The sequence below is a fragment of the Pseudomonas cerasi genome (assembly GCF_027983475.1).
Taxonomy (GTDB): Bacteria; Pseudomonadota; Gammaproteobacteria; order Pseudomonadales; family Pseudomonadaceae; genus Aquipseudomonas; species Aquipseudomonas cerasi.
Genome location: NZ_JAQJVM010000001.1, coordinates 1321246 through 1376225 on the forward strand (window position 1 = coordinate 1321246; position 54980 = coordinate 1376225).

At 59.2% G+C, this 54980-nt stretch carries 59 protein-coding genes (2 of these 59 only partly in view); 37 read left to right on the plus strand and 22 right to left on the minus strand.

Features of this window, described 5'->3' with window-relative positions:
• On the plus strand, positions 1-1806 hold the 3' portion of the coding sequence (locus PI739_RS05615) for a sensor domain-containing diguanylate cyclase (RefSeq protein WP_122240855.1). It extends 585 nt beyond the left edge of the window; the window shows 1806 of its 2391 coding nt (coding positions 586-2391); the start codon falls outside the window, past its left edge; its stop codon occupies positions 1804-1806.
• Positions 1807-1861: 55 nt separating this feature from the next.
• On the opposite strand, the gene dacB is transcribed toward PI739_RS05615, so the two are convergent.
• Complete coding sequence (gene dacB / locus PI739_RS05620; protein WP_003366890.1) at positions 1862-3328, minus strand: D-alanyl-D-alanine carboxypeptidase/D-alanyl-D-alanine endopeptidase; 1467 nt, start codon at positions 3326-3328, stop codon at positions 1862-1864.
• A gap of 338 nt (positions 3329-3666) precedes the next feature.
• Between dacB and PI739_RS05625 the strand changes: the two genes are divergently transcribed.
• Complete coding sequence (locus PI739_RS05625; protein ID WP_003346101.1) at positions 3667-4011, plus strand: YggL family protein; 345 nt, start codon at positions 3667-3669, stop codon at positions 4009-4011.
• 91 nt (positions 4012-4102) lie between these two features.
• On the opposite strand, the gene PI739_RS05630 is transcribed toward PI739_RS05625, so the two are convergent.
• The 7 genes from PI739_RS05630 to PI739_RS05660 form a co-directional block, all read right to left on the minus strand.
• Positions 4103-7723: a transporter substrate-binding domain-containing protein gene (locus PI739_RS05630; RefSeq protein ID WP_271351548.1), complete on the minus strand. Its 3621-nt coding sequence runs from the start codon at positions 7721-7723 to the stop codon at positions 4103-4105.
• An 8-nt stretch (positions 7724-7731) separates the two neighbouring features.
• Positions 7732-8358, minus strand: a complete 627-nt coding sequence (locus PI739_RS05635; RefSeq protein WP_271351549.1) for a response regulator transcription factor — start codon at positions 8356-8358, stop codon at positions 7732-7734.
• 358 nt (positions 8359-8716) lie between these two features.
• Positions 8717-9109, minus strand: a complete 393-nt coding sequence (locus PI739_RS05640) for a response regulator (RefSeq protein ID WP_003366924.1) — start codon at positions 9107-9109, stop codon at positions 8717-8719.
• 249 nt (positions 9110-9358) lie between these two features.
• Positions 9359-10690, minus strand: coding sequence for a deoxyguanosinetriphosphate triphosphohydrolase (locus tag PI739_RS05645; RefSeq protein ID WP_003433027.1), 1332 nt, complete (start codon positions 10688-10690; stop codon positions 9359-9361).
• A gap of 178 nt (positions 10691-10868) precedes the next feature.
• A complete protein-coding gene (locus tag PI739_RS05650; RefSeq protein ID WP_003366928.1) occupies positions 10869-11225 on the minus strand; it encodes a hypothetical protein in 357 nt (118 codons plus the stop codon).
• The gene (locus PI739_RS05655; protein ID WP_002553117.1) at positions 11222-11614 is read right to left on the minus strand and encodes a phage holin family protein; all 393 of its coding nucleotides are present in this window, start codon (positions 11612-11614) and stop codon (positions 11222-11224) included. The genes PI739_RS05650 and PI739_RS05655 overlap by 4 nt, the downstream gene beginning before the upstream one ends.
• Before the next feature lie 4 nt (positions 11615-11618).
• Positions 11619-11933, minus strand: coding sequence for an ElaB/YgaM/YqjD family protein (locus PI739_RS05660; protein ID WP_002553118.1), 315 nt, complete (start codon positions 11931-11933; stop codon positions 11619-11621).
• A gap of 247 nt (positions 11934-12180) precedes the next feature.
• On the opposite strand from PI739_RS05660, the gene PI739_RS05665 reads away from it, so the two are divergent.
• From PI739_RS05665 to pcaC, 8 genes are all read left to right on the plus strand, one after another.
• On the plus strand, positions 12181-13251 hold the full coding sequence (locus tag PI739_RS05665; protein WP_044308281.1) for an acyltransferase family protein: 1071 nt from the start codon (positions 12181-12183) through the stop codon (positions 13249-13251).
• A 57-nt stretch (positions 13252-13308) separates the two neighbouring features.
• Positions 13309-13551: a glutaredoxin family protein gene (locus tag PI739_RS05670; protein ID WP_003433025.1), complete on the plus strand. Its 243-nt coding sequence runs from the start codon at positions 13309-13311 to the stop codon at positions 13549-13551.
• 52 nt (positions 13552-13603) lie between these two features.
• On the plus strand, positions 13604-14524 hold the full coding sequence (pcaQ, locus tag PI739_RS05675; protein ID WP_003366937.1) for a pca operon transcription factor PcaQ: 921 nt from the start codon (positions 13604-13606) through the stop codon (positions 14522-14524).
• Positions 14525-14661: 137 nt separating this feature from the next.
• Positions 14662-15381, plus strand: a complete 720-nt coding sequence (gene pcaH / locus PI739_RS05680) for a protocatechuate 3,4-dioxygenase subunit beta (protein ID WP_003366939.1) — start codon at positions 14662-14664, stop codon at positions 15379-15381.
• Between the two features lie 11 nt (positions 15382-15392).
• On the plus strand, positions 15393-15995 hold the full coding sequence (gene pcaG, locus PI739_RS05685; RefSeq protein ID WP_003366941.1) for a protocatechuate 3,4-dioxygenase subunit alpha: 603 nt from the start codon (positions 15393-15395) through the stop codon (positions 15993-15995).
• Between the two features lie 87 nt (positions 15996-16082).
• Positions 16083-17432, plus strand: coding sequence for a 4-hydroxybenzoate transporter PcaK (locus PI739_RS05690; protein WP_044308284.1), 1350 nt, complete (start codon positions 16083-16085; stop codon positions 17430-17432).
• A 24-nt stretch (positions 17433-17456) separates the two neighbouring features.
• On the plus strand, positions 17457-18818 hold the full coding sequence (locus PI739_RS05695; protein WP_122240850.1) for a 3-carboxy-cis,cis-muconate cycloisomerase: 1362 nt from the start codon (positions 17457-17459) through the stop codon (positions 18816-18818).
• Positions 18815-19213: a 4-carboxymuconolactone decarboxylase gene (gene pcaC / locus PI739_RS05700; RefSeq protein WP_122240849.1), complete on the plus strand. Its 399-nt coding sequence runs from the start codon at positions 18815-18817 to the stop codon at positions 19211-19213. The genes PI739_RS05695 and pcaC overlap by 4 nt, the downstream gene beginning before the upstream one ends.
• Before the next feature lie 54 nt (positions 19214-19267).
• On the opposite strand, the gene PI739_RS05705 is transcribed toward pcaC, so the two are convergent.
• Positions 19268-20524, minus strand: coding sequence for an OprD family porin (locus tag PI739_RS05705; RefSeq protein ID WP_248688293.1), 1257 nt, complete (start codon positions 20522-20524; stop codon positions 19268-19270).
• 246 nt (positions 20525-20770) lie between these two features.
• Between PI739_RS05705 and PI739_RS05710 the strand changes: the two genes are divergently transcribed.
• Entirely contained in the window at positions 20771-21658 is an 888-nt protein-coding gene (locus tag PI739_RS05710; protein ID WP_054081863.1) for a DMT family transporter, read from the plus strand.
• A gap of 611 nt (positions 21659-22269) precedes the next feature.
• Here PI739_RS05710 and PI739_RS05715 read toward each other — a convergent pair.
• A complete protein-coding gene (locus tag PI739_RS05715; protein WP_003366954.1) occupies positions 22270-23598 on the minus strand; it encodes an MFS transporter in 1329 nt (442 codons plus the stop codon).
• Positions 23599-24215: 617 nt separating this feature from the next.
• Here PI739_RS05715 and quiC point away from each other — a divergent pair.
• The gene (quiC, locus tag PI739_RS05720; RefSeq protein WP_003433018.1) at positions 24216-26123 is read left to right on the plus strand and encodes a 3-dehydroshikimate dehydratase QuiC; all 1908 of its coding nucleotides are present in this window, start codon (positions 24216-24218) and stop codon (positions 26121-26123) included.
• Between the two features lie 107 nt (positions 26124-26230).
• On the plus strand, positions 26231-26887 hold the full coding sequence (locus PI739_RS05725; protein WP_003416207.1) for a TetR/AcrR family transcriptional regulator: 657 nt from the start codon (positions 26231-26233) through the stop codon (positions 26885-26887).
• Between the two features lie 3 nt (positions 26888-26890).
• On the opposite strand, the gene PI739_RS05730 is transcribed toward PI739_RS05725, so the two are convergent.
• The gene (locus PI739_RS05730; protein ID WP_271351550.1) at positions 26891-27745 is read right to left on the minus strand and encodes a shikimate dehydrogenase; all 855 of its coding nucleotides are present in this window, start codon (positions 27743-27745) and stop codon (positions 26891-26893) included.
• A gap of 184 nt (positions 27746-27929) precedes the next feature.
• Here PI739_RS05730 and PI739_RS05735 point away from each other — a divergent pair, with 184 nt between their 5' ends.
• Positions 27930-28820: a pseudouridine synthase gene (locus PI739_RS05735; RefSeq protein WP_065350061.1), complete on the plus strand. Its 891-nt coding sequence runs from the start codon at positions 27930-27932 to the stop codon at positions 28818-28820.
• Between the two features lie 77 nt (positions 28821-28897).
• Here the strand turns inward: PI739_RS05735 and PI739_RS05740 are convergent, their stop codons facing one another.
• Both PI739_RS05740 and mobA read right to left on the minus strand, forming a co-directional pair.
• The gene (locus tag PI739_RS05740; protein WP_002553129.1) at positions 28898-29122 is read right to left on the minus strand and encodes a YgdI/YgdR family lipoprotein; all 225 of its coding nucleotides are present in this window, start codon (positions 29120-29122) and stop codon (positions 28898-28900) included.
• Positions 29123-29218: 96 nt separating this feature from the next.
• Positions 29219-29824, minus strand: a complete 606-nt coding sequence (gene mobA, locus PI739_RS05745; protein WP_271351551.1) for a molybdenum cofactor guanylyltransferase MobA — start codon at positions 29822-29824, stop codon at positions 29219-29221.
• A 75-nt stretch (positions 29825-29899) separates the two neighbouring features.
• Here mobA and moaB point away from each other — a divergent pair, with 75 nt between their 5' ends.
• The 3 genes from moaB (at position 29900) to PI739_RS05760 (ending at position 32673) form a co-directional block, all read left to right on the plus strand.
• On the plus strand, positions 29900-30439 hold the full coding sequence (moaB, locus tag PI739_RS05750; protein ID WP_002553131.1) for a molybdenum cofactor biosynthesis protein B: 540 nt from the start codon (positions 29900-29902) through the stop codon (positions 30437-30439).
• 6 nt (positions 30440-30445) lie between these two features.
• Positions 30446-31657, plus strand: a complete 1212-nt coding sequence (locus PI739_RS05755; RefSeq protein WP_271351553.1) for a molybdopterin molybdotransferase MoeA — start codon at positions 30446-30448, stop codon at positions 31655-31657.
• Positions 31658-31746: 89 nt separating this feature from the next.
• Positions 31747-32673 (plus strand): glycosyltransferase family 2 protein, encoded by a 927-nt coding sequence (locus PI739_RS05760; protein WP_003366963.1) that lies wholly within the window; start codon positions 31747-31749, stop codon positions 32671-32673.
• 37 nt (positions 32674-32710) lie between these two features.
• Here PI739_RS05760 and PI739_RS05765 read toward each other — a convergent pair whose 3' ends face one another.
• A complete protein-coding gene (locus PI739_RS05765) occupies positions 32711-34519 on the minus strand; it encodes a monovalent cation:proton antiporter-2 (CPA2) family protein (protein WP_058397558.1) in 1809 nt (602 codons plus the stop codon).
• 249 nt (positions 34520-34768) lie between these two features.
• Between PI739_RS05765 and PI739_RS05770 the strand changes: the two genes are divergently transcribed.
• Positions 34769-34957: a hypothetical protein gene (locus PI739_RS05770; RefSeq protein ID WP_003366968.1), complete on the plus strand. Its 189-nt coding sequence runs from the start codon at positions 34769-34771 to the stop codon at positions 34955-34957.
• 33 nt (positions 34958-34990) lie between these two features.
• On the opposite strand, the gene PI739_RS05775 is transcribed toward PI739_RS05770, so the two are convergent.
• Positions 34991-35383, minus strand: a complete 393-nt coding sequence (locus tag PI739_RS05775; RefSeq protein ID WP_003433011.1) for a hypothetical protein — start codon at positions 35381-35383, stop codon at positions 34991-34993.
• A 227-nt stretch (positions 35384-35610) separates the two neighbouring features.
• Positions 35611-36639: a FecR family protein gene (locus PI739_RS05780; protein WP_003366973.1), complete on the minus strand. Its 1029-nt coding sequence runs from the start codon at positions 36637-36639 to the stop codon at positions 35611-35613.
• 270 nt (positions 36640-36909) lie between these two features.
• Here PI739_RS05780 and PI739_RS05785 point away from each other — a divergent pair, with 270 nt between their 5' ends.
• The 4 genes from PI739_RS05785 (at position 36910) to map (ending at position 39374) form a co-directional block, all read left to right on the plus strand.
• Entirely contained in the window at positions 36910-37941 is a 1032-nt protein-coding gene (locus PI739_RS05785) for an Ldh family oxidoreductase (protein ID WP_060707592.1), read from the plus strand.
• Between the two features lie 102 nt (positions 37942-38043).
• Positions 38044-38241: a hypothetical protein gene (locus tag PI739_RS05790; RefSeq protein WP_003366979.1), complete on the plus strand. Its 198-nt coding sequence runs from the start codon at positions 38044-38046 to the stop codon at positions 38239-38241.
• A gap of 87 nt (positions 38242-38328) precedes the next feature.
• Positions 38329-38586 carry a ParD-like family protein gene (locus PI739_RS05795; RefSeq protein ID WP_003366981.1) on the plus strand — a complete coding sequence of 86 codons (258 nt, stop codon included), beginning with the start codon at positions 38329-38331 and terminating at the stop codon, positions 38584-38586.
• Entirely contained in the window at positions 38583-39374 is a 792-nt protein-coding gene (gene map / locus PI739_RS05800) for a type I methionyl aminopeptidase (RefSeq protein ID WP_003433008.1), read from the plus strand. The genes PI739_RS05795 and map overlap by 4 nt, the downstream gene beginning before the upstream one ends.
• Before the next feature lie 74 nt (positions 39375-39448).
• Here map and PI739_RS05805 read toward each other — a convergent pair whose 3' ends face one another.
• The 3 genes from PI739_RS05805 to PI739_RS05815 all read right to left on the minus strand — a co-directional run bounded on the left by PI739_RS05805 (position 39449) and on the right by PI739_RS05815 (position 40865).
• A complete protein-coding gene (locus tag PI739_RS05805) occupies positions 39449-39685 on the minus strand; it encodes a DUF6555 family protein (RefSeq protein WP_024663345.1) in 237 nt (78 codons plus the stop codon).
• 222 nt (positions 39686-39907) lie between these two features.
• Positions 39908-40609 carry an endonuclease gene (locus PI739_RS05810; RefSeq protein ID WP_024663346.1) on the minus strand — a complete coding sequence of 234 codons (702 nt, stop codon included), beginning with the start codon at positions 40607-40609 and terminating at the stop codon, positions 39908-39910.
• 4 nt (positions 40610-40613) lie between these two features.
• The gene (locus PI739_RS05815; protein WP_271351555.1) at positions 40614-40865 is read right to left on the minus strand and encodes a DUF1654 domain-containing protein; all 252 of its coding nucleotides are present in this window, start codon (positions 40863-40865) and stop codon (positions 40614-40616) included.
• A gap of 139 nt (positions 40866-41004) precedes the next feature.
• Here PI739_RS05815 and PI739_RS05820 point away from each other — a divergent pair, with 139 nt between their 5' ends.
• From PI739_RS05820 to PI739_RS05855, 8 genes are all read left to right on the plus strand, one after another.
• Positions 41005-41229 (plus strand): YgdI/YgdR family lipoprotein, encoded by a 225-nt coding sequence (locus PI739_RS05820; protein WP_003433005.1) that lies wholly within the window; start codon positions 41005-41007, stop codon positions 41227-41229.
• A gap of 193 nt (positions 41230-41422) precedes the next feature.
• Positions 41423-42382: a sugar ABC transporter substrate-binding protein gene (locus tag PI739_RS05825; protein ID WP_271351556.1), complete on the plus strand. Its 960-nt coding sequence runs from the start codon at positions 41423-41425 to the stop codon at positions 42380-42382.
• Positions 42383-42435: 53 nt separating this feature from the next.
• A complete protein-coding gene (locus tag PI739_RS05830; protein ID WP_003366996.1) occupies positions 42436-43989 on the plus strand; it encodes a sugar ABC transporter ATP-binding protein in 1554 nt (517 codons plus the stop codon).
• Positions 43986-44978: an ABC transporter permease gene (locus PI739_RS05835; RefSeq protein WP_003366998.1), complete on the plus strand. Its 993-nt coding sequence runs from the start codon at positions 43986-43988 to the stop codon at positions 44976-44978. The genes PI739_RS05830 and PI739_RS05835 overlap by 4 nt, the downstream gene beginning before the upstream one ends.
• A gap of 1 nt (position 44979) precedes the next feature.
• Positions 44980-45996 carry a LacI family DNA-binding transcriptional regulator gene (locus PI739_RS05840; RefSeq protein ID WP_003433002.1) on the plus strand — a complete coding sequence of 339 codons (1017 nt, stop codon included), beginning with the start codon at positions 44980-44982 and terminating at the stop codon, positions 45994-45996.
• Positions 45997-46026: 30 nt separating this feature from the next.
• Positions 46027-46947 (plus strand): ribokinase, encoded by a 921-nt coding sequence (gene rbsK / locus PI739_RS05845; protein WP_058397552.1) that lies wholly within the window; start codon positions 46027-46029, stop codon positions 46945-46947.
• A complete protein-coding gene (gene rbsD, locus PI739_RS05850) occupies positions 46944-47348 on the plus strand; it encodes a D-ribose pyranase (RefSeq protein ID WP_187809678.1) in 405 nt (134 codons plus the stop codon). The genes rbsK and rbsD overlap by 4 nt, the downstream gene beginning before the upstream one ends.
• Positions 47349-47514: 166 nt before the next feature.
• Positions 47515-48540: a nucleoside hydrolase gene (locus PI739_RS05855; protein ID WP_003319093.1), complete on the plus strand. Its 1026-nt coding sequence runs from the start codon at positions 47515-47517 to the stop codon at positions 48538-48540.
• 22 nt (positions 48541-48562) lie between these two features.
• Here the strand turns inward: PI739_RS05855 and PI739_RS05860 are convergent, their stop codons facing one another.
• Positions 48563-48757 (minus strand): hypothetical protein, encoded by a 195-nt coding sequence (locus PI739_RS05860; protein WP_003367008.1) that lies wholly within the window; start codon positions 48755-48757, stop codon positions 48563-48565.
• A 310-nt stretch (positions 48758-49067) separates the two neighbouring features.
• On the opposite strand from PI739_RS05860, the gene PI739_RS05865 reads away from it, so the two are divergent.
• Complete coding sequence (locus tag PI739_RS05865; RefSeq protein ID WP_003367010.1) at positions 49068-49409, plus strand: I78 family peptidase inhibitor; 342 nt, start codon at positions 49068-49070, stop codon at positions 49407-49409.
• Positions 49410-49474: 65 nt separating this feature from the next.
• Here the strand turns inward: PI739_RS05865 and PI739_RS05870 are convergent, their stop codons facing one another.
• The gene (locus tag PI739_RS05870) at positions 49475-49687 is read right to left on the minus strand and encodes a cold-shock protein (protein ID WP_003315566.1); all 213 of its coding nucleotides are present in this window, start codon (positions 49685-49687) and stop codon (positions 49475-49477) included.
• A 294-nt stretch (positions 49688-49981) separates the two neighbouring features.
• Positions 49982-50287, minus strand: coding sequence for a hypothetical protein (locus PI739_RS05875; RefSeq protein ID WP_024663771.1), 306 nt, complete (start codon positions 50285-50287; stop codon positions 49982-49984).
• A gap of 349 nt (positions 50288-50636) precedes the next feature.
• Here PI739_RS05875 and thrS point away from each other — a divergent pair, with 349 nt between their 5' ends.
• The 6 genes from thrS to pheT all read left to right on the plus strand — a co-directional run.
• A complete protein-coding gene (gene thrS, locus PI739_RS05880) occupies positions 50637-52559 on the plus strand; it encodes a threonine--tRNA ligase (protein WP_271351557.1) in 1923 nt (640 codons plus the stop codon).
• Positions 52559-53110: a translation initiation factor IF-3 gene (infC, locus tag PI739_RS05885; RefSeq protein ID WP_170846037.1), complete on the plus strand. Its 552-nt coding sequence runs from the start codon at positions 52559-52561 to the stop codon at positions 53108-53110. The genes thrS and infC overlap by 1 nt, the downstream gene beginning before the upstream one ends.
• A 60-nt stretch (positions 53111-53170) precedes the next feature.
• Complete coding sequence (gene rpmI, locus PI739_RS05890; protein WP_002553160.1) at positions 53171-53365, plus strand: 50S ribosomal protein L35; 195 nt, start codon at positions 53171-53173, stop codon at positions 53363-53365.
• Between the two features lie 29 nt (positions 53366-53394).
• Positions 53395-53751: a 50S ribosomal protein L20 gene (gene rplT, locus PI739_RS05895; RefSeq protein ID WP_002553161.1), complete on the plus strand. Its 357-nt coding sequence runs from the start codon at positions 53395-53397 to the stop codon at positions 53749-53751.
• 104 nt (positions 53752-53855) lie between these two features.
• Positions 53856-54872: a phenylalanine--tRNA ligase subunit alpha gene (pheS, locus tag PI739_RS05900; RefSeq protein WP_003367019.1), complete on the plus strand. Its 1017-nt coding sequence runs from the start codon at positions 53856-53858 to the stop codon at positions 54870-54872.
• A 27-nt stretch (positions 54873-54899) separates the two neighbouring features.
• A protein-coding gene (gene pheT / locus PI739_RS05905; protein ID WP_003367021.1) for a phenylalanine--tRNA ligase subunit beta crosses the window boundary here: on the plus strand, positions 54900-54980 show its 5' end (the start). 2298 nt of this gene lie beyond the right edge of the window; only the first 81 of its 2379 coding nucleotides appear in the window; the start codon lies at positions 54900-54902; its stop codon lies off the right edge, out of view.

Below are 54980 nucleotides of genomic sequence, written 5' to 3' on the forward strand. Positions count from 1 at the left end.
ACGCCTCGTATTCGCCTGCTGTCCCTGGAGCCGTCCGATACCTACGGCATTTTGCTGGTCGCACCGGTGTTCTCGATTGGCCAGCCGGTTCCGCAATTGAGGGGCTACGTCACCGCAGTGATCAGCCTGACGCAATTGATGAACGTTGGAACGGCGGAGCAGGACAACCTTGCCGTGACCATGCTCGACCTCAGTTCGCCGGAAACGCCCGAGCAGGTCTACCAGTCTCCGCTCCCCGCAATACGCAATCAGCTGTACGCCAGCAGCCTGCTGAGCCTGGGCGACAGGGATTATCTGGTCGAGGTTCGCCCTACGCAGATTTTCAGTCTGAATAACCAGATCATGATGCCCGGTCGGGTGCTGTGGCTTGGAGGACTTTTGAGCCTGATGCTCAGTGCCTTGCTCTACAGCCTGATCAGCCAGCGTCAGCGCGCCTTGCAACGTGTGGCGCAGCGTACCCGCGAGCTGCGCCAGCGCGAGCAACAATTGAGGGCTGCGCACGGTCAACTGCGCAGTGTGCTGGATGCGGCGACAGAAGTGGCAATCATCGCGACCGATCTGGACGGGCTGATCAAGACGTTCAATGTCGGGGCACAGAAAATGCTCGGCTATGCACAGGAGGATGTGCTGGGCAGGTTTCGCCTCATGGACTTTTATCAGTCTGCTGATCTGGAGGCCCGAGCGAGCCGCTTGAGCAAAAGCCGCGGGCAACCGATCAGCGCCTCGCAACTGATGTTTCTCGACGCCGTGCAGGATGGTAACCATCCTTCGCAGGAGTGGACCCTGCAGCGCAGCGATGGCAGCACGCTGGTGGTGAATATGCTGGTCACCGCGGTGCGTGACGATCAGGGGCTCTGGACCGGGTATCTGGCCGTGTGCATCGACGTTACCGAGCACAAGCGTGTCAATCAGGCCCTTGCCGAGCAGGGGCAGTTGCTGAAAAAGCTCGGCTCGCAAGTCCCTGGCGGTATTTACCAGTACCACTTGGCCGTTGATGGCAGCGCGCGTTTCAGGTACGCCAGCGCCGGCATGTGCGAGCTGTTCGAAGTGGATGAAGAGCAGTTGCTGGGCGACTCTGAAACTATCCTGCAACGCATACAGCCGGTGGATCTGACACGGGTCAAAAGCTCCATTCTGATCAGCGCCAAACACCTGACACCGTGGGGGCAGGAGTACCGCGTCGATCTGCCACGCAAGGGTTTGCGCTGGCTACGCTCGGCGTCGACGCCTGAGCGCCTGGCCGATGGCAGCGTGCTGTGGCATGGCTTTGTGTCCGATATCACCGACCTCAAGCGCGTCGAGCAGGAGTTGCGTGCGCTGTCGGTCACTGACGTGCTGACCGGTGCCTATAATCGGCGCTACTTTCAGGACCGGATGCAGTCCGAGCTGAAAAGAATCGACCGGCACGGCGGTAACCTGTCGGTCATCATGCTCGATATCGATCACTTCAAACGGATCAATGACCGCTTCGGGCATGCCGCAGGCGATCAGGTGCTCAAGGCCATTTCGGAAAAGATCAGCCAGCGGCTGCGCAGCGATGATGTGTTCTGCCGCCTGGGTGGCGAAGAGTTCATGGTGATCTGCCCGGGAACGCGCGGTGCCCAGGCCTATCAACTGGCACTGAGCCTGCGCGATGAACTGCGCAAGCAGGTTATAGAAGGCGTCGATCAGGTGGTCACCGGCAGCTTCGGGATCGCCAGCTGGCGCGAGGGTGAGGGTGTCGACGCGATGTTGCTGCGCGCCGACTCGGGTGTCTATGCGGCGAAACAGGCCGGTCGCGATCGGGTCGAGCCCGAGCAACGCTGATGAAGACAGACCCGCTGCGACAGCGGGTCTGTTGTTGATGGCCAGTATCGGTTGGTTATTGCTGGATCGAGACCGTGGTGTTGGTCAGCTTGGGCTGTCGATACAGATCGATCAGTACCTCGTCGAGTATCGAGGATGCGCCGAACGGACGCGGGTCGTTGAGGATCGCCACGACTGCCCAGGTGTTGCCGTTACTGTCGCGGCTGAAGCCGGCAATCGCGCGTACGGTATTCAGGGTGCCGGTCTTGATGTGCGCCTCGCCCAGCAGCGGGGTGCGCTTGAGTCGCTTGCGCATGGTGCCGTCGAGGCCGGCCAGCGGCATCGAGCTCATGAATTCGGCGGCATAGGGGCTGCGCCAGGCCGCTTGCAGGATCACCGCCATTTCACGCGCGCTGACACGCTCGGCCCGCGAAAGCCCGGAGCCGTTCTCCATGACCAGATGCGGCGCAGTGATGCCTTTCTTCGCCAGCCACTGACGGATGACACGTTGCGCGGCCTTGCCGTCGTCACCGTCCGCTTCGTTGCGGAACTCTTCGCCCAGGCTCAGGAACAGTTGCTGGGCCATGGTGTTGTTGCTGAATTTGTTGATGTCACGAATGACTTCCACCAGGTCCGGTGAAAAGGCCTTGGCCAGCAACTTGGCATTGCCGGGCAGCACGCCAACGCGGTCCTTGCCCTGAATGGTGCCGCCCAGTTCCTGCCAGATGGCTCGCACTGCGCCGGCCGCGTAGGTCGGATGGTCCAGCAGTGACAGGTAGGTCTGTGAGTTGCAGCCATTGCCCAGCTGGCCTGTGACCGTCACGTTGACGCTGCCATCGGCCTGGGTGACCGGGTTGTAGCGCACATCCCCGGTGCATTGCTTCGAGGCGCTTGCCTTGACCTGATTATCAATGCGGATGCTGGCAATCGGCGGCTCGACCGAGACCAGAATCCTGCCATCGTCATTACGGGTCACGAATCGCAGCGCCTTGAGGTTGACCATAAGCGCGTCGGGTTTGACCAGAAACGGCTTGTTGTCGTCATTGCCGTCATCGTTGAACACCGGCAATTGCGGTTGCACAAAATGACTGCGGTCCAGTACCAGGTCGCCGGTCACCTGCTGTACACCGTTGGCGCGCAGGTCACGCATCAGCAGCCAGAGCTTTTCCATATTCAGCTTGGGATCGCCACCGCCCTTGAGATACAGGTTACCGCGAAGCACGCCATTGCTCAGAGTGCCGTCGGTGAAGAATTCGGTTTTCCACTGATGGGTCGGGCCGAGCATTTCCAGGGCCGCATAAGTGGTGATCAGCTTCATGGTAGAAGCCGGATTGACCGATACGTCGGCGTTGAACACGGTCGGCGTGCCCGGGCCGTTAAGCGGCAACATCACCAGCGACAGTGCGTCATCGCTGAGTTTGCTGGCTTTCATAGCCTGTTGAACCTTGGGGGGCAGCGTGGTGTTGATGACGGCGGCGTAGGAGGGCAGAGCCAGGGGCAAAAAAAGTGACGCGAGCAACAATGGACGTAGCGACTTGATCATTGACTAAAACCCTACTGCAAAGAGGGAAACGAAAAAGAGGGCATGGATGAATTCCCTCGGTAACTATTGCAAATGGCGATTCGATTTCGATAACTATAGTAGTGAATGCGCGGCGGGCTTTTTTTGTAACACGCAATGCCACGCATGAAACGAGTCGCATTATGCCCCAAGCGGGGCAGGCTTGTGACCGGGGGGTAAGCCGGTAAATGCTATTTTTTATTGATTCGGCATCGCCGGCTGCTGCAAGGCCGGATATCCATCACCCGCTGTAATTGTCGGGCTTTTAAATTGCCAAGCTGGTAAAGTGCCGCCCGATATTTATTGATGAGGATTGTCCCATGGCCACTAACCGCTCCCGCCGTCTGCGCAAGAAACTGTGTGTGGACGAGTTCCAGGAATTGGGTTTCGAACTGAACCTGGACTTCAAGCAAGAGCTGGACGACAAGGCAATCGATGCTTTCCTTGACGCTTTCCTGAAAGAAGCAATGGAAGCCAACGGTCTTGGCTATGTGGGCGGCGACGACTTCGGTCTGGTTTGCCTGAGCAAGCGTGGCTCGGTCAGCGAAGAGCAGCGTGCTGCTGTCGAAGCCTGGCTCAAGGGCCGCAGCGAACTGACAGAAGTCACTGTCAGCCCGCTGATCGACGTCTGGTACCCGGAAAAAGAAATCAATCCGGCCGCCTGATGTAGCGGGAAGCAGGCCAGCGCCTGCTTCCCTTGCCTGTTCCCGCGTACCCTTTCGTACATACCCTCGCCATACCGTCTTCAGCGCTCGCTCAGTCAGGCTTTGCCTGTTGCAGCATCAGTGCGTCCTCAAGCTCGATCATGGCCAGTTCGACCGCCTGCTGGCAGGTGCGGAACTGTTCATCCGGCGTGTCCGGTTCGCAGGCCAGTTCGAGCGCATCACAGGCGTCGACCACCCTTGAAGCCTGGATGATCCGTGCCGCGCCTTTGATCCTGTGCGCCAGGTCACGGGTTTTCTGACGATTGTTTTCCGGCATTAGTCTGGCGAGCAACAGCCGGTCTTCGTGGTTACTGTGCAGCAGTTGCGCGAGCAGACGCTCAACCATTTCAGGACGGTCACCGGTCAGGTTGCTGACGCTGTCGAGGCTGAAGGGCAGGGCCCGTGGGGGCGCCAGCGGGGCAATGGCTGCCAGCCGCTCGCTGAGCATCGAGAGGCTGATGGGTTTGAACAGGCAATCGTCCATGCCTGCCGCCCGGCAGCGTTCTATCTCGTCGGGCTGCGCGTTGGCCGTGAAGCCCCAGACCGGGCAGCGTTGGCGTTCGCAGGCGCGCTCCTGTTCGCGGATAGCCGCGGTCATGTCGTAGCCGTTCATGATCGGCATGTTGCAGTCGGCGACGACCAGATCGAAGGTATCGGTCTTCCAGCGCTCAAGCCCTTGTGCGCCGTTTTCGGCCATTTCGCAGTGATGGCCTAGAAAGCCGAGCTGCTGGCAAAGCAGCAGTCGATTGGCCGGATGATCGTCGACGATCAGGATTCTGAGTGCCTGATGAACGACGGCTGCCGGTTGCGCAACGACGGGCTGCCCGGTCAGCGCTTCAAGTGTGGTCAGCACCAGGTTCATGCTGATCCGGGTACCGTGCCCCGGTGTGCTGTCGAGCGAGAGATTGCCGCCCATCATCATGCACAGGCTGCGGCAGATCACCAGCCCGAGCCCGGCGCCGGTACGCGCCATTTGTCCGGTGTTATCGGCCTGAGCGAACGGTTCAAACAGGCGTTGCTGGTCTTCGACACTGATGCCGATGCCGCTGTCCTGAACGGTGATGTGCAGATGCAGCAGTTGCGGGTCCGGACTTTCGGCTGCCTGCAGTACGACCTTGATCCGCCCCATCGGGGTGAACTTGATGGCATTGCTGACCAGGTTGGACAGTATCTGTTTGAAGCGCAGCGGGTCGATCAATACGTCGGCATTGATCCTGCTGTCCAGTTCCAGTACCAGCTCGAGGTCCTTCTGCCGCGCCAGACCGTCGAATACCCTGAGCACCGATTCCACCAGACGACGCAGATTCGCCCGCTCGGGGTTGAGTGACAGCCGCCCGGATTCGATGCGGGCGATGTCAAGGATATCGCCGATCAGGTCGAGCAGGTCGTTGGCCGAACTGTAGGCGACTTCGATGGCGGAGCGATCCAGTTCGCCGTGATCGGCACGTTTGAGCGCCAGTTCCAGCATGCCGATCACTGCATTCATGGGCGTGCGGATTTCATGGCTCATGGTGGCAAGGAAGGTGCTCTTGGCCCGGCTGGCGGCGTCGGCCTGCTCCTTGGCAGCCTGCAAGTCCTCGATGAGCTGGCGACGCTCGCTGATGTCGATCCAGCCACCGATGATGCCCTGCACTTCGCCCAGAGAGTCACGAAACGGCAGGATCCAGTGGTAGATGGTCAACTGTCGATCGCCAATGCGCAGAGGGCGGTCGAGGATCAGCGCGGTATTGCTGGCCATGACCCGCTGATAGTCGGCAGCATACTCCCGGGCTTCGAAGGCATTGCCCAGCACCCCTTCGGTGGCGCTCTTGCCGATGATGTCCTCCCGTTGCGCGGAGAAAACCCTGAGGTAGCTGTCATTGCACATGCGCAGCATACCTTCGCGATCCCGTACGTAGATTGGATGCGGTGTACCCTCGACCAGCGCGCGCATGAATTCGAACTGATCGCCCAGCGCTCGTTCCGCAGCCTCGCGCTGACGTATCTGCCGGCGCATCCAGGCATTCCAGGCCAGCAGGCCCAGCAGCAACAGGCCTGCACCCACCACAATCTGATAGATCAGCCGCTCATAGTCATGCCAGTTGGCGCGTGAGGGGGTGTAGACGCGCCATCGGTTGTTGATCGCTGCCAGATCCTGCGGCGCGATACTCGCCAGCGCCTTGTCGAGAATCGAACTCAGCTCGATGGCATTGCGTGAGGTCGCCATCGAAATCAGCGCCGGATCCTCGCCGACGGTGGCGGTCATCTGCAAACGCTCCTCGAAGATGCCGGAAGACAGGAAATAGTCCGCGCTGAGCAGCGAGATGACCGCACCTTCCGCTCTGCCCAGCGACAACATGTCCAGCGCCTGGAATGGATTGTCGATCTCCAGCGGCACGACCCTGGGGTATTTGCGGCTTAGCCAGTCCAGCACCGGGCTGCCCTGAGTGATCGCCAGACGCTTGCCGTCCATCTGCTCCAGATAGCTGGGGGCACCCTGGCCCTTGTGGGTGACCAGCACGAACGAGTTGTCGATGTAGGGGCGGGTGAAGCTCAAGCGGTCCTCACGCGCATCACTGGACACCAGCGCGCCGATCATGTCGGCCTGGCCTTCGCTGACCTGATTGAGCATGTCGGTCAGGCTGGGCGAGCGTTTGACGTCGAACCTAAGCCCGGTACGCAGACGCACCAGTTCGAGCAAGTCTGCGGTGATGCCGCGAAAGTTACCCTTGGCATCGAAGAATGTCAGCGGCGCATACGCTTCGTTGACGACCACGCGTACGGTCGGGTGCTGCGCGATCCAGCGTTCCTCGCGTTGCGTCAGTTGCAGCTTCTGGTCGGTGAGCATCAGGTCGCTGCCCGTGCTCCAGCGTCTGGAAATATTGATGCGTTCATCGACGGGGATGGCTTTCAGCGTCTGATTGATGATGCCCAGCAGTTGCGTGTTTTCGTTGCTGACCGCGAAGCTGAAACCGTTGGGCTCGTGCTGGCCGAAATTCGACATCTGCACGTTGTTCAGATAACCCTTGTTGATGATGTATTGGGTGGAAATCGTATCGCCCAGAAACACGTCCGCCTGATTGAAAGCGACTGCGTTGATGGCGTTCTGAAAAGAGGGATAGGTTTTCAGCGTTGCGCCTGGATAGGACGCTTCGACCTCGGCAGGCGGCAGGTAGTGATAGACCATGCTCAGCCGCATGCCTTTCAGGCCCTCGTTCAGGGGGCGGGTGTCTCCGACCCGGGTGACCAGAACGGGTTGATCCACCGAGTAGGGCTGCGAAAGCCTGATGTTTCGATCGATGGCTTCAAAACCGTTTGCGGTACCCAGCAGATCGATCTGGCCTGCGGCAAGGGCCTTGATCGCCGCATCACGGGTTTCGAAACGCTGAACCCTGACGGGCAGGTCCAGCGCATCCGAAATGATCCCTGCATAATCGGCAGTGATGCCTTCGTAATCGTTACCCGACATCGTGATATCAAAGGGCGGGTAATCGGGGTTCGAGGTGCCGAGAATCAGTTCGCGTTGACCGCGCACCCACTGCCACTGGTGACTGTCCAGCTTCACATCCATGTGCGCCGGGCTCGAACGACCGAGCAGGGTATAGTGATCGGCCGCATGAAGACCGGCCTCAGCACCCCAGCCTGTGCACAGGCTTGTAGCCAGTATTAATAATTGTCTGAAGCGCTTGGGCATCCGTTTTCTCACACTAGCGCGTTGAGTTTTGCCATCTCGATAAGTTCTACCAAGGTTCTTGTTTTTAGTTTTTGCATCAGTCGCGTTTTGTAAGTACTGACGGTTTTGTTACTGAGAAACATACCCTTGGCTATTTCCTTGTTGGAACGGCCCTGGGCAAATAACTGCAATACCATCAGTTCGCGGTCATTGACCAACTTGAACAGCTCCAGCTCGTTGGTCTGTCCATCTTCACGAACTGCGCACGTCAACGCCTGACTGGGAAAGTAATTGTAGCCGGATAATACCGCTCTCACCGAACTGAGCAGCTCGCTAAGGTCTTCCTGCTTGCACACATAACCCGAGGCACCCGATTGCATGCAGCGAATGGCAAACAGGTTGGGAGTTTGCGACGTCAGCACCAGAATCTTGGAGGACAGCCCCATCGTATTGAAGCGAGCCAGCACCTCAAGGCCGTCGAGCTTGGGAATGCTGATATCGAGGATGATCAGGTCGGGCATGCATTCACGAACCATTTGCATGGCGTCGACACCGTTATCGGTTTCGCCGACCACCTCATAGTTTTCGTTCTCCAGAAGCATTCTTACCGCCATCCGGATGACCGGGTGATCGTCGATGATAAAAACTGAGTTCATATTCCATTCCATAACAAGCAGTGAAGAAAGCGCGCACCTTAGCTCAGATGTTCGGGCAGGCACATAAAGAGACTTGCTCGGCAGGCATATATAGGAAAAGTCCTACAAAAATTAGCGTATCGGAGTACGTAAAAGCCTACGTAGAACACAAGTGTGTTTAAACGTTAACGCTTATTTCATTGTGTGTTTGGCGAGCGATGCACCCGATGTTTATTACTTTCTGGAATCATCATTCATGTTGACTGATGATTTCCTACGCGTCTGAACGTCGAATGTAATCGGTACGGTTTGCCGGTTTAAGGTATGTACCGGTTTTTACCCGGGATATCCAAAAGCGCATAAAGCCGGGTTGCCGATGTCAGTCAACGAGGTGCCCCAGCAGGCGGCTGAGGTCGGGTCCGTGCAGGGGTTTGCTCAGGCAACCGAGCAGAGGTAGATCACGCTGCAGGGCGAGTTGCTGCAGGTTTTCAAGCTGTGTATCCGGCAAGCCGCTGAGCAGAATGGCCTGGCGCAGCCAGCCGTGTCGGGATGCCTCGTCGATCAGGTCGAGGCCCGACATGTCCGGCAGGCACTGATCGCACAACACAAGCCCGTAGGGTTCGGCACTGCGTTGCATGGCGGCCATCGCCTCGGCAGCCGTAAGCACGGGAGTCAGCAGGAAGTAGCCATGATTGTTGAGCAGCACTTGGGTGGCAATCAGTTGAAACGGGTGATCTTCCACCAGAAGGATGCGCAGGCTATGTGTGGACATGAGCGTTCCGGAAAGGCCCTGGCGAAGCGTTCAGGCATCGGCAGGCGGCGTGCGGACCCGTGAGTATCGCAGGCGGATGGATGACGTGCCGGATGGCAGTTGAAGTGGCTGGAATTATTGAGGGATGCAAGAAAACCTGCGATAGGACCCGTCCGACATGCTTGTAGGGCCTGTCTGAGTTTTGCGAGGCAATCAGTCTGACCAGCCTTTTGCCTGCATCCGTTCAGGCAGCGGGCGGGTCGAGGGAGGCTATATCTGTCCGGAGCGGCCGGTCATTTCCCGGGCCATTTCGCTGGCGTAGCTGTCGGTCATGCCCGCGATGAAGTCGATCATGCGCAGGAACGAGGTATGCAACGGTGCCTTGGGATCGGGCGCACTGTTACCCAGCAAGTCGAGGATGCGCCGATGCTTGAACGATGGCGTCCTGCCGCCGAACTGTTCGACGGCCGCGCCGCAGAACGCATTGAGGAGGATCTCCAGCGTGGTGTAGGCACCGATTTCATGCAGGGTCTTGCGCTTGTCCTGGAAGATTTTCTTGCGCGCCATGTCCTTGGCATTCAGCACACAGCGTTTGGCCGGACCGTGCATGTGCTCGACCAGGTCGCCAGGCAGGGTGCCGGCCAGCAAGGCATCCTGCTGCTCGACGAAGGCTCTGGCGGCCGCGTTGGTCAAGTGTTCGATGGCCTTGCCGCGCAGGATTGCCAGTTTGCGCCGCCGTGAGTCGCCCGGACCCAGTTGCCGGTAGGTTTCCGGAAGATCATCACCGACCAGCCCGAGCAAAAGTGATTCCACTTCTGCGTAGTTGAGCAGGTCCATCTCCAGACCGTCTTCCAGGTCGATCAGGGCGTAACAGATGTCGTCGGCAGCCTCCATCAGATACACCAGCGGATGGCGGGCCCAACGTTGATCTTCGAGCTGCGGCAAACCCAGCTTGCCGGCAATCTGCTCAAGAATCGGCAATTCGCTCTGATAGCAGCCGAACTTGTGCTTTTTGTAGCCCAGCGAATCTGCGTGGCGCGCGGTCCACGGGTATTTGAGGTAAGTGCCCAGCGTGGCGTAGGTCAGGCGGGTGCCGCCGTCGAACTGGTGGTATTCCAGCTGCGTCAGCACCCGAAAGCCCTGGGCATTGCCTTCGAAATTGAGAAAATCATTGCGCTCGGTGTCGCTCATCGCATCAAGCCAGCCGCGCCCGGCCGCCTGATTGAACCAGTTGCGAATCGCATCTTCGCCCGAGTGACCGAACGGCGGATTGCCGATGTCGTGCGCCAGGCAGGCCGATTGCACGACCATGCCCAGGTCGCTCGGATCGCACCAGTCGGGCAGGGCAGAGCGCAGCGTTTCGCCGACGCGCATCCCCAGCGAACGGCCGACGCAACTGACTTCCAACGAGTGGGTCAGGCGCGTATGAATATGATCGTTGCTGGACACCGGATGCACCTGGGTCTTGCGCCCTAGGCGGCGAAAGGCGCCGGAAAAGATGATCCGGTCATGGTCCTTGTGAAACGGACTGCGCCCCAGTTCCTCGGGGCTGTGCAGGGTCTTGCCCAGTCGTTCGCGGTTAAGCAGCGTTTGCCAATCCAATGCGTTCACTCCGTCAGTAATAGGGGCGTAGCTTCCCGGTTCGACACGCCTGCCGCAAGGGCTGCATTGATGAAAACAGGCCCGTAGAAAAACAAATGCCCGCTCCGGAATACCGGAGCGGGCATTTATGTTCAGGCCGATACAGTCAGGCCTGGGTCACGCTGGACGCATGGCGCAATCAGACTTTGCGATTGCGATTCTGCAGGGCGCGCGTTTGCATGGCGACCTTGACCACTGGCGTCAACGTGATGCCCAGCTTCAACAGGCGACCCAGCAGGCTGGTACGTCCGGTCTTGGCGCGTTTGCCGCTCAGAAAACCCAGCAGGGCAACCGAGCCCACGCCCCAGAGCGGCGCGTGGCGAAAGCCCAGCGCGCTTTTCCAGTCGTGACGGATGCCGCGAAAGCGTTGCAACGGTTGCATCAGTTGCGCAGATTCGTGGCGAATTTCCTGGCGGTGCATTTCCATGCGCAAGCGAATCAATGCCTTGCGCAGTTCTCGACGGGTATTGCTCTGGTGCGACTTGGGTTCACTCATGGCATCAATCGCTCGCGGTCATTGGCCAGTTCTTCGAGGGTCGCATGGAAGGGCGAAGACTCGTCGAAGATCGCTGCCTTGAGGCGCAATCCACAGAAAATCGCGGCCAGCAGGTAAAACGTACACAGGCCGACGATGCCGGCCAGGCGATAGCTGTCCCACAGAACGATCAGCAGCAAGGCCGAGAGCCCAGTGAGCAGCAGCAGGCCGAAAACCAGTGCCAGACCGGCGAACAGCAGCAGGCTGACGGTTCGCGCTTTCTGTTCCTGCAATTCGATGCCGAACAGCTCGACGTGAGTGTGCAACAGGCCAAGGAAGGCAGCGCCCAGGCGCCGCGGTGAAGAGCCCGGAGTTCCCTCGGGCGGTGCTGATTCCGTTCCCAGAGTCATGATGTTAGCGCCTTGTAGCCAGCAGACCGATCAGAAAGCCGACACCTGCGGCGATACCGACGGACTGCCAGGGGTTGTTCTGAACGTAATCTTCGGTGGCGATCACTGCAGCTTCGCCGCGCTCGCGCAACGAATCTTCGGTGGTCTTCAGGGTTTCCTTGGCACGCAGCAGGCTTTCGCGGATCTGGGCGCGCAGTTCATCGGCCTGATCACCAGCGAGAGAGGCGGTATGCGCCAGCAATTTCTCAGTGTCGGCAACCAGTACCTGGAAGTCGGCTCTCAGGATTTCCTGAGCATTCTGTGCAGTTTGGCGGGCCATGATGTTCTCCGTTTGGTGGGCGTATGAATGTTTCGAGTACAGGTGATTCCTGAAGGTTCACTTCGATTGGCGTATCGTGTTCGATCAGGCTTTACGCAGCCGCTGCACCTTACTCCAAAACTATCTGCCAGGAAAAACCGCAAGCACTGGAAGATTGGGGTTCCGTATTTCTGGCCATTGGCTATGCTCCACACGCGTGACCACGGGATGGCCTGGCGCGCGCGACATCCGTTGAATGGAGAGAGGCATGGAGCGGCTGTATTCCCTGCAGGGGCTCAGGGGCGTAGCGGTCCTTGGCGTTGTGTTGTTTCACATGATGTCGGTGGAGAGCAAGTTTTCCGGTGGCGATATCCTTTTGCCGCCCTGGCTCGATTTTTTTCAGTTGGGCGTCGATCTGTTTTTCGTCATCAGCGGATTCGTCATGGTGATTGTCAGCCGTGGCCGTTTTCAGAGCGGAGTCGAGGCTCAGCGCTTTCTGTTCAATCGGGTCTCGCGGATCTATCCCACCTACTGGTTGTACTTTTTCATCACCCTGGCGGTTTATCTGGTGCAGCCGGGCATGGTCAACAGCGGGCATGGCTCGTCCAATCTGATCATGTCGTTCCTGCTGTTGCCCAACGACAAGGTGCTGCTGGTGATGGTGGCCTGGTCGCTGCTGTTCGAGCTGTGGTTCTACGTGGTGTTCTCGGGCTTCCTGCTGTTTCGCGAGCGCAGTCTGCCGTTTCTGCTCGGTGTTTGGGGCATGATCATCGTGGTGTTCAATACGCTGGCAGACTGGCAGGACTATTCCTCGGCAGTGAAGATCGTCCTGCATCCCTATGCCCTCGAATTCATGCTGGGTGCCGCGCTGGCCTTGTTCTTTTACGGTCGCCACAGTGCCCGCGTGCCGACGGCTGCGGTCTGGTTGCTGCTCGGTGTCGCGTTGTTGGCGGCGGTGCCCCTGATCGGCTATTACCGGTTGTACGAAAGTCAGGGGCTGCTGCGCATGCTCATGGTCGGCGGCACGTTCGGCGTACTGGTGGTGACGCTGGCCTTGCTCGAACGGCGCCGACAGCTGGTGGTGCCGGTGTTTCTGGTTGCCGTGGGCGATATGTCCTACACGATCTATCTTTCTCATCTGCTGGTGCTGGGGGTGATCGGCAGGGTCTGGAGTCTGGTGGGGGCCTGGCCCGAAAGCTACCTGGACAACCTGTTTTTCGCGCTGCTGATGATGGCTGCGGCGCTGTGCTATGGCTGGGTCGGTTACCGCTGTTTCGAGAAACCGGTGCTGGACCGCGCCAATGCGTTCAGCAAGGCGCATTTCCGGGTGTCGACGTGATCCCGGTGCGCGCCTAGAATAATTTCCGCTTACCGAGGATTCGCCGAGGATCGACTCATGACCCCCGAATGCCAGCTGTTCAGCACCCTGGGATGCCCGCTGTGCGAGGTTGCCGAAGCAGTTTTACTGCCGTTTGCCATTGAGCACGGCCTGCTGGTTGAGTTGGTCGACATCTGCGAGGATGAGCAACTGCATGAACGCTATGAGTTGCGCGTTCCTGTGTTGCGTCGGATCGACACCGGCGACGAGCTGGACTGGCCATTTGACGCGCCTCAAGTGGCGTCGTTTCTGAGTCGCTGAGCTGCCTTGTCGTTGAGCTGCATTCCCTTTCATTTACCGGACACGACGCGCAGTGAATATCGATACACGCATCAAATTTCGCCATCTGGTCTGCTTTCTCGAAGTGGCCCGGCAGGGCAGTCTGGCGCGTGCTTCCGACGTTCTGGCGATCAGTCAGCCTGCGCTGTCGAAAAGTCTCAAAGAGCTGGAAACCCTGCTCGACACCACGTTATTCGTGCGCAGCAAGAGCGGCGCGGCACTCACCGAAGCCGGCGTGGCGTTCATGCGGTTTGCCGGGCCCAGCGTGCAGGCCCTGCGCGAGGGCGTCAGCAGCCTGCGCTCGGGTGAGCATGACACCGTCACTGCACGACTGGGTGTACTGTCGACGGCCGAAAGCCTGCTGGTGCCTGAGGTCGTTCATCGCCTGCACCAGCGGCACCCGGCGCTGATCGTCAGCGTGATGACCGGGCCCAGCGCGTATCTGCTGTCGCAATTGAGGGTAGGGGAGCTGGATCTGGTGGTCGGGCGCATGACAGACAGCCCGCAGATTCAGGGCCTGACGTTCGAGCACCTGTACAACGAGTCGATGACGCTGGTGGTGCGCAGCGATCACCCGTTGCTGGCTGCGCCGCTCAAGCCCGAAAGTCTGGAGCAATTCCCGCTGGTATTGCCGCTGGCAGGCACCACCATCCGCAAGTTTGCCGACAGCCTGTTCGTGCAGTGCGGTATCCGCATGCCGCGTCAACGCCTTGAAACCCTCTCGCTCACCCTCAGCCGCCGCTATGTGCAATGCAGCGATGCGGTGTGGATCGCGCCACTGGATGCCGTGTCGCTGGAGTTGAAAGGCGGCACGCTGGTGGAGCTGGACATGGGTATTCGTGAACCGGGCGGCTCGGTCGGTTTGTGCAGCAACCCGGCCTTGCCACTCACGCGCGCAGCGCAGTGGTGCGTGGACGAACTGCGGAGCCTTGGAGAGGCCTATCGCAACGTCTAGCATCCATAACCAATTGGTTATGGATCATGGGGTTTATTTCAGTTCTCTATAAGCATGGATCGCGCGACACTTCGCCGCAGCCTGTAGCGCATGTGACCCACGCCTGCGCGCCCCATAAGAAAAACGAGGAGAACGCCATGTCTGCCGCGGACAACAGCCGCTTCGTCATTCGTGACCGAAACTGGCATCCAAAAGCTCTCACCCCTGATTACAAGACCTCAATCCTGCGCTCGCCGCGTCAGGCGCTGGTCAGTATCCCGCAGTCCATTTCCGAAACCACCGGCCCGGATTTCTCGCATTTGAAATTCGGTCAGCACGATAACGATCTGCTGCTCAATTTCAACAACGGCGGTCTGCCCATCGGCGAGCGTATCCTGCTGGCCGGGCGGGTCTGCGATCAGTACGGAAAGCCGATTCCGCACACGTTGGTGGAGATCTGGCAGGCCAACGCCGGTGGGCGTTATCGCCACAAGCGCGATGCCTATCTGGCGCCCATCGATCCCAATTTCGGCGGCGTCGGACGTGCACTGACCGACAGCGAAGGCAATTACAGCTTCCGTACCGTAAAGCCAGGGCCTTACCCGTGGCGCAACGGTCCCAACGACTGGCGCCCGGCGCACATTCACGTGTCGATCAGCGGGCCGTCGATTGCCACACGCCTGATTACCCAGTTGTATTTCGAAGGCGATCCGCTTATTCCGATCTGCCCGATCGTCAAGGCCATCGCCAATCCGGACGCCGTGCAGAGCCTGATTGCCAGACTCGACCTGGGCATGGGCAATCCGATGGATTGCCTGGCGTACCGCTTTGATATCGTGTTGCGCGGTCAGCGCAAGACTCACTTCGAAAATTGCTGAGGAGGCCCGACATGCCCGTTCAATTGCTGCAGGAAACCCCTTCGCAAACCGCTGGCCCTTACGTCCACATCGGTCTTGCACCACAGGTGGCCGGCAACCCGACCCGCGAACTGGAAATCTGGAACGAGATGGCCAGGCCCGAGGCGCCCGGCGAGCATATCGTGTTGCTGGGCAACGTCTTCGACGGCAACGGTCATCTGATCCGTGATGCCTACCTGGAATTCTGGCAGGCGGATCATCAGGGCGCGTATCACAGCGAATTCGACCCGGACAGGCCGTTCAACGGCTTTGGTCGCACGGCTACCGCGGACGATGGTCAATGGATCCTCAAGACCATCAAGCCAGGCTCGGCGCGCAATGCGGCGGGTGTGCCGATGGCGGCGCACATCAATGTCTCGCTGTTTGCCCGTGGCATCAATATTCATCTGCAGACGCGGCTGTATTTCGACGACGAAGCCCAGGCGAATGCGCAGGACCCGGTGCTCAATCTGATCGAGCAGCCCCCGCGTCGCGAAACCCTGGTGGCGCGCCGTTGCACGCACGAGGGGCAGACGGCCTATCGTTTTGATATCCGTGTGCAGGGTGAAGGCGAGACAGTGTTTTTCGATTTCTGAATCGCTTGTCGATTCAGAAATCAATGTGCGTGCGTTTCAAGGCGCCTGCATCGGCAGGCGACCCTATAAAAATAAAAGGACACCTTCATGACGCTTTCCGCCAGCAGCCCTGCGTCGAGTACGCTCGACGTTCAGGCTTTCATCAATGCGCAACCGCTGTCCGGCTATCAGTGGCGAGTGGTTGCGCTGTGTTTTCTGATCGTGTTTCTCGACGGCCTCGATACTGCCGCAATGGGCTTCATTGCACCCGCGCTCAGCCAGGATTGGGGAATCGATCGGGCCAGTCTGGGGCCGGTGATGAGTGCCGCGCTGATCGGCATGGTGTTCGGCGCGCTGGGCTCCGGCCCGCTGGCCGACCGTTTCGGGCGCAAGGTGGTGCTGGTGGTCGCGGTGCTGCTGTTCGGTCTTTTCAGCCTGGCCTCAGCCTATAGCAGCAACATCGATCAATTGCTGGTGCTGCGCCTGTTGACCGGGCTGGGGCTTGGCGCAGCGATGCCCAATGCCACTACGTTGCTGTCGGAATACACCCCGGAGCGGCTCAAGTCGTTGTTGGTGACGAGCATGTTCTGCGGTTTCAATCTGGGCATGGCCTGCGGCGGTTTTGTCTCAGCCAAGCTGATCCCCAGCATGGGCTGGCACAGCCTGTTGATGCTGGGCGGTATCCTGCCCATCCTGCTGGCGGCGGTGCTGATGGTCTGGCTGCCGGAGTCGGCGCGGTTTCTGGTGGTACGCAATCGCGGTGCGGAGCGGATTCGCAAAGTGCTGGCACCGATTGCGCCGAAGGCGCTGGCTGGCATCACTGACTTCAGCGTTCCCGAGCAGAAAACGGTGAGCAGCCGCAATGTGCTGAAAGTGATTTTTTCCGGCACGTACAGCGCAGGCACCCTGTTGCTGTGGCTGACCTATTTCATGGGCCTGGTCATCGTTTACCTGCTGACCAGCTGGCTGCCGACGCTGATGCGCGACAGCGGCGCGAGCATGGAACAGTCGGCCTTCATCGGCGCGCTGTTTCAGTTCGGCGGGGTGTTGAGCGCTGTAGGCGTGGGCTGGGCGATGGATCGTTACAACCCGCACAAGGTCATTGGTTGTGCCTACGCGCTGGCCGGGGTATTTGCCTGGCTGGTCGGGCAGAGTCTGGGTAACGTCGCACTGTTGGCGACATTGGTGCTGCTGGCCGGTATGTGCATCAACGGCGCACAGTCGGCAATGCCGTCACTGGCAGCGCGTTTCTATCCCACCCAGGGGCGTGCCACGGGCGTGTCGTGGATGCTCGGGATCGGCCGCTTCGGCGCGATTCTCGGCGCCTGGGCCGGTGCCACGCTGCTGGGCCTGGGCTGGACGTTCGAGCAGGTGCTGACCGCGCTGGTGGTTCCGGCGGCGCTTGCCGCGATAGCGGTGCTGATCAAGGGCTGGGTCAGTCATTCGGACGCTACCTGAAACCTTTCAATCTGGAGTGGTGATGTGAACAGAGCGAGCAATCAACTTTTCGATGCCTACTTCATGCAACCCGAAATGCGCGAGATCTTTTCGGATGAAGGCCGGGTGCAGGGCATGCTCGATTTCGAGGCTGCACTGGCTCGGGCACAGGCACGAGTAGGCCTGATCCCGCCCGAGGTGGTCGCTGACATCGAGCTGAGCTGCGACGCACGGCTGTTCGATTTCGACGCGCTGGCAATGGCCATCGGCAGCGCCGGCAATTCGGCGATTCCGCTGGTCAAGGCGCTGGGCAAACAGATTGCCGCACGCAGCGCTGAAGCCGAGCGCTACGTGCACATGGGCGCGACCAGTCAGGATGTGATGGACAGCGGTCTGATCCTGCAACTGCGTCGAGCCATCGTACTGCTTGAGCATGATCTTGCTCGACTGGCCGATGCGATGGCTGAGCAGGCACAGCGTCATGCTGGCACGCCGCTGGCTGGACGCACCTGGTTGCAACAGGCCACGCCGGTCACCCTGGGGATGAAAATCGCCGGCTGGCTGGGCGCGGTCACTCGTCATCGACAGCGCTTGAACGAGATCAAACCACGCCTGCTGTGCCTGCAGTTCGGCGGTGCTTCCGGCAGCCTCGCGGCGCTGGGCGATCAGGCGTTTTCGGTGGCCGAAGCGCTGGCCGGTGAATTGCAACTGGCGTTGCCCGAGCAGCCCTGGCACACCCAGCGTGACCGACTGGTAGAGTTTGCCGGTCTGCTGGGCCTGATCGCCGGCAGCCTCGGCAAACTGGGGCGCGACGTGAGCCTGCTGATGCAGACCGAAGTGGGCGAGGTCTTCGAGCCTTCGGCACCGGGTAAGGGCGGATCTTCGACCATGCCGCACAAACGCAACCCGGTCGGTGCTGCGGTCATGATCAGCACCGCCACCCGCGCACCGGGGCTGGTCGCCACGATGCTGGCCGCCATGCCGCAGGAGCACGAGCGCAGTCTGGGCCTGTGGCATGCCGAGTGGGAGACCTTGCCGGAGCTGTGCTGCCTGGTTTCCGGTTCGCTGCAGCAGGCGTTGCAGGTGATACCCGGCCTGCAGGTCGATGCCGAGCGTATGGCGATCAATCTGCAATCCACCAAAGGCCTGGTTCTCGCCGAGGCAGTGAGCATTGCCCTGGCTCAGCGCATCGGCCGCGATGCTGCCCACCATCTGGTTGAACAGTGCTGCCGGCGTGCGGTGGAGCAGGGCGCCCATTTGCGTCAGGTGCTCGGCGAAACCCCGCAGATCAGCGAGCAGTTTTCTTCCGACGAGCTGGATCGACTGCTCGATCCGGCCCATTACCTTGGCCAGGCTCGCCATTGGGTCGAGCGTGCCGTGGCTGCACACACAAGGATTTCCCGATGACCGAAGACGAACGTTACGAAGCTGGCATGCGGGTGCGCCGTGCGGTGCTGGGCGATGCGCATGTCGATAACAGCCTGAGCAAACTGACGCCGTTCAATGAAGAATTCCAGGAGATGATCACCCGTCACGCCTGGGGTGATATCTGGACCCGTCCGGGGCTGCCACGCCACACGCGCAGTCTGATTACCATTGCGATGCTGATCGGCATGAATCGAGAAGGCGAATTGCGCCTGCACCTCAAGGCCGCGAAAAACAATGGCGTGACCCGTGAGGAAATCAAGGAAGTGCTGATGCAGAGCGCGATCTACTGCGGCATTCCGGCGGCCAATGCAACGTTCCACCTCGCTGAAGCGGTGTGGGATGAAATGGGCGTGGAGTCGTTGCAGGACAATTGAGGGTGTGATCGAGAACGCCGCCGCGCCATCGGCCACGGCGGCGTTCTGTCTGGATCAGAGCAGCGACAACGGGTAGCTGACGATCAGGCGGTTTTCGTCAAACTGGTTGGTGTTGTAGTCGCGGCGCATGGTGGAGTTGCGCCATTTGACTGACAGGCTTTTGAACGCGCCGCTCTGGAACACGTAGGCCAGCTCGGTTTCCCGTGCCCACTCTTCGCCGTCGGTGATGGCGCCGGTATGCACGTTGTCGCCGCTGATGTAGCGGTTCATGAGGGTCAGGCCGGGCACGCCCAAGGCTGCGAAGTCATAGTCGTGGCGCAACTGCCAGGATTTTTCCCTGGCGTTGTCGAAGCTGGAGTTGTAACTGTCGTTGGCCAACGTCCCGCCACTGGTACCGTTGACGCGCATCCAGGCGCTGTCGCCGCTGACTTTCTGCAGGCCCACATAAAATGTGTTGCCACCGTGCCGTGCCGAAAGCAGCGCTGACCAGGTCTTGTTGTCCAGCTCGCCGGCCAGCGACTGACCGTCGTCCTTGCCCTGGAAGTAGCCAAGGTTGGCCCCCAGCGTCCAGCTGCCCAACGGCTGACTGTGCAGCAGGTTGAAATATTGCTGGTGGTAGATATCTTCAAGCTCGGCGTACCACACGCCGACCTGGGTGCGCTTTTCGTTGAACACGTACTCGCCGCCGCCAAAGTTGAAGCGGTCGGAAGTGAACGCGGTACGGCCATTCAGGGACATGTCTTCCATGCTCGCGTCGTTGCGCGGGCTGTTGCCACGGAACTGACCACCGTAGAGGCTCAGGCCGTCGATCTCCTTGGAGGTGATCTGCCCGCCCTGAAAGGTTTGTGGCAGCGAGCGGCCGTCATCCGAGCGCAGGATCGGCAGCACAGGCATCCACTCGCCGACTTTCAATTCGGTCTTCGAGAAGCGCGCCTTGCCGGCCACGGCCAGTCGCCCGAAGTCGTCGGCCGGGCGCCCATCGCTATGGATGGGCAGCAATTGCGTGCCGCCGGTACCCTTGCCGCCGTCGAGCTTGAGCGAGTAGAGGCCCAGCGCGTCGACACCGAAGCCGACGGTGCCCTGGGTGAAGCCGGAGCGTGCGTCGAGGATGAAGTTCTGCGTCCACTCCTCGGCGTAGTTCTGTGCGTTGGCCGGGTCGACGAAGTTGCGGTTGATGTAGAAGTTGCGTAGGTTCAGATTGACCTTGGCGTCTTCGACGAATCCGGCGCTGTTGCCGCTGATGGGCGTCAGGCTTGCAGCGACGGCCGCTGACAGGCCGCAAAGGATTTTGCAGGGGGAATTCACGCGCATGGAGCAGACCTTTTTTGTAGTTATTGAGTCGTGTAGCTGGCTGCGATAGTGAAATGCCGGAAAGCGCTGTGCAATTGTGAAACAGCTGTTCTGGGCGATTATCGAACGTTAATGAACCGGTTCGAACATTTTCTGCGAAGCGCTGCAAACGGGTGTGCGATGCTCACGGGTCTGTCGATATGAGCAGCGGGCGCTGGCGCTTTCGGCCACGCTGTCAGGCTGCTGAAACTTGAACAAGGAAGCGCAATGAGCACTGCCAGCACGCCGTTGTCCGGCGTCAATCAACCTCTCAAAGGTATTGGCTTCATTCTTCTGGCGACCTTTCTGTTTGCCAGTCATGACACGCTGTCCAAATACCTGTCCGGCTTCTATCCGATCATTCTGGTGGTCTGGGCACGCTATCTGGTGCATACGCTGTTGATGGCCTGCATCTTCATGCCGTCAGCGGGGTTGCGGGTGTTGCGCACCAAGCGTCCTGGCCTGCAGGTCTTGCGCGCCCTGGCCTTGCTGGGCACCAGTCTGCTGTTTACCAGCAGCCTGATGTTCATCCCGCAGGCAGAGGCGACGGCGGTCAACTTTCTTGCGCCGTTGCTCGTTACCGCGTTATCGGTGCCGCTGTTGCATGAGCGTGTCACGCGTGGGCAGTGGATAGCAGTGGTCGTCGGGTTTGTCGGGGTGATGATCATCATTCATCCGGGGGGCGAGCTGTTTACCCCGGCGATTCTGTTGCCCCTGTCGTCAGCCTTGTGCTTTGCGCTGTATCAACTCCTGACGCGGCTGGTCAGCCCGTTTGACAGTCCGACCACCAGCAACTTTTTCGCGGGGTTGTTCAATACCCTGTTGATGAGTGCACTGGTGCCGTTCTTCTGGGAAGTGCCGGCGCTCAAGCACTTGCCGTTTCTGCTGGCGCTCGGCGCGTGCGGGATGTCGGCGCATTTGCTGCTGACCCAGGCCTTCCGCTTCGCCGCCCCGGCCATGCTCGCACCGTTCAGCTATTGCCAGATCGTGTTTGCCGGGCTGCTGGGTTTCGTGGTGTTCGACCACATGCCATCACCGACCGCACAGGCAGGCATCGCCATCATCTGCCTCAGCGGCCTGGCGGCGGCTTGGCAACAGCGGCGCAAGGGTGGGTGATGAGCTGTTCCCACGCACGAATACACAAATCTAACTGACTATCGTGCCAATGCTCTGCGTTGGCATGCAGTTCGTGACGCTCTGCGTCACATCTGTACCGCAGCACAACGTAGTGTCTTGCGCGCAATCACTTTACATAGATAAAGCGCTTTTTTATCGCGGTGGCACTGACGACGCAGAGTGCGACCTTAGTGACAGGGCGAAGGAACCCGACGAAGTCGGGCCGGAAACAGGCGCGAGGGGATTTGCCTACTTTGGCCCCATCAAATAGGTCGCCGAGGGGCGAAAAGGTGACCTGAGTCGAACCCTAATCTACCTGAAACCACAGAACCGCTTTGTGACGCGGAGCGTCAAGAACTGCATTCCCACGCGGAGCGTGAGGAACGAGCGGCATCTGGGATAACAAAGGTGACCTGAGTCGAACCCCAATCCACCTGAAACCACAGAATCGCCGTGTGACGCGGAGCGTCAAGAACTGCATTCCCACGCGGAGCGTGAGGAACGAGCGGCGTCCGGGAGAGCACTTTTCGTCACTCTGCGCAAAGCGTGGGCACAATAGTAAAAAGGCCCGGTCACTGAGTGAGCCGGACCTTTTTGATGGTGTCAGACGATCACTCGCTGAGCGTCGGAACCTTGCGAGGTGCCATGAAGTACAGCCAGATCAACGCGATGAAGTACATCGCCGGGATCATGGTGAACAGCACGTTGTAATTGTTGTTGGTGGCGGTCAACACGGCACCGACAATCTGGGTCATGAACATACCACCAATGGCCGCACACATGCCGCCGAAGCCGAACACGGTACTCATCATGTGCTTGGGCGTGTAGTCCATCACCAGGCTCCAGATATTCGCGGTCCAGGCCTGATGCGCACCTACGGCAAGCGAGATGGCCAGTACCGCCACCCATAGCCCGCTGGCATTGGCAGCGAACACCACGCTGCAGATCGTGATGGCAAAGATCAGCATCGACAACAGGCGCGCAGTCGTCGCACGCATGCCACGACCAATCAGCCAGGACGACAGAATGCCGCCACCCACACTGCCGAAGTCAGCCGTCAGCCAGATCAGAATCAGCGGGATGCCCATCTGCGTCACGCTGATCCCCAGGTTGTATTGCTGATTGAGGAACGGCGGCAGCCAGTACAGGTAGAACCAGAAAACCGGAGCTGTAATCGCATACGCCAGCGCGAACGCCCATGTGCCACGCATCTTCAGAATGCCGGTGAACGGCACCTTGACCGGCGCCGGTTCTACTTCCTGATTGATGTAATCCAGTTCGGTCTTGCTGACGGTCGGGTGATCTTCAGGGTTGTAGTATTTCAAGCGCCAGGTGATGACCCAGAGCAGCCCCAGCGAACCCATTGCCACGAAGGCGGCCTGCCAGCCCCAGACAGTCAGGATCACCGGCAACAGGGCAGGGGTCAGCATGGCGCCGACATTGGTGCCGGCGTTGAAGATACCGGTGGCCACCGCACGCTCACCGGCAGGGAACCACAGCCGCGTGGTCTTCACACAGGCCGGGTAGTTGGCGGCTTCGGTCAGGCCCAGAATGAAGCGGCAGACCATGAAGCCGACGGCGGAAGTGGCAAGGCCGTGCGCGCCAGTCGCCAGGCTCCACAGCAGCACCGCGAGGAAGAACGCGCGCTTGACGCCGACCTTGTCGATGAAGCGACCCTGCAGCACGAAGCCGACCGCGTAGCCGACCTGAAACCAGAAGTTGATGTTGGCGTAGTCCATCGCCGTCCAGCTCATTTCCTTGGCGAGGATGGGCTGCATGACGCCGAGCGCGGCCCGGTCGATGTAGTTCAGCGTAGTGGCGAAGAACACCAGGGCGAGCATGCCCCAGCGAGTCTTGCCCACGGCGAGTGCGCCGCGGATCTTTTCGCCCATCCCGGCACGGGCGGCCTGGGCGACAGGGGTGGTCTGGGTGTTAAGCATGATGTTCTAACCATCCGTTCCAGGACTGTGCTGCTGGCAACAGTCGGACTGAGAAGTCCACTCGATGCAGGCGTTGTGCAGGTAAAGTGAAGTCGTAGAACCGTGATTCGACTGGCCTGTAGACTCAGGCTGTCCTCGAAACGATCCGTCGGGCCGACAATTTACAGGTTGGGCCGCGTAAGTGTGTTGGAATGTTTCAGGCGACGTGTACCCAGGCCGGGCTTTTGGCCGGGCGGGTTCGTCGAACAGGACGTCTGGTAAGACGGATGGGCGAGCGGGCGAGCAAAGCGAGAAGGGTGCACATGAGCAATGTTCCTGTTTTTTGAATTGTTATGGGTTGCTGCTGATGAAGCGACGATCAAAAATGTTGGACTGCGGGTCTATCCTGCAATGTGATGCTGATGTTGAGCATTGCGAGATACAGCGTCAATTGAGTAAAACGGCTTTTGTTCGATAATCGAACGTAAAACTAACCGGTTCGTACACTTTATGTTGCTGTAGTATTTTCACAGGCAAATACTTTACTCGCACCTCTGAATAAGGCCGGGAAAGGCCAGGAATGCGGTGCTGTCCAGTCGCGACCCAAGCAGGTCGCGTTCATCCAGGAGCTGAAAAGCATGCAGCGTTCAATTGCTACCGTATCCTTGAGCGGTACTCTGCCCGAAAAGCTCGAAGCCATCGCCGCAGCCGGCTTTGACGGCGTCGAGATTTTCGAAAACGACTTGTTGTACTACGACGGCAGCCCACGCAATATCAGGCAGATGTGTGCCGACCTGGGCATCGCCATCACCCTGTTCCAGCCGTTCCGCGATTTCGAAGGCTGCCGCCGTGACCGTCTGCAGCGCAATATCGACCGTGCCGAACGCAAATTCGATCTGATGCAGGAACTGGGCACCGATCTGGTGCTGGTCTGCAGCAATGCGTCTGCCGATTCGGTGGGCGACGAAAACATTCTGCTCGATGATCTGGGCCTGCTCGCCGAGCGCGCCGGCGCCCGTAACCTGCGCGTCGGTTATGAAGCGCTGGCCTGGGGCAAGCACGTGAACACCTGGCAACAGGTCTGGAACCTGGTGCGTCAGGTTGACCACCCGGCGCTTGGCGTGCTGCTCGACAGTTTCCATACCCTGTCGCTGAAGGGCGATCCGAGCGCCATCGCGCAGATCCCGGGCGACAAGATCTTCTTCGTGCAGATGGCCGACGCGCCGCTTCTGGCGATGGATGTACTGGAATGGAGCCGTCATTTCCGCTGCTTCCCGGGCCAGGGTGAATTCGATCTGGCCGGCTTCCTCGCGCCGATCCTGCGCAGTGGCTACACCGGGCCGTTGTCGCTGGAAGTGTTCAACGACGGCTTCCGTGCAGCGCCGACACGCGCCAATGCCGCGGACGGTCTGCGTTCGCTGCTCTATCTGGAAGAGAAAACCCGCCAGCTGATGGCGCGTGACGAGCCGGCCGCCGCTCCCGAAATCCTCTTCAATCCACCCGCTGCCAGTACCTACAATGGCGTCGAGTTTCTCGAGTTTGCCGTTGACGAGAGCCATGGCGCTCGCCTGTCGGGCTGGCTGCAACGGCTGGGCTTTGCCAAGCTGGGTCAGCATCGCTCCAAGGCGGTCAGTCTGCTGGGGCAGGGCGATATCAGGATTGTGCTCAATGCCGAACCCTATTCCTTCGCCCACAGCTTCTTCGAGGCGCACGGCCCTTCGTTGTGCGCGACCGCCTTGCGTGTCGACGACGGTCATCAGTCGCTGGAGCGTGCGCGGGCCTTCAAGGGCCAGCCCTATCGTGGCTTGGTCGGCCCCAACGAACGGGAGATTCCTTCGGTCCGTGCGCCCGACGGCAGCCTGATTTATCTGGTGGATAACGCCGCACCGGGAGAATCGATTTACGACAGCGATTTTGTCGTCGATCCGCAAGCAGTCGCCAAGGGCGGGTTGCAGCGTATCGACCACATGGCCATGGCGCTGCCGGCCGACAGCCTGGACAGCTGGGTGCTGTTCTACAAAAGCATTCTGGACTTCGAGGCTGACGACGAAGTGGTCTTGCCCGACCCCTACGGTCTGGTCAAGAGCCGTGCACTGCGCAGCCGTTGCAGCACCGTGCGCCTGCCGCTGAATATTTCCGAGAATCGCAATACGGCCATTTCCCATGCGCTGTCGAGCTATCGTGGCTCGGGCGTGCACCACATCGCGTTCTCATGTGAAGACATCTTCGCCGAAGTGAGCCGTGCCAAGGAAGCGGGCGTACCCTTGCTGGACATCCCGCTCAATTACTACGATGACCTGGCGGCGCGCTTCGATTTCGACGAGGAATTTCTCAGCGAACTGGCGTACTACAACGTGCTCTATGACCGCGATGCGCAGGGTGGCGAGTTGTTCCACGTCTACACCGATGCGTTCGACGGGCGCTTCTTTTTCGAAATCCTGCAGCGCAAGAACGGCTACGTAGGGTACGGCGCTGCCAACGTCCCGGTGCGTCTGGCTGCGATGGCCAAGGCGCGCAATGTGGCAGCACGTCAGGCGCGTCTGTAAGGCGAATCCGATTGCAGGGCTGCTGCGAGGGTTCGATGCCCTCGCAGCTTCCCTCGGTTGCCGGTCGGCTTCATACTCCGCGCATCACTCGTGGTCATGAGCCAACAATGAAAACAACTGACGACTCCGTTGCCGTTGCGTCGAAAGGGCGCAAGAACAATCCGGAAAAGACCCGCGAAGACATACTGCAGGCCGCCGTTGCCGAGTTTGTCGCCCATGGCCTGTCGGGAGCGCGCGTCGATGCCATTGCCGAACGCACCAAAACCTCGAAACGGATGATCTATTACTACTTCGGCAGCAAAGAGCAACTGTACGTCGAAGTGCTGGAAAAACTCTACGGCGCGATTCGCAACACCGAGAGCCAGCTCAATCTGTCCGAACTCGAGCCGGTGGAAGCGATTCATCGTGTGGTCGAGTTCACCTTCGATCACCACGACAGCAATGTCGATTTCGTCCGTATCGTGTGTATCGAAAACATCCATAACGGCGAGAACGTCAAACAGTCCGAATCGATTCAGGCCAAGAGCCAGAACATCATCAGGGCGCTCGACGGCATCCTGCGTCGTGGCGAAGCCAGCGGCCTGTTTCGTGACGGTGTTCATCCGGTGGACCTGCACCTGATGATCAGCTCGTTCTGCTTCTACCGGATCTCCAATCGCCATACCTTCAGCGAGATCTTTCAGATCGAGTTGTGGAGCGAGGAGGTCAAACAGCGTCACAAGGCAATGATCTGCGACGCTGTGTTGCGTTATCTCAAACGCTGATGTTTACAACGTGTGGAAGTGCGCCATCATCCGCTCTGCATCGGCGGACTGGCCACTGAACAGTTCAAAGGCCTTGACTGCCTGAAACACCGCCATGGTACTGCCATCCAGCGTTCGGCAGCCCAATGCGCGGGCATGCTTGAGCAGCTCGGTTTCCAGCGGAAAGTAAATGATTTCCGCCACCCACAGCTCGGGCCGCAGCAACCCGACCGGCAACGGCGTGCCTGGCAGTTTGGTCATGCCGACCGGCGTGGTATTGACCAGTCCGTCGGCTTCGGCCATCGCCGCAGGCAGGTCGATGCCCACCTGAGCGCGCCCGGCACCGAAGTGCTGGTTGAGGTTGTCCACCAGCCCTTGGGCGCGTTGCGGCTCGACTTCGAACACGCTGAGGCGCTCGACGCCCGCGCTCAGCAGCGCATGAGCCACGGCAGCGCCCGCGCCGCCTGCACCCATCTGCACCACCTGTTGGCGTGGTGCCTTGTCCAGGCCGCGCTGGAAACCTTCGGCGAATCCCAGGCAGTCGGTATTGTGACCGATGCGCTTGCCGTCCTTGAACACCACCGTATTCACCGCGCCGATACCGCGCGCTTCATCGGACAGCTCATCCAGTAACGGGATGACCGCCTGCTTGCACGGGAAGGTGATATTCAGGCCGGTGAAGCCGCACTGTTGGGCGCCTTCCAGAAGCTGGGGCAGGGCGTGGATGTCCACTTGCAGGGCATCGATGTCGATCAGCCGATACAGATAGCGCATGCCTTGCGCATCGCCTTCATGCTCATGCATGGCGGGCGTTCGCGAGGCCTGGATGCCCGAGCCGATGAGGCCGGCGAGGATGGAGGGTTTTTCAGCATGAGTCATAAATACGTCTCTTGTTTTTGTGTCACTGCCCGATTGGCGACAGGTGTTAAACGGAATGTACCAGATGGTTAATAGTGCCGCAGGCAGGAGTCGATTACCACGCAGCGATGTTGTGCGGTGATCGCACTAATCAGTGATAATCCACCGCCAGCCGCTTCAGGCTTACACGAGTCCGAGTTCCCGCATGTCCGAGTCCGTCTTCAACGCCGCACAGCAGCAAGCCAGTACGTTGTATCTGCCACCGGGCTCGTGGGCCACGGTGCTCGATTGCCTGTGCGCGAAATTCCCGGCCATCAGCCGCGAACAATGGCTGGATCGGTTTGCCCGCGGCCGGGTGCTGGACGAAAACGGCAAGGCCATCGCGCCTGATCTGGCGTATCGGGAAGGGCTGCGGGTTCACTACTTTCGTGAGGTTGCCAACGAAACGCCGATCCCTGTGGTTGAAACGATCCTCTACGCCGACGAGCATCTGGTGGTGGCTGACAAGCCGCACTTCCTCCCGGTGACACCCGCAGGCGAGTATGTCGAGCAAACCTTGCTGCGGCGCTTGATCCATCGCCTGGACAACCCTGATCTGGTGCCGCTGCACCGCATCGACCGGCACACCGCAGGGCTGGTGCTGTTTTCCGCCAACCGGCAGACGCGCTCGGCTTATCAGGCATTGTTTCCCACCCGGCGCATCGACAAGTTTTACCAGGCCATTGCACCGGCGCTGCCGGAACTGATATTTCCGCGTCTGCACGAGAGTCGTCTGGTCGAGGGTGAACCGTTCTTTCGCATGCAGGAAGGCGTCGGCGCGAGCAACACCCGTACGCAGATCGAGGTGCTCGAACGGCAGGATAAATTGTGGCGTTACGGGCTTTATCCGGTGACCGGCAAAAAGCATCAGTTGCGCGTGCACATGGCTGCGCTGGGCGCTGCCATCTGCAACGACCCTTTTTACCCGGACGTGGTGAAAGACCCGGTGGACGACTATCGGCATCCCTTGAAGCTGCTGGCCAGCAGCTTGCGCTTCATCGATCCCATCAATGGCGAGCCGCGCCACTTCGAGAGCCTGTTGCAGCTCGACTGGTAGTACAGGGGCAGTGAAATGACAGGCAAAAAAAACCCGCACTCGGCGGGTTTTTTCAAATCAGTAACGCGACATCCGGATCACAGATCCTTGACGGTACGTACCTGATCCTTGTTGATGCGGGTCTGCTTGCCGTCGAGTTGCTTGAACTCGTAGAAGCCGGATTCTTCATCGTACTTCGGCGTGTCGACAGCCTGAATTTCACGACCATCGTTCAAGGTGATCACAGTGGGCGATGCGCAGCCGGCGAGGGAGGCAATGCTCAGTGCAAGCAGGAAGGCAGCGGGGAGGGTCCGTTGTTTCATTACTGTGTCTCCAGATGGATTCTTGATTTGCTGAACTCTCAGACGGATACACCGTCAGCAAGTTCCGTATACACCCGCAGCAACTTCAATGACCAGTCACTTGTTGCGGTTTTCACTGATCCCGGTCAACAGACAGGGGGTGTTCAGGTTGGCCAGGCGTGGATCACCGGCTTCCAGTTGCAGAGCGACTGGCTGCAGCGGTTCCAGAGCCCGTCTCGGACTGCGTTCGCCGGCCTGCCATGCGGCTTCCAGCGTTGCGGCGTGAGCGACAGGGATCATACCTAAAAGCGGCTGCCAGTGCTGACCTTCACGCACCATTATCGGTCGCTCCGAGTATTCAGAGGCTTTTTCACGCAATGCGTGCAGCAACGCTTCATCGACCAAAGGTGCGTCGCAGGGCAGGATCAGCAACCATCGATGCCGCGCCAGGGGCAGTGCGGCGCGAATCCCGGCCAGAGGGCCGTTGAAATCGGTATCGTCGTCCTGCACCAGTCTATCGGCGTAACGCGCATAGCGATCGATATTGCGGTTGCAGGAAATGATCAGATCGTCGGTCAGCGGCCGGGTCAGACGATGCAGATGTTCGATAAGCGGGGTGCCCTGCCATTCGATCAGGCCCTTGTCGCGCCCGCCCATGCGCTGTCCCCGGCCTCCGGCCAGCAGCAGAATCGAGCAGGGCGGCAGTGGGGCAGGAACATTCATCGAACACTCTTCGGGCAGTCAAAAGGAGGGCTGTGATATAACACCCGCCTGTTTTCTTAACAACTGGATGAGGCCATGAAAGCCAAGGCTGACACACCTTTCGTACCCCTTAATATCGCCGTACTGACCGTCAGCGATACCCGCACACGTGAAACCGATACCTCGGGGCAGATGTTTGTCGACCGCCTGACCGACGCAGGCCATGGTCTGATCGAGCGCGTGCTGCTCAAGGATGACCTGTACAAGATCCGCGCTCAGGTAGCGACCTGGATTGCCGACGATCAGGTGCAGGTCGTGCTGATCACCGGTGGCACCGGCTTTACCGGCCGCGACAGCACACCTGAAGCCGTAGCCTGCCTGCTGGACAAGCAAGTCGATGGTTTTGGCGAGCTGTTCCGGCAGATCTCGGTGCCGGATATCGGCACGTCCACCATTCAGTCCCGCGCGCTGGCCGGCCTGTCCAATGGCACGCTGGTCTGCTGCCTGCCAGGGTCCACCAATGCGGTGCGCACGGCATGGGACGGCATTCTTGCCCAGCAGCTGGACTCGCGTTTCCGTCCCTGCAACTTTGTGCCTCACCTCAAGCAGGCCGAGCCCTGTGCGACTCGTGGTTGAGTGCTCATGAGCAACGAGCCGAAAACACTGCTGCCTGTTGAAGACGCCATTGCGCGTCTGTTGAAAATGGCCGAAGCCACGCCGATCACCGAGCGCCAATGCGTCTCGCTGGCCGATGCCGAAGGCCGCGTACTGGCAGTGGATCTGGTCTCCACGCTGGATCTGCCGCCCTGGCCGAACAGCGCCATGGACGGTTATGCCTTGCGCGCGGCGGACTGGCACGGCGAGCCGTTGACGGTCAGTCAGCGTATCTTCGCCGGTCAGGCCCCCGAGCCTCTGGCCCCTGGCACCTGCGCGCGTATCTTCACTGGCGCGCCGATGCCCGAAGGCGCTGACTGCGTCGAGATGCAGGAAAACGCTGAGGTGCTGGCGGATCAGCGTGTGCGGTTCAACGAACCGCTGGGCGCCGGGCAGAATATTCGTCCGCAAGGCCAGGAAACCCGGGTCGGAGATACTGTGCTGGCCGCCGGCACGCGTCTGGGTCCGATCGAATTGGGTCTGGCGGCCTCGCTGGGCCTCGCCGAGTTGGATGTCATTCGCCGCGTGCGGGTCGCGGTGCTGTCTACGGGCGATGAGTTGATTGAGCCCGGTCAGTCGTTGGGGCCGGGGCAGATCTATAACAGCAACCGGGTGTTGCTGTGCAGCTGGCTGAAGCGGCTTCAATGCGAGGTCGTGGATGCCGGCATCCTGCCGGACGATCTGGAAAAGACGCGTGCTGCGCTGGCGAATCTGCAGGGTGTCGATCTGATTCTCTCCACGGGCGGAGTGTCCGTGGGCGAAGCTGATTTCCTCGGCCACGCATTGCGTGAGGAGGGCGAGCTGACGCTCTGGAAGCTGGCCATCAAGCCTGGCAAGCCGCTGACCTTCGGGCATTTTCGGGGTGTGCCAGTGATCGGTCTGCCTGGCAATCCAGCCTCTACGCTGGTTACCTTCGCCTTGCTGGCCAGGGCTTACCTGCTGCGTCGCCAGGGCGTGATCGACGTCGCTCCCTTGCAGTTTCCGGTGCCGGCCGGGTTTGTCTGGACGCGTCCTGGCAATCGTCGCGAGTACCTGCGCGGCCGTCTGGAGCAGGGCCGGGCGGTGGCGTATCGCAATCAGAGTTCGGGAGTCCTGCGCAGCGCTGCGTGGGCCGATGGTCTGATTGAAGTGCGCGAAGGCTCGACCGTTGCCGAAGGCGACTGGGTCAACTTCATCCCGTTGAGTGAAGTGCTGGGCTGAGTGCATTCGAATGGTGGGGCGGGTACGCATGAGCTACGCTCAACAACGCTGACACAGTGGGCAACCGGACTTCGCCCTGGAGTATTGTTATGGCGCCATTGAGAGTGGCTTGTGTGATCCCGACCTACAACGGACGCAAGGATCTGGAACGTCTGCTGGATTCACTGGCTGCGCAGACTGCCAGCTTCGATACGCTGATCGTGGACTCCAGTTCCTCGGATGGCACGCTGGAGCTGGCGCAAGCCCGATGTGCCAATGTGCTGCGCATCGACAGCAAGGATTTCAACCACGGCGGTACCCGGCAGATGATGGTCGATCTGCATCCTGACTATGATGTGTATGTCTTCATGACCCAGGATGCGTACGTTGAAGACATCAATGCCATCGCCAACATTCTGCTGCCGTTCGCCGACTCGAAGGTCGGTGCGGTATGCGGGCGACAGTTGCCGCACAAGGACGCCAACCTGCTGGCCCAGCATGCGCGGCTGTTCAATTACCCGCCGACCTCGCAGATCAAGACGCTCGCCGACGCCGGTACGCTGGGTATCAAGACGCCATTCATGTCCAACTCGTTTGCGGCCTATCGAGGCGAAGCGTTGCGGGCCATCGGCGGTTTTCCGCAGCATGTGATCCTTTCGGAGGACATGTACGTCACCGCGAAAATGCTTATCGATGGCTGGAAAGCGGCTTACGAAGGCTCGGCTGTATGCCGTCATTCCCATAATTACAGCCTGCGCGAAGAGTTTCGCCGTTACTTTGATATCGGCGTGTTCCAGGCCCGCGAGGCGTGGATCTACGAAACCTTTGGCGGCATTGGCGGCGAGGGCATGCGTTACGTCAAGTCCGAGCTGAAATTCCTCGGTCCCCGGCGAATCCTCTGGTGGCCTGTGTCGTTCGTGCGCAATGCGCTGAAGCTGCTGGCCTACAAGCTGAGCCGACAGGAAAAGCGCTTGCCGCGCGGCGTGAAGAAGAAGCTCGGCATGTACGCGCGCTACTGGGACAGCCCTTACGCCTGAGTTGCGCCGCAGACCAGGCCTGCGGCGTATGGGCAGATCAGCTTTTTGCGGCTTCTTCGTCCAGACGGTCTGCCTCGAACAGTTGCGCGAGGTCGGCCCTGGCTTCGCGGGCGGTCTGCAGCACCTTGGCGTCGTCGTCATACACCTCATGCTGAGCGGCCAGCACCTGTTCGTCGTGACGCTTGAAGCGACTGATGCGTGCGTCGGCCTGTGTTTCGCTGAGGCCCAGGCCCATGAGGGTCTGGCGACTCATTTCCAGGCTTGAGTAGAACGTTTCGCGAACCGCGTGAGCCCCCAGGTCCATCAACCGATGAACATGCTGGCGGTTACGTGCGCGAGCAATGATCTTCATGTGCGGATACAGTTTGCGAATCAGCTCGGCAGTCTTGATGTTGGTGTCCGGATCATCGGTCGCGATGACAAAGAATTCGGCCTCATCGACCTTGGCGGCACGCAATATTTCCGGGCGCAGCGGGTCGCCATAGAAGACCGGGACATTGCCGAAGCTGCGTGAGAACTCGATGGACTCTACGGCGGTGTCCAAAGCGATGAAAGGAATCTTCTGCGCGCGCAGGATACGCGCGACGATCTGCCCCATACGGCCCATGCCGGCAATGACCACCCGTGGTTTGTCGGTCTGGATATCGCGGTACTCGTCCGGCACCTCGACGGGCTTGATTCTGGGTTTGATCCAGCGCGCCAGGGCAATGAACAGCAACGGTGTGATCGCCATCGACAAGGTGATGGTCAACACCAGCATGTCGTACAGCCCGGCCTCGAACAGCCCCTGAGCGCTGCCGATCTTGAACACCACGAAGGCAAACTCGCCGCCTGCGGCCAGTACCAGGCCCAACTGCAACGCGCTGCGGTTGTTGAGTTCGCCAAGGGTGCGACCGATCAGGAACAGCATCGGCAGCTTGATTGCGATCAGCAGCAGCGTCAGGCCCAGCACGATCAGCGGCGAGCTGAGCAACAGGCCGACGTTGGCGCCCATGCCGACGCTGATAAAGAACAGCCCCAGCAGCAATCCCTTGAACGGTTCGATCTGTGCTTCCAGTTCGTGACGGTACTCGGAGTCGGCCAGCAACAGGCCAGCGAGAAACGCGCCCAGCGCCATGGACACCCCCACCAGTTCCATCAGCCACGCCGTGCCTATCACCACCAGTAAGGCCGTGGCGGTCGAGACTTCCTGTATTTTGGTCTTGGCGACGATACGAAACACCGGACGCAGCAAATAGCGTCCGCCAATCACCACAATGGCAATACTGCCCAGCACGCGCAGGCCGTGGTTGATGCTTTCGCCGGTGTCCATCGCGTGATCGGCCCCGGCCAGGAATGGCACCATCGCAATCAGCGGGATCGCCGCGATGTCCTGAAACAGCAGAATGGCGAACGCCATCCTGCCGTGCGGGCTGTTCAGTTGTTTGCGCTCCGCCAGGCTCTGCAGGCCAAAGGCCGTGGACGACAGGGCAAGGCCGAGGCCCAGAATGACCGCAGTGTTCAGCGACTGGCCGAAGGCAGCGAAGGCGACCCCGCCGATGATCAGGCCGGTGAGTAGCACCTGCGCCATGCCGACGCCAAACACGGATTTGCGCATCACCCATAAACGTTTGGGCGAAAGCTCCAGGCCAATGATGAACAGCAGCAGTACTACGCCAAGTTCGGAAATATGGCTGACGCTCTCGGTATCGCCGATCAGACCCAATACCGAAGGGCCAATGATCACGCCGGCGAACAGATAGCCGATCACCGCGCCCAGCTTCAGCCGCTTGGCCAACGGCACAGTCAGCACGGCGGCGAGTAGAAACACTACTGCGACCTGCAGCAGGCTGCCTTCATGGGGCATGTGAAACTCCTTGGTAATAATTGAACACACTGTTGAAGCAGGGGCGGTATTAAAGCATGGGAGTTTTACACGGCAACGCGCATCGCGGCATGACGATAATCAACGTCGTTAATAGAACGTGCAGGAGAGGGCGTGCAGGAGAGTGAGGCGAGACAGAGGGTGACGATGCCATCCGTCGCGCATCGGCGTAAGATATGCGCGCAAACAGGCAGCGTCAGTTGCCCGCTCATGAGCATTCAGGAAGCCGTTATGACCAACAAGCAGCGTTTGATTTACTCGATTCTGATCGCCCTCGGCGTTCTGGCGATCATGCTGGGCTTGTCGCATCTGCAAAACACCGGTGCCATCACCGAAAAGACCTTTCAGTACATCGCGATCAGCGTGGCGGTGCTGGTAGTGATCCTCAACGGCATCATGCGTCGCAAGGTCAAGCGCTAAGCGCTGATGGTCGATGCGGCAAGGGGGCTGTGCTTACTGGGCGCTGTCCTTACCGACGTCTCCCAGCCATTCCCGGGCGCGAGGGTGCAGACTGTAGGTCTTGTCGTCGTTGAGGTGGATCACGCCCTCGTCGCACAGACGCTTGAGCACCTCGCGCACGCTCAGAAACGATAGCGGCACATCGAGCCTGAGCAACTGGCTGTGTACGCCGCGCACTCCCAGGGGATGGCCTTCCTCGCTCGAGACCAGCAGCGCATCGAGCACCTTGAGCCTGACCAGGCTGGTGCGCAGGCCAAAGCTTTTCAGGAGCATCCGGATGTGCTCGTTTCCGGGGCGCTCGGCCTCCATAGCGGGCGACTGTGCCTGCGCAGCCAGTGCGGTTTGCCGCAGCAGGGTGCGAGTCGTGATTCCTTGGCGATTGAACATCCGTAAACTCCTTTTCAGGCTTTTTTTAAACACTCTCGATTACTAAGACGAACGAGCTCGGCAAAACCTCAGTTATCAGCGGAAAAAAATATGCGGCTCAACGTGTACAGGCTCGCTGCAGCGTTGTGCGCTTGAGGTTAGATGACCAATCGTCGGTCGCGAGAGGAGATTGTTCCGACGGTGGGCGCAGTCGAAGTCGCTGCGCATCGGCAAGACTGCGAGTGCGATCAGCCTTTCGGTGTGTCGGAGGTGCGGCGATTGAGCACCGGATTGCCGTTCTGATTCTGCGTCACGTAAACCGGCAGCACCTTGGGCAGAGAAGTCAGCAGGCTCGACAGGTCATGGGTGTTGTAACTGCCGCCCAGACGCATGGCACCGGTTGCGCTGTCCGCCAGCAGGATAGGTGTTTGCAGGTAGCGATTGATCAGCGGCAGTGCCTGGCTGAGCGGCAGATCATTGAAGATCAGCTTGCCATTGCGCCACGCCAGGCTGGTATCGCGTGCTTCGGTCTGACTGATCAGTGGAGCATCGTCGCCCGCCTTGTAGCTGGCCTGCATGCCGGGGGCGAGAGGGTGGTTCGAGGAAGGATGTGCACGATCACTGGTGACCTGAACCGACCCCTCGACCAGCGTCACGCGTACCTGATCCTGGTACATCCATACATTGAAACGTGTGCCGGTGACCGTGATGCTGCCTGAGCCGGCGTCGACAACAAAGGGGTGGGTGTTGTCGTGGCTGACCTCAAAGAACGCCTCGCCCTTTTTCAGCGTGACGCTGCGTCGATCCCGGTAATTGGCATAGGTCAACTCGGTACCCAGGTTCAGCTCGGCGCGGCTGCCGTCTTCCAGCATGACCAGGCGTGTGGTGGTATCGGCGTTGTAAGTCTCGTAGGTATCAGGCAGCCAGCCCTGGTGCCAGCCGACGTACCCGGCAATCGGTAGCGCCAGGGCAACGACCGCTGCGGCTGCGGCCAGTTTTGCCCAGCGGCGACCGCGACGAGGCCGAACCTGACCGGGCCGGTCAGCCTGGGCTTGGCGCACAGGTGCCGGGTTAAGCGGTTCGATTTGCCCGGTGATATCCCAGACTTCCAGCATGGCGTTGTATTCGACCGCATGCAGGGGGTGGGCCTTCAGCCATTGCTCGAATGCTTTTCGTTCGGCAGCGGTACAGTCTTCTGCATGCAGGCGCATGCACCAATGCGCAGCGGCATCGGTGATCGCGTCGTGTTCTGCGTTGCTGAAAAGAGGGTCGCTCATGGGCGCTCCGGCCTATACCTTCGGCGCATTCTACCCTTTGATTTCAGGGAGAGAGAACATTTGCCGGCTATTGCCTATCAAGGTGCTGCGTATTTTCTGGTGAATGCAAGCTGCTCTCATTGAAAACTATCCGTCGCAGTCTGCCCGCCGCAATGAAGTCAGTGCCCGGGGAGTGTCTTTGCAGAGTCCTCGGCGCTACTCTCGGAACCTGTCTTCGCCTTGTCGTTCTCGCTAGCGTTCTCGATCTACCGCCATGAACAGGAGTTTCAGATGCGCGCCAACCCTGCCGATCAGTCGACCCGGACCGTTTCCTTTGAGCAACTGACAGATCTGTTGCGCCGGATCTTCCTTGCCCACGGCACCTGCACGGAGGTTGCCGACGTGCTGGCCGAGAACTGCGCCAGCGCCCAGCGCGACGGCTCGCATAGCCATGGCATCTTTCGCATTCCCGGCTATCTCTCATCGCTGGCCAGCGGGTGGGTGAACGGCAAGGCTGTGCCGGTGGTCGAGGATGTCGGCGCTGCGTTTGTCCGGGTCGACGCCGGGGGCGGCTTTGCCCAGCCTGCACTGGCGGCGGCCAGAGCCTTGTTGATCGACAAGGCACGCAGTGCCGGAATTGCGGTTCTGGCCATCCGCAACTCTCATCATTTCGCTGCGTTATGGCCGGATGTCGAGCCTTTCGCCGAACAGGGGCTGGTTGCCCTGAGCATGGTCAACAGCATGACCTGCGTTGTGCCGCATGGTGCGCGTCAGCCTCTGTTCGGCACCAACCCGATTGCTTTCGCCGCGCCCCGTGCAGGCGGCGAGCCTATTGTTTTCGACCTGGCGACCAGCGCCATCGCCCACGGTGATGTACAGATCGCCGCACGTGAAGGTCGGCTGTTACCAGCGGGCATGGGTGTCGATCGCGACGGCCAGCCCACTGACGAGCCGCGCGCCATTCTCGAGGGTGGTGCGTTGTTGCCGTTCGGCGGGCACAAGGGTTCGGCATTGTCGATGATGGTCGAGCTGCTGGCCGCAGGGCTGACAGGGGGCAATTTCTCGTTCGAATTCGACTGGTCGAAGCATCCCGGTGCGCAGACGCCCTGGACCGGCCAGTTGCTGATCGTCATCGATCCTGACAAGGGCAGCGGTCAGTCGTTTGCACTGCGCAGTGAGGAACTGGTGCGGCAACTGCATGGGTCCGGGCAGGAGCGTCTGCCGGGGGATCGACGCTACAGCGAGCGCGCGCGATCAATGTCGCACGGTATCAGCATCGCCCAGGCTGATCTGGAACGCCTGCAGACCCTGGCGGGGCATTGAGCCATTTACACATTCACCGACCATTCGTCGCGACCGGTCTTGTATCGGCGCGCAGTTCAAAATACTGTATGTATGAACAGTAAAGAACGAATGAGGTCTGTCATGTCCCTTAAGTCAGCGCAAAGCCCGGTTGCTCAACAACATCGCATGCTCTCTGCAGCCAATGAAATGCAGCGTGAGGATTTTCTCCAGTTGGCGGCCGCACTGCGCCAGTTCAATGCCTACGAGCCAGAGGTGTCGATAGTCATCGCGGCTGCCCGCGCGGGCGGCGAATACCGCCAGGCTGGCTCGATGGAATAAGGTGGCTGATCACAGCCACGGCACGTCTCGGGTTGATTGTGAGTATACGTAGCGTATATGCTTCATATATTCAACTTGAGGTGAATCATGGGTCTGGTAAAAATTTCCGAAAACATGCACGCCAATCTGCGCTCTGCCAGCGTTGCGCTCAGCCGCTCGATCAATGCGCAGGCCGAGCACTGGATGCGTGTCGGTATGCTCGCTGAACTGCACCCGACGCTGGATTACAGCGAGATCTGCCAGATGCTGATCCGTCTCGAAAATGCCGGTGAGACCGTGCTGACCGCTTCGAACTTCAACGTCTCGGAGCTTTCAGCTTCCAGCCTTTCCAAGGCGGTCTCATGAGCAGCGCTATCGGTCTCAAGACCGAACAGGACCTCGTGCAACTGCGCATAGCCGGCAGACTGGCTGCCGATGTACTTGCGATGATCACGCCTTACGTCAAGGCGGGCGTCAGCACCGAAGCGCTTGACGACATCTGCAACGAATACATCGTCAAAGAGCTGAAAGTGATTCCTGCGAATGTGGGCTATCACGGTTTTACCAAGACCACCTGCATCTCTCCGAACGCCGTGGTGTGCCATGGCATACCTTCTGCCACCGATATCCTCAAGGAAGGCGATATCGTCAATATCGATGTCGCGGTCATCAAGGACGGCTGGTATGGCGATACCAGCCGTATGTACCTGGTGGGTGAGGTCAGCCCCCTGGCCAGGCGTCTGGTCGAGACGACCTATGAGGCAACCCGCGCCGGTATTCATGCTGTGCGTCCGGGTGCAACCCTGGGTGATATCGGTTACGCCATCCAGAGCGTCGCTCATCGCGAAGGCTTTAGCGTAGTGCGTGAATATTGCGGACACGGCATTGGGCGCAAGTACCATGAAGAGCCGCAGGTTTTGCACTATGGTGCGCAGGGCAAAGGCCTCAGGCTCAAGCCGGGCATGGTGTTCACCATTGAACCGATGATCAATGCGGGCAGGGCGGGCACCCGGACGCTGCCGGATGGCTGGACGGTTCTGACCAGCGACCTTTCACTGTCTGCGCAGTGGGAGCATATGGTTGCCGTCACCTCGACCGGTTTCGAGCTGCTGACGCCGTGGCCTGATGGCACAGGCGCTTACCCTGCCATTTGATCCGCAAGGGTCTGGCAATGTATAGGAACAATGGCCTTTTCGAAGGCCATTGTTGTGTTGAACAGGACGATGTTTCAGGCTTGTAGCGAAGCCCTTCTCCAATGCACCTGCGTCACGCCAAAACGCTTTGCCTGCAAGGTTGCGACGCCTATCGGGCCTGCGGATATATTGCCGCTCACGGTCCCGACACCTGCATGCAGGGTCGCACAATGCAAGGCGTCGCTCTGGCACAGTTGCGTTGCCTGATGCAGAAAGCAGTGAAGTTGGCCATTGAATTGATAGTGAATTTCAAATTCCGTTTGATGATTCATCTTCCCTGCCTGCTAACGTGATAATCAGCCTGACTGTTTTGGGCGTATGCACGACAGGAGGCCTCCCGATCACGCCTTTGATTCCAGAGAGTAGACCGAAAATCGTAGCGTTCATGGATTGAGTTAACAGATGTCCGATAAGTGGTTTTGGATTCACTCAAGCGCGTTAATCAATGGCCGAGCAATCATCCGTTTGAGGGCTCGGCCTTTGATCAAGCTTCGTTATTTACACGACTTCAGGTCTACCGGGCCTACAAAATCATTACCACGTCCCATGACACAGGCGACCTGCTGGTTACGCTGGCGCTCCCATGCCTGGGGCGGATAGGTTTTATCCCAGGCCTGATAGAGCTGCTGGTCCTGGCGCGAGAGGCGCAGATTGTACTGTTTGCTCATGTAGAAGTAGGTGCGCGCGATCATGCCGCGTATCGAGGGGCGAGGCATGACCTTTTTGGCCTTGAAATCCACCTGTGTCAGGCATGAACCGTACTGGCCCTTTTGCTCGGGTATCCAGCCAAAACTGAAGTTGCTGCGGTCACCGTTGACCTCGCCGATGCTCGGCACCAGATTGTGCAGGTCTGCCTCGGCGCGTTTGTAAATCGGGTCAGTTCGTGTGCAGTTCTTGCGCCCGCCGTTCTGCCAGCATTGGCGCAAGTGGCCGATCTGCCAGGCAGGCACAATGTGCTCCCATTCGATACGACTGGCCCGTTTGGCGCTCTTGCGCGGGACATAGCCGCAGCCCGCGAGGTCGACCCGATTGCCGGTGTATTTGCAGCCGCAGTAAAACTCGGTCGACTGCGGTGCATACAAGCCCCAGGCAACTTTCTTGGCTTCGCTGAAGGTGCGCGGGGCTTGTGCCTGGGCGGCGAATGAGGCGGTGATGAGCAGGGTGGTGCAAAGCAGTGTGGGAAATCGAAACGTCATGCCGTCAGTCTTCCTTCGGCAACGTCCAGAATATTTGCACGCCACCGTCGTCGCGCCAGGCGAGGGTGACATTGTCGTTCTCGGCTATTTCTTCAAGGAGTTGCGCCCAGTCGTCCTCTGCCTCGTCTGGCTGACGAAAGAGCAGGGCAGCCCTGGATTTCTGTGCGGTGGGCGAGTTGATGATCTTCTGTACCCGCATGCCCATGCGCTCGTAAGGGCCGGGAATGGAAGGGGTCGTTGCGCTTTGTTTTGCCACGGAAAAAGGTCCCTGAATATTGCTGTACGGGCATACAGTATTTCAGTGTCGGATCTTTCGCAACATCTATGTAGGATAAAGCGCTCGAAGTGGCACACTATTGCCTTGAAAAAACACCCTGACGTTTCCGGAGTCACGCATGAATATCAAGTCACTGGCATTTCCGTTACTGGCCTCGGCAGTTGTGCTGCTGGCAGGCTGTTCCACGCCCTCGGTCGTCACGCTGCAAAACGGTACTCAGTACGTGACCAAAGACATGCCCAAGACCAAGACACGCGACGGTTTCTACGAGTTCGAGGATATCTCCGGCAAGACCGTCCGGATCAAGGCTGATGATGTAGCGACGGTCAAACCTGAAGAGTGAGACCCGACTGATCGTGACGCCCGTTCCCCGCGCTAGCGGGGGCGGGCAGCTCGGTAAGATTTAATTTCAGGTGGATTGACAAAGGTTGCAGCTTTTTCCATAGTTCGCTCCTCGCAAACGTTTGCGCGTCGATGCCCGGCATCGATCCTGCGCCGTTCGCCCGAACAATAATCACAAGATCGGAGATGAACTCATGAAGCTGCCATTCGCTGGACGCCTTCTCGCTGTCGCCATGTTTGCTGCCGTCACGGCAGTCATGCCCCTCTCTACCGTCTATGCCCAGACGCCTGAAAAACCCAAGGTCGCACTGGTCATGAAATCGCTGGCCAACGAGTTCTTCCTGACCATGGAAGACGGTGCCAAGGACTACCAGAAAGAACATGCCACCGAATTCGACCTGATCTCCAACGGGATCAAGGATGAGTCCGACACGTCCGCGCAAATCCGCATTGTCGAACAGATGATCGCCTCCAACGTGAATGCGCTGGTGATCGCACCAGCCGACTCCAAGGCGCTGGTACCGGTGCTCAAGAAAGCCACCGATGCCGGAATCAAGGTCGTCAACATTGACAACCAACTCGATGTCGACGTGCTCAAAAGCAAGAACCTGCAAATCCCGTTCGTAGGGCCTGACAACCGCAAGGGTGCCAAGCTGGTGGGCGATTATCTGGCCAAGAAACTGACCGCTGGCGACGAGGTGGGCATCATTGAAGGTGTGTCGACCACCAATAATGCTCAGCAACGCACCGCCGGTTTCAAGGACGCCATGGACGAAGCGAAAATGAAAGTGGTGTCCACGCAGTCCGGTAACTGGGAAATCGACAAGGGCAACGCTGTGGCCTCGGCGATGCTCAACGAATACCCGAACCTGAAAGCCTTGCTGGCCGGTAATGACAGCATGGCGCTGGGCGCCGTCTCTGCAGTGCGTGCGGCAGGCAAGGCTGGCAAGGTCATGGTCGTGGGCTACGACAACATCAATGCGATCAAGCCGATGCTCAAGGATGGACGGGTTCTGGCCACGGCCGATCAGTACGCAGCCAGGCAGGCGGTCTTCGGCATCGAAGCTGCCCTCAAGCTCGTCAAAGGCGAGAAGGTCGACACTAACGACAAGGGCGTGATCGAAACGCCGGTGCAACTCGTTACTCAACCTTGATCCACGCCGTGTAAAGGTGCCCGTCCGCAGAGGACGGGCGCTGGGAGAAATGTATGTCAGCGTCTGCTCAGACAGCTGTTCTTTCGGTCAGTGGCATCGGCAAAACCTACGCACAGCCCGTACTTGGTGACGTCGACCTGACGTTGATGCGTGGCGAAGTGCTCGCCCTGACCGGGGAAAACGGTGCCGGTAAAAGCACCTTGTCGAAAATCATCGGCGGGCTGGTAACCCCTACCACCGGAAACATGGAGTTCCAGGGCCAGCCTTATCAGCCTGCAAGTCGTACCCAGGCCGAAAAACTCGGCATTCGCATGGTCATGCAGGAGCTCAACCTGCTGCCGACCCTGACCGTGGCCGAAAATCTGTTTCTTCATGACTTGCCCCGCAGGGCCGGCTGGATCGACCGCAAGCGCTTGCGCGAAAACGCGATCGAGGCCATGGCCCAAGTGGGGCTGGACGCCATTGATCCCGACACGCTGGTCGGCGAATTGGGGATCGGCCACCAACAGATGGTCGAGATCGCCCGCAACCTGATCGGCGACTGTCACGTGCTGATTCTCGACGAACCCACTGCCATGCTCACCTCGCGCGAAGTGGAAATGCTCTTCGAGCAGATCACACGGTTGCAGGCACGTGGCGTCTCGATCATCTACATCTCCCATCGGCTTGAAGAGCTGGCCAGGGTGTCCCAGCGCATCGCCGTGCTGCGCGACGGCAAGCTGGTGTGTGTCGAGCCGATTGCCCGATACAACAGTGAGCAACTGGTGACCCTGATGGTCGGCCGTGAGCTCGGCGAGCATATCGACATGGGCGCCCGGCAGATTGGCGAGGTGGCGCTGTCGGTCAAGGGGCTCAATCGCGCCGGCAAGGTTCAGGATGTGTCCTTCGACGTGCGTCGAGGTGAAATCTTCGGTATTTCCGGGCTGATCGGTGCCGGGCGTACCGAGTTGTTACGCCTGATCTACGGTGCAGACGTTGCCGACAGCGGTGACATCGAAGTCGGAAAGCCGCTGCGGAAGGTCAGCATTCGCTCGCCAGCCGACGCGGTGGAGCAGGGTATCGCGCTGATCACGGAAGACCGAAAGAGCGAAGGCCTGCTGATGTCGCAATCGATCAGCGCCAACATTGCGCTGGGCAACATGCATTCGATTTCCAGTGCGGGCATGGTCAACAGCGACGACGAGCTGAAGCTGGCGCAGCGCCAGGTAGCGGCCATGCGCATTCGCAGCTCCAGTCCGGGCCAATTGGTCTCCGAGTTGTCGGGTGGCAATCAGCAGAAGGTGGTGATCGGTCGCTGGCTGGAACGTGACTGCACGGTAATGCTGTTCGACGAGCCGACACGGGGCATCGACATCGGTGCCAAGTTCGATATCTACGCGCTGCTGGCCGAATTGACCCGTCAGGGCAGGGCGCTGGTGGTGGTTTCCAGTGATCTGCGCGAGCTGATGCTGATCTGTGATCGTATCGGCGTGCTGTCTGCCGGTCGCCTGATCGACACGTTCGAACGCGACAGCTGGACCCAGGACCAATTGCTGGCCGCTGCCTTCGCCGGTTATCAGAAACGTGACGCGCTGCTCAATGATGCGGCGCCCAGGAACGACTCATGAAAAATACTCCTTCTCCGACGCTGACTGTGCCAGTCCGTCGCGGCGGCAACTACTTTGGTCTGGGTACCTACATCGGGTTGGCCGGTGCGTTGCTGGTGATGATTGTGCTGTTCTCGCTGCTCAGCGATCACTTCCTGTCCTACCAGACCTTCAGCATGCTCGCCAACCAGATCCCGGACCTTATGGTGCTGTCGGTCGGCATGACGCTGATCCTCATCATCGGCGGCATCGACCTGTCGGTCGGCTCGGTGCTGGCCCTGGCCGCTTCGGCGGTCAGTGTGGCAATCCTCGGCTGGGGCTGGAGCGTGTTTCCGGCGGCGCTGCTGGGCATTGCCTGTGCGACGCTGGCGGGTACGGTCACCGGTTCGATCACGGTCGCCTGGCGCATCCCTTCGTTCATCGTGTCTTTGGGCGTGCTGGAAATGGCCCGTGGCGCGGCCTATCAGATGACCAATTCGCGTACCGCCTACATCGGTGATTCGTTCGCCTGGCTGTCCGATCCGATTGCTTTCGGCATTGCGCCGTCCTTCATCATCGCGTTGCTGATCATCTTCGTCGCTCAGGCAGTACTGACCCGGACCGTTTTCGGTCGCTACCTGATCGGCATCGGCACCAACGAAGAGGCCGTGCGTCTGGCGGGTATCAATCCCAAGCCTTACAAGATTCTGGTGTTCTCGCTGATGGGGCTGCTGGCCGGTGTCGCGGCATTGTTCCAGATATCCAGGCTGGAAGCGGCCGATCCGAATGCCGGCGCAGGGCTTGAACTGCAGGTCATTGCAGCCGTGGTGATCGGCGGCACCAGCCTGATGGGCGGACGCGGTTCGATCATCAGCACCTTTTTCGGTGTGCTGATCATTTCCGTGCTGGCCGCAGGCCTGGCGCAGATCGGTGCGACCGAGCCGACCAAGCGGATCATCACCGGTGCGGTGATTGTGATCGCTGTGGTACTGGACACCTATCGCAGCCATCGGGCTCGGCGCCAGGGCTGATATGGCAACCATCAAGGATGTCGCGGCCCTGGCGGGGATCTCGTACACCACGGTTTCCCACGTGTTGAACAAGACCCGGCCGGTGAGCGAGCCGGTCAGGCTCAAGGTCGAAGCCGCCATTGCACAGCTCGATTATGTCCCCAGTGCAGTGGCGCGTTCGCTGAAGGCCAAGACCACCTCGACCATCGGTCTGTTGATTCCCAACGGCATGAACCCGTATTTCGCCGAATTGGCGCGGGGCATCGAGGATTACTGCGAGCGCAACGGTTTTTGCGTGATCCTTTGCAACTCCGATGATAATCCGGAGAAACAGCGTGGCTATCTGCGCGTGCTACTGGAAAAGCGTGTCGACGGTCTGATTGTTTCTTCGGTGGGTGGCGATGCCGGTATTGCAGGTGGCCTTGCCGAGGTTCGTACGCCGTTGGTGATCGTTGACCGGGAACTGGACGGTATCGATGCCGACATGATCCGTATCGACCATGAGCAGGGCGCTTATCTGGCGACTCGGCACTTGCTGGACCTCGGGCATCGCGCCATTGCCTGCATCGGCGGGCCATTACACAGCACAGTGGCCGAGATGCGTCTGGCGGGGTACCGGCGCGCCCTGCAGCAGGCGTCCGTTCAGGCCCGTGCCGAATGGGCGGCGCACAGTGAGTTCACCAGCTCTGCCGGTCATGAGGCAGCGTATCAGCTTCTGGCAGCGCATCCGCCAACGGCGATTTTTGCCGGCAACGACGTCATTGCCATCGGCGTATTGCGCGCCGCCGCCGAGCGCTTGATTCGCGTGCCTCAGGACCTGTCGGTGATCGGTTTCGATGATATCCAGATGAGTCGCTATGTTTATCCGGCGCTGACCACCGTGGGGCAGTCGATCATGCAACTGGGCGAAACCGCCGCAGAAATGCTGCTGAGCAGAATCGCCACACCCCATGGGCTTCCTGCTGAAAAAAGACTCGTGACGCCTAGCGTCGTGGTGCGCGAGTCCACGGCAGCGCCCACTACTTTGTCCAACGAATGACGCGCACGCGCAGCAACGGATTAATGAGCCATGCAAGCAAAAATAGTGATAGTGGGCAGTCTGAACATGGATCTGGTCATCCGCGCCCAGCGTCTGCCGCGTCCCGGCGAGACCTTGAGCGGGGAAACATTTGATACCGTGCCGGGCGGCAAGGGGGCGAATCAGGCGGTTGCTGCGGCACGTCTGGGTGCCAGCGTAGCGATGATCGGTTGTGTCGGGGCTGATGCCTACGGTGAGCAACTGCGTGCGGCGCTGCTGGCCGAGCATATCGATTGCCAGGCGGTGACCGTCGTTGAGGGTGTGTCCACCGGGATCGCCTCGATCGTGGTCGACGCCAACAGCCAGAACGCTATTGTCATCGTGGCCGGTGGCAATGGTCGGCTCAGTCCTGCATTGATCGAGCGCTTCGATGCGCTGCTGGCGGATTCGCAAATCGTCATCTGCCAGCTCGAAGTGCCGACCGAGACCGTTTTCCATACCCTGGCACGCGCACGTGCGCTGGGCAAGACCGTCATTCTCAATCCTGCGCCGGCCAGCGAGCCGCTGCCGGCAAACTGGTATGCCCTGATCGACTACCTGATCCCCAACGAAAGCGAAGCGCAGACCCTGACCGGTGTCAGCGTTGACTCACCGTCGGCCGCTGAAAACGCGGCTTCGGCGATGCTGGCGGCCGGCGCGCGCAACGTGATCATTACCCTTGGCGAGCGCGGAACCCTGTTCGCCAATGCGTCTGGCGTTGAGCATATTCCCGCACGTCGTGTGCAGGCCGTGGACACCACCGCTGCAGGTGATACCTTTGTCGGCGGTTTTGCGGCGGCATTGTCCGCAGGCCATGGCGAATTGCAGGCAATTCGTTTCGGTCAGGCTGCGGCGGCCATCTCCGTCACCCGAGCGGGTGCCCAGCCGTCCATCCCGACGTTCGAGGAAGTACAGGAATTCAATTCGCTATGAAAAAGACCCCGCTACTCAATATTGCCCTGTCCCGCGTGATTGCATCGCTGGGTCACGGTGACATCCTGATGATCGTCGACGCCGGCATGCCAGTACCGGCGGGCGTCGAATTGATCGACCTCGCGCTGACCCGCGGTGTGCCGGATTTCATCAGTGTGCTGGATGTCGTGCTGAGTGAAATGCAGGTTGAAAGCCACGTATTGGCCAACGAGATGGCCGAGATCAAGCCGCCTGCTTTGCAGGTGATCGAAAGCCTGAATCTGGACGACCAATTGGGGCAACAACGCTGGATAAGCCATGAAGACCTCAAGGTCTTGAGTAGCAAGGCCAAGGCAATCATCCGTACCGGAGAATGTCAGCCGTACAGTAATGTGGCGCTGGTGTCCGGAGTCGTCTTCTAGGCTATGTGCAAAAAGTGGCTGCGCTCGGTGATGCTGCGTTAAAAACAGGCTCGGAATGCTCATTTACAACACGTAGACTCCGCTTCCTCGCCTGTTTTTGCCTTGCCTGACCTTCGCTCGCCGACTTTTCGCAAAAAGCCTAGTTATTCAAGAAAGGGAGTTTCATATGACATTGATACAGTTTTCCAGACAGTTCATTCGTGGAGCGTTGCTCTTGTCCATCCTCGGCACTGCCGCTGTCCAGGCGGCTGAAAAGCGCGATCTGATCATCGATACCGATCCAGGTGCGGACGATGTCGTCGCGCTATTGTTGGCGCTGGCGTCACCTGAAGAGCTGAACGTGATGGCTATCACCACGGTGGCTGGTAATGTGCGCCTCGACAAGACCTCGCGTAACGCCAGGCTGGCGCGGGAATGGGCCGGGCGCGAAGAGGTGCCTGTGTATGCCGGTGCGCCCAAGCCGTTGGTGCGTACACCAATCTATGCCGAGAACGTTCACGGTCAGGAAGGCCTGCCGGGTGTACCCGTGCATGAGCCCGCCAAGGGGCTGGCCGAAGGCAATGCCGTCGATTACCTGATTCGCACCCTGAGCAAGGCCAAGCCGCACAGCATCACCATCGCCATGCTCGGCCCGCAGACCAATCTGGCGCTGGCGCTGGTGCAGGCTCCGGAAATCACCCAGGGCATCAAGGAAGTCGTGGTCATGGGTGGCGCGCATTTCAACGGCGGTAATATCACTCCGGTTGCCGAATTCAACCTGTTCGCCGACCCGCACGCCGCGCAGATCGTTCTGGCCAGTGGTGTGAAGCTGACGTACGTGCCGCTGGACGTGACCCACAAGATTCTCACCAGTGAACAGCGCCTCAAGCAGATCGCCGCACTGGGCAATAATGCGGGCAAGCTGGTGGACGGCATTCTCAATGAATACGTCAAGCTGGACATGGAGCATTACGGTTTGCCCGGCGGACCGGTACACGATGCCAGCGTGATTGCCTGGCTGCTCAAGCCTGAGTTGTTTTCCGGACGGCAGATCAACGTCGCAGTGGACACCCGTGAGGGTATCGGTTTCGGTCAGACAGTGGCCGACTGGTACGGCACACTCAAGCAGCCGCAGAACGTATTCTGGGTCGAGAACGGCGACGCTCAGGGGTTCTTCGATCTGCTGACCGAGCGTCTGGCGCGCCTCAAATAATCACGCATTCTGAAGCCGCGTATCAGGCGGGCAATCCTGCCGTGGCGTAGCGGCTCAGCACTTGGCTGATGAAGGCACGGGCACCCTCGGTGCCCAGTTCCTTGATCAGCAGGTCAACTGCGATGATCATCAGTTCTTCCGGATTCCCGGGGCTGTGCGAGCAGTGGCCCTGAGGCCATCTGGCCTTGATGTCTGCGTCTAGGGTTATGGCTGTCATGTCTGTCTGATCTCCAGTGAAGGGTCACGCACACGCTGCTCGCTTCCCGGCGCTTGTGTCTCTGGCAGTAAACCATCCCGTGCGCATTTTGACACTCCTACTTACATATGATCCTGATAGCCCGCCTCAATGCGCATCGGCGATAAACGTTTTGTGACGATTTCTTCGCGCGCCCTGTGTCATGCCAAGGCAGACTCCCGGTCCAGGCAGATCAACAGGTTACACAAGGCATGTCGGCACGGACCGTGCAACCAACGCGCCTTAGCGCGGTCGGACAGGTCTGGAAATGTTCATTGGCAGAGGAGGGTGTATGCCCCGGAAATTCGCAACATTGGGTTTTGTGGTCGTGGCTTCATTGGTGGCAGGCTGCAGCAGTACGGCTTCGGATAGCAGTGCCAGTGCTGAGGCGCCCGTCAAGGCTGACGCGCCCGCCAGCAACGCGATACCTGGCCGTTGTGATGCAGGGCTTGCCCAGTTCGCTGTCGGCAAGCAGGCTTCCATAGACCTCCTTTCTCAAGTCCGCACCCGTTCCGGTTCGCAGGATGCGCGCATTCTCGGTCCTGACGACATGGTCACGCTGGAATACCGGTCCGAGCGGGTAAACGTCAACACCGATGCGTCGGGGAAGGTGACCCGTATCAATTGCGGTTGAGCCGATACTTTCTTCCGCGCATAAAAAAACCCCGTCAGTGACGGGGTTTTTTTGTGTCAGGTGAATCAGGCCACCTGAACTTCTTCTGCTTGCATGCCTTTCTGGCCTTTAGCAGCAACAAAAGTAACGGTCTGGCCTTCTTTCAGGCTTTTGAAACCGTCGCTCTGGATTGCTTTGAAGTGTACGAACAGGTCGTCACCGCCACCTTGTGGAGTGATAAAGCCGAAGCCTTTTTCATCGTTGAACCATTTTACGGTGCCGGTTTGGCGATTAGACATGGTGTATCTCCAGAAACATAATTTTCAGTAACGTGCTGCTCAGGCCAACTGGGCACACCGGGCTATCATAGTCGAAATGGGCAAAAAAACAGCTATTAAGGTGGGCGCTTTGCGTAAAGGTCCCGTATATGCAGTTCACCATGCTCCGCAAAGCGCCCTCCGGCGTGCCAGACCCGGTACTGAACGTGCTGTGGCAATAGCGCTTAACGCCATGATTTCAATGGCTTTCAGAAGGCGATGGGCCAACTGCTATCAGTGCCCGGAGTTCGCGTTTTATCCCGGCTGAAAAAATGATTATTTTGTCGCCGTGCAGTTCTCTGCGACCAGTTTTTGCAGTTTTGCCGTCAATGCAGCCGGTGGCGCTGTCTTGGTGTCCTTGAGCGAGGCTATTTCCTTGTCGGTGAAATGACTGTCCACCTGTTTTGCACCGCATTCGCAGTGAGTCGTTGCGGTCTTGTCATCCAGCCCCTGTTTCTTGGCCGCAGCCACGCATTCCTGAGTGAAGGTAGTGCGTGTCGTTCCGTCCATTGCGGCGTGAGCACCCAGAGGGATAAGGGCGGCGCTGCAGAGGAGGAGGCTGGTCAGGCGTGAAAACTTCATGGTGTTCTCCTTGATTGCTGGAAAAAACGTTCGGGGTCTCGATGGTTTCTGACGCCCATGAAGCCTGCCAGTTCAGGTGGTGTGCCAATTCCATTTCATTTGCGTGGATGTGCATCCCGGCCGGTCTGGCTGTGTTAGGATGCGCGTCCTGTTATTTTCAAGCGCCCCATGGCCAATGCCTTTCGGTGCCGCGCAGGCAGGTTTTTCGTACATTCCAGTCATCTGGTCCGGTTCAAGGTTGGCCCCAAGGCTCCTGCCACTGTGAGGCAGGCATACCACCGGATCACGTACTGGCTCATCCCAACCCACGTGACCTTTGGTAGGGGTCACCACTAGGAGAGGAGGCGCCATGCCAACTATTACTCTTCCCGACGGCAGTCAACGTTCATTCGATCATGCGGTTTCCGTAGCCGATGTCGCGCTTTCAATCGGTGCCGGTCTGGCCAAGGCCACCGTCGCCGGCAAGGTCGACGGCAAGCTCGTCGATGCCTGCGACCTGATCGAAAACGATGCCAGCCTGCAGATCATCACCCCCAAGGATCAGGAAGGACTGGAAATCATCCGTCACTCCTGCGCGCACCTGGTAGGGCACGCGGTCAAGCAGTTGTATCCGACTGCAAAAATGGTCATCGGCCCGGTGATCGACGACGGCTTCTATTACGATATCGCCTACGAGCGCCCGTTCACGCCTGACGATATGGCGGCGATCGAGCAGCGCATGCAGCATTTGATCGAAAAAGATTACGACGTCATCAAGAAAGTCACCCCGCGCGCTGAAGTGATAGAGGTGTTCACCGCCCGTCACGAAGATTACAAGCTGCGTCTGGTCGAAGACATGCCGAACGAGCAGGCCATGGGCCTGTATTACCACGAAGAATACGTCGACATGTGCCGCGGTCCGCACGTGCCGAACACGCGTTTCCTGAAGTCATTCAAGCTGACCAAGCTGTCTGGCGCCTACTGGCGTGGCGATGCCAAAAACGAGCAGCTGCAGCGTGTCTACGGCACTGCCTGGGCTGACAAGAAGCAGCTGGCGGCCTACATTCTGCGCATCGAAGAAGCCGAAAAACGCGACCATCGCAAGATCGGCAAGCGTCTTGGCCTGTTCCATACCCAGGAAGAAGCGCCGGGCATGGTCTTCTGGCACCCACAGGGCTGGACCCTGTATCAGGTGCTCGAGCAGTACATGCGCAAAGTGCAGCGTGAAAACGGCTACCTCGAGATCAAGACCCCGCAAGTGGTCGATCGCTCGCTCTGGGAAAAATCCGGGCACTGGGCCAACTACGCCGACAACATGTTCACCACCGAGTCCGAAAGCCGCGACTACGCGATCAAGCCGATGAACTGCCCTTGCCACGTGCAGGTGTTCAATCAGGGCCTGAAAAGCTACCGCGAGCTGCCGATGCGTCTGGCCGAGTTCGGTGCCTGTCACCGTAACGAGCCGTCGGGTGCCCTGCACGGCATCATGCGCGTGCGTGGCTTCACTCAGGACGATGCACACATCTTCTGTACCGAAGACCAGATGCAGGCTGAGTCCGCCGCGTTCATCAAGCTCACGCTGGATGTCTATGCCGATTTCGGCTTCAAGGATATCGAACTCAAATTGTCCACTCGCCCTGAAAAGCGTGTAGGCTCCGACGAGCTTTGGGACCGTGCCGAATCGGCGCTGGCTTCCGCACTCGACAGCGCAGGTCTGCCTTATGACCTGCAGCCGGGCGAGGGCGCGTTCTACGGTCCTAAAATCGAGTTCTCCCTCAAGGATTGTCTCGGTCGGGTATGGCAGTGCGGCACCTTGCAGCTGGACTTCAATCTGCCGATCCGCTTGAGTGCCGAGTACGTGTCGGAAGACAACAGCCGTAAGAATCCGGTCATGCTGCACCGCGCAATTCTCGGGTCTTTCGAGCGTTTCATCGGGATTCTGATCGAGCATTACGAAGGCGCGTTTCCGGCCTGGCTGGCACCCACCCAGGCAGTGATCATGAATATCACTGACAAACAGGCCGATTTTGCCCTCGAAGTGGAAAAAACTCTGGCTGAAAGCGGGTTTCGTGCCAAGTCTGACTTGAGAAATGAAAAGATCGGCTTTAAAATCCGTGAGCATACTTTGCTCAAGGTTCCTTATCTCCTCGTGATTGGAGATCGGGAGGTTGAAATGCAAACTGTCGCTGTGCGTACACGTGAAGGCGCTGACCTTGGCTCGATGCCGGTCGCCCAATTCGCTGAATTCGTCGCACAAGCGGTTTCCCGGCGTGGTCGCCAAGATACGGAGTAATTATTATTAAGCGTGAAATGAGACAAGATAAACGAGCTGCACCCAAGGCCCCGATCAATGAAAATATCTCGGCCCGCGAGGTTCGTTTAATTGGCGCTGACGGCGAGCAGATTGGCATCGTCTCGATTGATGAAGCGCTTCGTATTGCCGAAGAGGCGAAGCTGGATCTGGTAGAGATTTCTGCCGACGCAGTCCCTCCGGTCTGCCGTGTGATGGATTACGGCAAATCGATCTTCGAGAAGAAGAAGCAGGTTGCTGCAGCGAAGAAGAACCAGAAGCAGATCCAGGTTAAAGAAATCAAGTTTCGTCCAGGGACGGAGGAAGGGGATTACCAGGTAAAACTACGCAACCTGGTACGTTTCCTGAGTGACGGGGACAGGGCCAAGGTATCGTTGAGATTCCGCGGTCGTGAGATGGCCCACCAGGAGCTGGGTATGGAATTGTTGAAGCGGGTTGAAGGTGACCTGCTCGAATACGGTTCCGTCGAACAGCATCCTAAGATGGAAGGACGCCAGCTGATCATGGTCATCGCCCCGAAAAAGAAGAAATAACCACCAGGGCACGGCAGGCCTTGCGGTTATATTTATCAACTGAATGCGGAGTATCCGAACATGCCAAAGATGAAGACTAAAAGTGGTGCAGCTAAGCGGTTTTTGAAAACCGCCAACGGCATCAAGCACAAGCACGCTTTCAAGAGCCACATCCTGACCAAAATGTCGACAAAGCGTAAGCGTCAATTGCGCGGTAGCAGCTTGCTGCATCCGTCTGACGTGGCAAAAGTCGAGCGCATGCTGCGCCTTCGTTAATTTTGATCAAGATATAGAGGAAGTAACTCATGGCTCGTGTAAAGCGTGGCGTCATTGCCCGTAAGCGTCACAAAAAAATTCTGAAACTTGCAAAAGGCTACTACGGCGCGCGTTCACGCGTATTCCGTGTTGCCAAGCAAGCGGTAATCAAGGCAGGCCAATACGCCTACCGTGACCGTCGTCAGAAAAAACGTCAGTTCCGCGCTCTGTGGATCGCTCGTATCAACGCTGGTGCTCGTGTTAACGGTCTGTCCTACAGCCGTTTCATTGCCGGCCTGAAAAAAGCGTCCATCGAGATCGACCGTAAGGTTCTGGCTGATCTGGCAGTGAACGAAAAAGCGGCGTTTGCTGCGATTGTCGAGAAAGCTAAAGCCACCTTGGCCTAAGTCCCCGACAATCACTTGCCCCGGTTCTCCGGGGTCGGTGTTAAACGTCATAAATAGGGGAAGAGCCTTCAGCTCTTCCCCTATTTTGTATCTGGAGTCTGTACATGGAAAACCTGGACGCGCTGGTCTCTCAAGCTCTTGAGGCTGTGCAAAGCGCCGAAGATATCAATGCCCTGGAGCAAATCCGGGTTCACTACCTCGGCAAAAAAGGCGAGTTGACTCAGGTGATGAAGACCCTGGGGAACCTGCCAGCTGAAGAGCGTCCGCAAGTCGGTGCGCTGATCAACGTTGCCAAGGAACGTGTCACAGAGGTTCTCAATGCACGCAAGGCATCGTTTGAGCAGGCAGAACTGACTGCCAGGCTCGCAGCCGAATGCATCGATGTGACCCTGCCGGGCCGCGGCCAGACCTCCGGTGGTCTGCACCCGATTACCCGTACTCTGGAACGTATCGAACAATTCTTCACGCACATTGGCTACGGCATCGCCGAAGGCCCTGAAGTCGAAGACGATTACCACAACTTCGAGGCACTCAACATCCCAGGCCATCACCCGGCCCGGTCGATGCATGACACCTTCTATTTCAATGCGAACATGCTGCTGCGCACCCATACCTCACCGGTACAGGTCCGCACCATGGAATCGCAACAGCCGCCGATCCGCATTGTCTGCCCAGGCCGTGTGTACCGCAGCGACTCCGATATTACCCACTCGCCGATGTTCCACCAGATCGAAGGTCTGCTGGTTGATCGCGACATCAATTTTGCCGACCTGAAAGGCACCATCGAAGAATTCCTGCGGGTGTTCTTCGAGAAAGAGCTGGCCGTGCGCTTCCGTCCTTCGTATTTCCCGTTCACCGAGCCCTCGGCGGAAGTGGATATGGAATGCGTCATGTGCAGTGGCAAGGGCTGCCGCGTCTGCAAGCAGACCGGCTGGCTTGAAGTCATGGGTTGCGGCATGGTCCACCCGAACGTGCTGCGCATGTCGGGCATCGACCCTGAAGAGTTTCAGGGCTTCGCGTTCGGCATGGGCGTAGAGCGTCTGGCCATGCTGCGTTACGGCGTCAATGATTTGCGCCTGTTCTTCGACAACGATTTGCGGTTCCTCGCGCAATTTCGCTAAGTCGTACGAACCTTTCAGGAGAGCAGGATGAAATTCAGTGAACAATGGCTGCGCGGCTGGGTAAGCCCGCAGGTTTCCCGCGACGAGCTGGTTGCTCGTCTGTCGATG

What these genes read in the sequence shown, in the direction of transcription:
- PI739_RS05635 (WP_271351549.1), bottom strand. Translation starts at nt 8,358, where the DNA reads ATGAACTCAGTTTTTATCATCGACGATCACCCGGTCATCCGGATGGCG.
- thrS (WP_271351557.1), top strand. Translation starts at nt 50,637, where the DNA reads ATGCCAACTATTACTCTTCCCGACGGCAGTCAACGTTCATTCGATCAT.
- PI739_RS05770 (WP_003366968.1), top strand. Translation starts at nt 34,769, where the DNA reads ATGACCAACAAGCAGCGTTTGATTTACTCGATTCTGATCGCCCTCGGC.
- PI739_RS05835 (WP_003366998.1), top strand. Translation starts at nt 43,986, where the DNA reads ATGAAAAATACTCCTTCTCCGACGCTGACTGTGCCAGTCCGTCGCGGC.
- PI739_RS05735 (WP_065350061.1), top strand. Translation starts at nt 27,930, where the DNA reads ATGTCCGAGTCCGTCTTCAACGCCGCACAGCAGCAAGCCAGTACGTTG.
- PI739_RS05820 (WP_003433005.1), top strand. Translation starts at nt 41,005, where the DNA reads ATGAATATCAAGTCACTGGCATTTCCGTTACTGGCCTCGGCAGTTGTG.
- PI739_RS05870 (WP_003315566.1), bottom strand. Translation starts at nt 49,687, where the DNA reads ATGTCTAATCGCCAAACCGGCACCGTAAAATGGTTCAACGATGAAAAA.
- PI739_RS05655 (WP_002553117.1), bottom strand. Translation starts at nt 11,614, where the DNA reads ATGACTCTGGGAACGGAATCAGCACCGCCCGAGGGAACTCCGGGCTCT.
- mobA (WP_271351551.1), bottom strand. Translation starts at nt 29,824, where the DNA reads ATGAATGTTCCTGCCCCACTGCCGCCCTGCTCGATTCTGCTGCTGGCC.
- PI739_RS05660 (WP_002553118.1), bottom strand. Translation starts at nt 11,933, where the DNA reads ATGGCCCGCCAAACTGCACAGAATGCTCAGGAAATCCTGAGAGCCGAC.
- PI739_RS05790 (WP_003366979.1), top strand. Translation starts at nt 38,044, where the DNA reads ATGTCCCTTAAGTCAGCGCAAAGCCCGGTTGCTCAACAACATCGCATG.
- PI739_RS05670 (WP_003433025.1), top strand. Translation starts at nt 13,309, where the DNA reads ATGACCCCCGAATGCCAGCTGTTCAGCACCCTGGGATGCCCGCTGTGC.
- PI739_RS05840 (WP_003433002.1), top strand. Translation starts at nt 44,980, where the DNA reads ATGGCAACCATCAAGGATGTCGCGGCCCTGGCGGGGATCTCGTACACC.
- PI739_RS05875 (WP_024663771.1), bottom strand. Translation starts at nt 50,287, where the DNA reads ATGAAGTTTTCACGCCTGACCAGCCTCCTCCTCTGCAGCGCCGCCCTT.
- PI739_RS05630 (WP_271351548.1), bottom strand. Translation starts at nt 7,723, where the DNA reads ATGCCCAAGCGCTTCAGACAATTATTAATACTGGCTACAAGCCTGTGC.
- PI739_RS05825 (WP_271351556.1), top strand. Translation starts at nt 41,423, where the DNA reads ATGAAGCTGCCATTCGCTGGACGCCTTCTCGCTGTCGCCATGTTTGCT.
- PI739_RS05690 (WP_044308284.1), top strand. Translation starts at nt 16,083, where the DNA reads ATGACGCTTTCCGCCAGCAGCCCTGCGTCGAGTACGCTCGACGTTCAG.
- PI739_RS05795 (WP_003366981.1), top strand. Translation starts at nt 38,329, where the DNA reads ATGGGTCTGGTAAAAATTTCCGAAAACATGCACGCCAATCTGCGCTCT.
- PI739_RS05775 (WP_003433011.1), bottom strand. Translation starts at nt 35,383, where the DNA reads ATGTTCAATCGCCAAGGAATCACGACTCGCACCCTGCTGCGGCAAACC.
- rbsK (WP_058397552.1), top strand. Translation starts at nt 46,027, where the DNA reads ATGCAAGCAAAAATAGTGATAGTGGGCAGTCTGAACATGGATCTGGTC.
- PI739_RS05805 (WP_024663345.1), bottom strand. Translation starts at nt 39,685, where the DNA reads ATGAATCATCAAACGGAATTTGAAATTCACTATCAATTCAATGGCCAA.
- quiC (WP_003433018.1), top strand. Translation starts at nt 24,216, where the DNA reads ATGCAGCGTTCAATTGCTACCGTATCCTTGAGCGGTACTCTGCCCGAA.
- moaB (WP_002553131.1), top strand. Translation starts at nt 29,900, where the DNA reads ATGAAAGCCAAGGCTGACACACCTTTCGTACCCCTTAATATCGCCGTA.
- PI739_RS05765 (WP_058397558.1), bottom strand. Translation starts at nt 34,519, where the DNA reads ATGCCCCATGAAGGCAGCCTGCTGCAGGTCGCAGTAGTGTTTCTACTC.
- PI739_RS05740 (WP_002553129.1), bottom strand. Translation starts at nt 29,122, where the DNA reads ATGAAACAACGGACCCTCCCCGCTGCCTTCCTGCTTGCACTGAGCATT.
- PI739_RS05715 (WP_003366954.1), bottom strand. Translation starts at nt 23,598, where the DNA reads ATGCTTAACACCCAGACCACCCCTGTCGCCCAGGCCGCCCGTGCCGGG.
- PI739_RS05760 (WP_003366963.1), top strand. Translation starts at nt 31,747, where the DNA reads ATGGCGCCATTGAGAGTGGCTTGTGTGATCCCGACCTACAACGGACGC.
- PI739_RS05640 (WP_003366924.1), bottom strand. Translation starts at nt 9,109, where the DNA reads ATGTCCACACATAGCCTGCGCATCCTTCTGGTGGAAGATCACCCGTTT.
- PI739_RS05785 (WP_060707592.1), top strand. Translation starts at nt 36,910, where the DNA reads ATGCGCGCCAACCCTGCCGATCAGTCGACCCGGACCGTTTCCTTTGAG.
- PI739_RS05865 (WP_003367010.1), top strand. Translation starts at nt 49,068, where the DNA reads ATGCCCCGGAAATTCGCAACATTGGGTTTTGTGGTCGTGGCTTCATTG.
- PI739_RS05810 (WP_024663346.1), bottom strand. Translation starts at nt 40,609, where the DNA reads ATGACGTTTCGATTTCCCACACTGCTTTGCACCACCCTGCTCATCACC.
- rbsD (WP_187809678.1), top strand. Translation starts at nt 46,944, where the DNA reads ATGAAAAAGACCCCGCTACTCAATATTGCCCTGTCCCGCGTGATTGCA.
- PI739_RS05730 (WP_271351550.1), bottom strand. Translation starts at nt 27,745, where the DNA reads ATGACTCATGCTGAAAAACCCTCCATCCTCGCCGGCCTCATCGGCTCG.
- PI739_RS05755 (WP_271351553.1), top strand. Translation starts at nt 30,446, where the DNA reads ATGAGCAACGAGCCGAAAACACTGCTGCCTGTTGAAGACGCCATTGCG.
- PI739_RS05665 (WP_044308281.1), top strand. Translation starts at nt 12,181, where the DNA reads ATGGAGCGGCTGTATTCCCTGCAGGGGCTCAGGGGCGTAGCGGTCCTT.
- rpmI (WP_002553160.1), top strand. Translation starts at nt 53,171, where the DNA reads ATGCCAAAGATGAAGACTAAAAGTGGTGCAGCTAAGCGGTTTTTGAAA.
- PI739_RS05780 (WP_003366973.1), bottom strand. Translation starts at nt 36,639, where the DNA reads ATGAGCGACCCTCTTTTCAGCAACGCAGAACACGACGCGATCACCGAT.
- PI739_RS05725 (WP_003416207.1), top strand. Translation starts at nt 26,231, where the DNA reads ATGAAAACAACTGACGACTCCGTTGCCGTTGCGTCGAAAGGGCGCAAG.
- PI739_RS05830 (WP_003366996.1), top strand. Translation starts at nt 42,436, where the DNA reads ATGTCAGCGTCTGCTCAGACAGCTGTTCTTTCGGTCAGTGGCATCGGC.
- PI739_RS05625 (WP_003346101.1), top strand. Translation starts at nt 3,667, where the DNA reads ATGGCCACTAACCGCTCCCGCCGTCTGCGCAAGAAACTGTGTGTGGAC.
- PI739_RS05860 (WP_003367008.1), bottom strand. Translation starts at nt 48,757, where the DNA reads ATGACAGCCATAACCCTAGACGCAGACATCAAGGCCAGATGGCCTCAG.
- PI739_RS05855 (WP_003319093.1), top strand. Translation starts at nt 47,515, where the DNA reads ATGACATTGATACAGTTTTCCAGACAGTTCATTCGTGGAGCGTTGCTC.
- PI739_RS05710 (WP_054081863.1), top strand. Translation starts at nt 20,771, where the DNA reads ATGAGCACTGCCAGCACGCCGTTGTCCGGCGTCAATCAACCTCTCAAA.
- rplT (WP_002553161.1), top strand. Translation starts at nt 53,395, where the DNA reads ATGGCTCGTGTAAAGCGTGGCGTCATTGCCCGTAAGCGTCACAAAAAA.
- pcaH (WP_003366939.1), top strand. Translation starts at nt 14,662, where the DNA reads ATGTCTGCCGCGGACAACAGCCGCTTCGTCATTCGTGACCGAAACTGG.
- PI739_RS05705 (WP_248688293.1), bottom strand. Translation starts at nt 20,524, where the DNA reads ATGCGCGTGAATTCCCCCTGCAAAATCCTTTGCGGCCTGTCAGCGGCC.
- map (WP_003433008.1), top strand. Translation starts at nt 38,583, where the DNA reads ATGAGCAGCGCTATCGGTCTCAAGACCGAACAGGACCTCGTGCAACTG.
- PI739_RS05650 (WP_003366928.1), bottom strand. Translation starts at nt 11,225, where the DNA reads ATGAGTGAACCCAAGTCGCACCAGAGCAATACCCGTCGAGAACTGCGC.
- pcaC (WP_122240849.1), top strand. Translation starts at nt 18,815, where the DNA reads ATGACCGAAGACGAACGTTACGAAGCTGGCATGCGGGTGCGCCGTGCG.
- pheS (WP_003367019.1), top strand. Translation starts at nt 53,856, where the DNA reads ATGGAAAACCTGGACGCGCTGGTCTCTCAAGCTCTTGAGGCTGTGCAA.
- dacB (WP_003366890.1), bottom strand. Translation starts at nt 3,328, where the DNA reads ATGATCAAGTCGCTACGTCCATTGTTGCTCGCGTCACTTTTTTTGCCC.
- pcaG (WP_003366941.1), top strand. Translation starts at nt 15,393, where the DNA reads ATGCCCGTTCAATTGCTGCAGGAAACCCCTTCGCAAACCGCTGGCCCT.